This is a genomic window from Pseudomonas sp. TH43 (genome assembly GCF_016650635.1).
Lineage (GTDB): Bacteria > Pseudomonadota > Gammaproteobacteria > Pseudomonadales > Pseudomonadaceae > Aquipseudomonas.
This window is the reverse complement of the sequence record NZ_JAEKFI010000003.1, coordinates 1,255,860-1,312,565: the sequence shown is the minus strand read 5'-3', so window position 1 is coordinate 1,312,565 and position 56,706 is coordinate 1,255,860. Positions and strand designations below refer to the sequence as shown.

The following is a 56,706-nucleotide window of genomic DNA, read 5'->3' as shown; positions in this document are numbered from 1 at the left end:
CGCATCTGGTCAAGCGCCTGGATGAAGCCAATCACTGGCAACGCATGCTCTCGCCGGGTGAGCAGCAACGACTGGCCTTCGCCCGTGCGCTGCTCTATGCACCGCACTGGTTGTATATGGACGAAGCCACGTCGGCGATGGATGAAGAAGACGAAGCGACGCTGTATCAGGCGCTGATCGATCAGTTGCCGGGCCTGAGCATCGTCAGTGTCGGCCACCGCAGCAGTTTGAAACGATTCCACCCACGGCATGTACGCATCGACAACGGCCACCTTGTCGAGCAAACCGTCACTGCCTGATCAGCCCATAACACTTGTAGGAGCAAAGCTTGCTCGCGAAGGCGACATATCAGCCAAAACATGGGCTGACTGACACGGCGCTTTCGCGAGCAAGCCCGGCTCCTGCAAAGGCAACGTGTGACGAGAAGTGATCGTACAACACGCTTGAGCTATGATGCCTTCAAGCCGAACTTTCGAGACAAGATGCAGACCATGGAAAACCTGATCGACACCCCGCGCCTCCCACGCAAGCGCCGCAGCCTGGCCCAGGAATTGGTTACGGTGCTCAGCGAGCAGATCCGCGACGGCTTGCTCAAGCGCGGCGACAAGTTGCCCACCGAGTCGGCGATCATGGAAGCCCATGGCGTCAGCCGTACCGTGGTGCGTGAAGCGATTTCCCGATTGCAAGCTGCCGGCCAGGTGGAAACCCGTCACGGCATCGGCACTTTTGTTCTCGACACGCCAAGCCCGAGTGGCTTCCGCATCGATCCGGCCACCGTCGTCACCCTGCGTGATGTGCTGGCGATTCTCGAATTGCGCATCAGTCTTGAAGTGGAATCCGCCGGCCTCGCCGCGCAGCGCCGCAGCCCCGAGCAACTGGCAACCATGCGCGCCGCCCTCGATGCCTTGAACGACAGTGTCGCCCACGCCAGCGATGCTGTGGCCTCGGACTTCGCCTTCCACCTGGAAATTGCGCTGTCCACCGGCAACCGCTATTTCACCGACATCATGACTCACCTCGGCACCAGTATTATTCCGCGCACGCGGCTTAATTCGGCGCGTCTGGCGCATGATGATCAGCAGCACTACATGCACCGCCTGAGCCGTGAGCACGAAGAAATCTACGAAGCGATTGCCCGTCAGGACAGTGATGCCGCCCGCGCGGCCATGCGACTGCACCTGACCAACAGCCGCGAGCGGTTGCGCCAGGCCCACGAAGAAGCACAAGCCCAGCGCGGCTAAGCGCTTCAGCACCAGCCCCCATCCTGCAAAGCGGCGGCACGCTACGATCTTCTGATCCAGTTTTAGTATCAGGTCAAAAGATCGCAGTGCGCCGCCGCTTTTGTATTCAGCTAGTCATGGCTGACTCCTCCGACATCCTTTCTCGTCCATAACCTTTCTGGCGTGTTATCGCGCCGCCGCTGATAGCCCCCTGCTGCAACGTTTTTCCGGCATACCTGGAATCGTGTCCGACAAAAAATCGCCCGCAACGATGAAATGCAGTTGACGGTTATTTTTTAAGTTGTACGATGACCTACAACTTCGGCGAAGGCTGAAACGGTCCAATCACAAAAAACGTTGCTACCAGGGTGTTCGAATAATGAATCCACAAGAACTGAAGTCCATCCTCTCTACCGGCCTGCTGTCTTTCCCGGTAACCGATTTCAACGCGCAGGGCGATTTCCATCGCGCCGGCTACATCAAACGTCTGGAATGGCTGGCGCCGTACGGTGCTTCGGCATTGTTCGCTGCGGGCGGCACCGGTGAGTTCTTCTCCCTCGCTGCCAGCGAATATTCGGAAATCATCAAGACTGCCGTCGACACCTGCGCGACCAGCGTGCCAATTCTCGCCGGCGTTGGCGGTTCGACTCGTCAAGCCATCGAATACGCTCAAGAAGCCGAGCGTCTGGGCGCCAAAGGTCTGTTGCTGCTGCCGCACTACCTGACCGAAGCCAGCCAGGATGGGGTTGCCGCCCACGTTGAAGCCGTGTGCAAATCGGTCAAGATCGGTGTGGTTGTCTACAACCGCAACGTTTGCCGCCTGACCGCGCCGCTGCTGGAACGTCTGGCCGAGCGCTGCCCGAACCTCATCGGTTACAAGGACGGCCTGGGCGATATCGAGTTGATGGTGTCGATCCGTCGCCGCCTCGGTGATCGCTTCACCTACCTCGGTGGTTTGCCGACCGCCGAAGTCTACGCCGCTGCTTACAAGGCACTGGGCGTGCCGGTTTATTCCTCGGCGGTGTTCAACTTCATTCCGAAAACCGCGATGGATTTCTACCACGCGATCGCTCGTGAAGATCACGCCACCGTCGGCAAGATCATCGATGACTTCTTCCTGCCGTACCTGGACATCCGCAACCGCAAGTCCGGTTACGCCGTGAGCATCGTCAAGGCAGGCGCCAAAATCGCCGGCTATGACGCTGGCCCGGTGCGGGCGCCGCTGACCGATCTGACTGGCGAAGAGTACGAAATGCTCGCCGCGCTGATCGACAAGCAAGGTGCGCAGTAACACCCGATAAAACCGAGGCCGCTGAGCAATCAGCGGCTTTTTGCGTAAAGGCTTTTAGTTTTGAGGGCTGCCCAGTGACAAATGCAAAGCGCTACGACAACTACATCAACGGTGAATGGGTTGCCGGTGCCGATTACTCGGCCAACATCAACCCGTCCGAGCTGAGCGATACCATCGGCGACTACGCCAAGGCTGACCTGACTCAGGTTCACGCTGCCATCGATGCTGCTCGCGCCGCATTCCCGGCCTGGTCGACTTCGGGTATTCAGGCCCGTCACGACTCGCTGGATAAAGTCGGTACGGAAATCCTCGCCCGTCGCGAAGAACTCGGCACCTTGCTGGCGCGGGAGGAGGGCAAGACCCTGCCTGAGGCCATCGGCGAAGTGACCCGCGCCGGTAACATCTTCAAGTTCTTCGCCGGTGAATGCCTGCGCCTGTCTGGCGATTACGTGCCGTCAGTGCGCCCGGGCGTCAACGTTGAAGTCACCCGCGAAGCGCTGGGTGTGGTCGGTCTGATCACGCCGTGGAACTTCCCGATCGCCATCCCTGCGTGGAAAATCGCCCCGGCTCTGGCCTACGGCAACTGCGTCGTGCTGAAACCGGCCGATCTGGTCCCGGGCTGCGCCTGGGCGCTGGCTGAAATCATCTCCCGCGCAGGCTTCCCGGCCGGCGTATTCAACCTGGTGATGGGCAGCGGTCGTGTGGTTGGCGACGCGCTTGTTCAGAGCCCGAAAGTCGATGGCATCAGCTTCACCGGCTCGGTCGGCGTTGGTCGGCAGATCGCCGTCAACTGCGTGTCGCGCCAGGCCAAAGTGCAGTTGGAAATGGGCGGCAAGAACCCGCAGATCATTCTCGACGACGCCGACCTCAAGCAAGCGGTCGAGCTGTCGGTACAGAGTGCGTTCTACTCCACTGGCCAGCGTTGCACCGCGTCGAGCCGCTTGATCGTTACCGCCGGGATTCACGACAGGTTCGTTGAAGCCATGGCCGAGCGCATGAAGTCGATCAAGGTCGGCCACGCGCTGAAATCCGGTACCGACATCGGTCCGGTGGTCTCGCAAGCGCAGCTTGAGCAGGACATGAAGTACATCGACATCGGCCAGTCCGAAGGTGCACGTCTGGTCAGCGGTGGCGGTCTGGTGACCTGCGACACCGAAGGCTACTTCCTCGCGCCGACGCTGTTTGCCGACAGCGAAGCGTCGATGCGCATCAGCCGTGAAGAGATCTTCGGCCCAGTCGCCAACATCGTTCGCGTGGCAGATTACGACGCGGCGCTGGCAATGGCCAACGACACCGAGTTCGGTCTGTCGGCGGGTATTGCGACGACTTCGCTGAAGTATGCCAACCACTTCAAGCGCCATTCCCAGGCCGGGATGGTGATGGTCAACCTGCCGACGGCTGGCGTGGATTACCACGTTCCGTTCGGTGGGCGTAAAGGTTCATCCTATGGATCCCGTGAGCAAGGCCGCTATGCGCAAGAGTTCTACACGGTCGTGAAGACCAGTTACATCGGTTCCTGATCCACGCAATACCTGTGGGAGCTGGCTTGCCAGCGATGCGGGCTACTCGGTATGTCAGTCGCACCGCATTGATGCTATCGCTGGCAAGCCAGCTCCCACAAAAGCCAGACCAAAGAAGATTCACCCGCGCATAAAAATAATCAGTGGGAGTACATCTACATGCAATCGTCCAAGCCTACTCACGTCCGCTATTTGATCTTGCTCATGCTGTTCCTGGTGACCACGATCAACTATGCCGACCGCGCGACCATCGCCATTGCCGGTTCCAGCCTGCAAAAAGACCTCGGTATCGACGCGGTCACCCTCGGTTATATCTTCTCCGCATTCGGTTGGGCCTACGTCGCCGGGCAAATTCCCGGTGGCTGGTTGCTCGATCGTTTCGGCTCGAAAAAAGTCTATGCGCTGAGTATTTTCACCTGGTCGCTGTTTACCGTGCTGCAAGGCTTTGTCGGTGAGTTCGGCATGTCCACGGCCATCGTTGCGCTGTTCATGCTGCGCTTTTTGGTGGGGCTGGCTGAAGCGCCATCTTTCCCCGGCAACGCCCGCATCGTCGCGGCCTGGTTTCCGACCGCTGAACGCGGCACCGCCTCGGCGATCTTCAACTCGGCGCAATACTTTGCCACGGTGTTGTTCGCACCGCTGATGGGCTGGATCGTCTACTCCTTCGGTTGGGAGCACGTGTTCATCGTCATGGGCGTGTTCGGCATCGTCTTTTCAGGCATCTGGCTGAAGGTTATCCACAGCCCGCGCCAACACCCGATGGCCAACGAAGCGGAAGTGCAGTTCATTGCCGACAACGGCGGCATGGTCGACATGGACGTCAAGCAAGGCAAAAAGGCTGACGGCCCGAAGTGGGATTACATCCGTCAATTGCTGACCAATCGCATGATGCTCGGCGTTTATCTGGGCCAGTACTGCATCAACGGCATCACTTACTTCTTCCTGACCTGGTTCCCGGTGTATCTGGTGCAAGAGCGTGGCATGACCATTCTCAAGGCCGGTTTCATCGCGTCCTTGCCGGCGATCTGCGGTTTCATCGGCGGCGTGCTGGGCGGAGTGATTTCCGATTACCTGCTGCGCAAGGGCCATTCACTGACCTTCGCCCGCAAAGCGCCGATCATCGCTGGTCTGCTGGTGTCGAGCAGTATCGTTGCCTGCAACTATGTTGACGTAGAGTGGATGGTCGTCGGCTTCATGGCTTTGGCCTTCTTCGGCAAAGGCGTTGGCGCATTGGGCTGGGCGGTGGTCTCCGACACCTCGCCGAAACAGATCGCCGGTCTGAGCGGTGGCCTGTTCAACACCTTCGGCAACATCGCGTCGATCACCACGCCAATCGTGATCGGCTACATCATCAGTTCCACCGGTTCGTTCAAATGGGCACTGGTGTTTGTCGGTGCCAACGCACTGGTCGCGGTGTTCAGCTATCTGGTCATCGTTGGCCCGATCAAACGTGTGGTACTCAAAGAGCCGCCAACCAACAGCGGTACTGAAGCCACCGGTAAATTGTCTCAAGCGCATTCCTGAGGAGCGGCGTCATGCAGTTGATTGAACATTCCGACTCGCCGCGCTACATCCGCCTGCACGAGCGGGACAACGTAGTGGTTGTGGTCAATGACCAGGGTGTACCGGCCGGTACTGAATTCCCCGATGGCCTGGTCACGGTGGATTTCGTGCCGCAGAGCCACAAGGTCACTCTGGAAGACATTCCCGAGGGCGGCCAGGTGATTCGCTACGGGCAAATCATTGGCTACGCGTTGCAGCCGATCCCCCGTGGCAGTTGGGTCAAGGAAGATCAACTGCGCATGCCCACCGCGCCGCCGCTGGACAGCTTGCCGCTGTCCACCGAGGTGCCGGACGCGCAAACACCGCTGGAAGGCTTCACCTTCGAGGGTTATCGCAACGCCGACGGCACCGTCGGCACGCGGAACATTCTCGGGATCACCACCACGGTGCAGTGCGTCACCGGCGTACTCGATCACGCGGTGAAACGGATCAAGGACGAGTTGCTGCCGAAGTACCCGCACGTCGATGACGTGGTGGCACTGACCCACAGTTACGGCTGCGGCGTGGCCATTACCGCCACCGACGCCTACATCCCGATTCGCACCGTGCGCAATCTGGCGCGCAACCCGAACCTCGGTGGTGAGGCGCTGGTGATCAGTCTGGGCTGCGAGAAATTGCAGGCCGGGCAGGTGATGCATGAGGATGATGCGTCGGTTGATCTCAGCGATCCATGGCTGTATCGCTTGCAGGATTCCAGTCACGGTTTCACCGAGATGATCGAGCAGATCATGCAACTGGCCGAAGTCCGCCTGAAGAAACTCGACCAGCGCCGCCGCGAAACCGTGCCGGCGTCCGAGCTGATCCTCGGCATGCAGTGCGGCGGCAGCGATGCCTTCTCCGGCATCACCGCCAACCCGGCGCTGGGTTATGCCTCGGACTTGTTGTTGCGCGCGGGGGCGACGGTGATGTTTTCCGAAGTCACCGAAGTGCGCGATGCGATTTATCTGCTGACTTCCCGCGCCGAGACCAAGACCGTGGCCGAGGAGCTGGTGCGCGAGATGGACTGGTACGACCGTTACCTGGCCAAGGGCGAGGCGGATCGCAGCGCCAACACCACGCCGGGCAACAAGAAGGGCGGGCTGTCGAACATTGTCGAGAAATCGCTGGGTTCGATCGTCAAATCCGGCAGCAGCGCGATCAATGGCGTGCTTGGCCCGGGGGAGCGCTTCAAGCAGAAAGGTTTGATTTTCTGCGCAACGCCGGCGAGTGATTTTGTTTGCGGCACGTTGCAGTTGGCGGCGGGGATGAACCTGCACGTGTTCACCACCGGGCGCGGCACACCGTACGGTTTGGCGATGGCGCCAGTGGTGAAGGTCTCGACGCGTACGGAGCTGGCGCAGCGTTGGCCGGATCTGATCGATATTGACGCCGGACGAATTGCCACTGGGCGGGCGACCATCGAGGAATTGGGTTGGGAGTTGTTTCACTACTATCTGGATGTTGCCAGCGGCAAACAGCAGACGTGGGCGGAGAAGCACAAGTTGCATAACGACATTACGTTGTTCAACCCAGCGCCGATTACTTGATGCGTGATCTGCTTGGCCCTCACCCCAGCCCTCTCCCAGAGGGCGAGGGGGCCGACCGAGTTGTCCAGCGCAATACATCGACCTGAAATACCGCGTTGATTATGGACTCGACAAGCCGTTCTGGATTCAGAGGTGCCCTTTCAGGTCGGTGGAATTATTGAATATCCCGCGATCGGTCCCCTCTCCCTCGGGGAGAGGGCTAGGGTGAGGGGCTTTTGCTTTATCATTGCCCCCTAACGACGCTCACCCAAGGCTCCCCCGGCATGCTGGCAATTTTCCTCGAAACCCTGAACATCACCGCGCCGGTGTTTGCCATGCTGTTTCTCGGTGTGCTGCTCAAGCGCATCGACTGGATCAACGACAACTTCATCCATACCGCCTCGTCACTGGTGTTCAACGTCACGATGCCGGCGCTGCTGTTCCTCGGCATTCTGCACGCCGACCTGCACGCTGCACTGCAACCGGCGCTGCTGATCTACTTTTCCCTCGCCACGCTGGTGAGTTTTGCCCTGGCCTGGGGCTGGGCGATTTTCAAATGCCCGCGCGAAGACCGCGGCATCTATACCCAAGGCGCATTTCGCGGCAATAACGGCGTGATCGGTCTGGCACTCGCCGCGAGCATGTACGGCGATTACGGGATTTCCCTCGGGGCGATTCTCGCGGCGCTGGTGATCCTGTTTTACAACACGCTGTCGACCATCGTGCTGGCGGTGTACAGCCCGGTGATCAAGTCTGATCCGTGGAGCATCTGCAAAAGCGTGTTCAGCAACCCGTTGATCATCAGCGTGATTGCGGCGGCGCCGTTTGCTTATTTCAAGATCGGTTTGCCGGGATGGCTGGAAACCTCAGGTCAGTATCTGGCGCAGACCACGCTGCCGCTGGCGCTGATCTGCATCGGCGGCACTCTGTCACTGGCGGCGTTGCGCAAGAGCGGCAGCATGGCGCTGAGTTCGAGTCTGGTGAAGATGATCGGTTTGCCGCTGTTGGCGACGCTCGGCGCCTGGCTGTGGGGCTTTCGCGGGGCGGAGTTGGGGATTCTGTTTCTGTACTTCGGCAGTCCGACGGCGGCGGCAAGTTTCGTCATGGCCCGTGCGGCGCAGGGCAATCATGAGTTGGCGGCGGCGATTATTGTGCTGACCACGCTGATGGCGGCGATTACCACCAATATCGGCATCTTCGTTTTGCAGTGGGGTGGGTGGATCTAGCCTGAAGCTTGGTTGTTCTTTCGCGCCTCTTCGCGAGCAGGCTCGCTCCCACAGTTGAAACGCATTTCAATGTGGGAGCGAGCCTGCTCGCGAAAGCTATTTCAGCCTCTCTGAATTACTCGGGCTTCTGATAGGTGTCGATCACTTCCTGCGCCGCCCGAAACGCATCAATCGCTGCCGGCACACCGGCATACACCGCGCAATGCAGCAGCGCCTCGCGAATCTCGTCCACCGTGCAGCCGTTGTTCAGTGCACCGCGCACGTGGCCTTTCAGCTCTTGCGGGCACTTCAACGCAGTGAGCGCCGCGAGGGTGATGAGGCTACGGGTTTTCAACGGCAGACCTTCGCGATTCCACACACCGCCCCAGGCGTGTTCATTGACGAAATCCTGCAGCGGTTGAGTGAACTCGGTGGCGTTGCCCAACGCCCGATCAACAAACGCATCGCCCATTACCTGGCGGCGGACTTCAACCCCGGACTGCTTCGATTCGGTCATGGTTTATCACTCTTGTGGTGTTGGCGGCGCCAGGCGCGGATCGACGTGAACAGCAGAAACGTCAGCAGCGTCGGCAGAACGTAAAACAGCATCAGGCGCTCAAGCTTGCCGGCCAGGGGCATGCCGGTGGTGAACGACACCACGTGCAGCCCGTAAGCCAGATACAAACCCAGCAGCAGCAAACCCTCGGCGCGGGTCACGCGGTAGCCGGAATAGAACACCGGCAGGCACAGCGCGGCGACGCCGAGCATTACCGGCAGGTCAAAATCCAGCGCATTTGGCGATACCGATAGCGGCGTCGGCGCGATCAGTGCGGTGACACCCAGCACGCCGAGCAAGTTGAACAGGTTGGCACCGATCACGTTGCCTACCGCAATGTCCCGTTGCCCACGCAGTGCGGCGATCAGCGAGGTTGCCAGTTCCGGCAGTGACGTCCCGACGGCGACCACGGTCAGGCCGATCACCCGTTCAGAGAAGCCCAGATCCGTGGCCACCACCACGGCGGCGCCCAGCAGCAGATGCCCGGCGAAGACCAGCATCGCCAGCCCGGCAATGATCATCAGCGAGCTGCCGATCCAGGAGGTCGGCGCGGCTTCAGTCTGTTCCGCATGCGGTCGCGTCGAGTGCCGCGACTGGCGCAGCAGCAACCCGAGGTAGAGGGCCAGCGCGCAGAGCAAAATAATGCCGTCGAGACGGCCGATTTCTTCGTTCCACGCCAACACAAACACCAGCAGGCTGGCGCCGATCATCAACGGAATGTCGAGGCGCACCAGTTGCCGCGACACGCGCAGCGGAATGATCAGCGCCGACAGGCCTAGGGTCACGAGGATGTTGAAGATGCTGCTGCCGAGCACGCTGCCGACGGCGATGTCGGGGTTGTGCGCCAGCGCCGCTTGCACGCTGACCGCCATCTGCGGGGCACTGCTGCCGAGGGCAACAATGGTCAGGCCGATGATCAGCGGGCGCACGTGCAAACGTTCAGCCAGACGCACCGCTGCGCGCACCATCAACTCGGCACCGAAGATCAGCAGGCACAGGCCAGCGAGCAGTTCGATCACGCTGATCAGCGGTAAATCGGTCAGTCCGAAAATGGTTGGCGCTCCATCAGTCGTCGAGGGCTTGCACGCGAACCCGCGCGGTACCGCTGCCGAGCATACCGAGTTGTTCGGCGGCTTCGCGTGAAACATCGATCAAGCGCCCACGGGTGTGCGGCCCACGGTCGTTGATGCGCACCACGCAGGACTTATCGTTTTTCAGGTTGGTGACCTTCACCCGCGTACCGAACGGCAGTTGGCGGTGGGCGGCAGTCAGGGAATTCTGGTTGAACGGCTCGCCACTGGCGGTGCGTTTACCGTGGTGTTTGGCTCCGTAGTAGGAGGCGACGCCGCTCTGGTCGTAACCGTGCGGGTCGATGATGTCGGTGCTGGCGCAACCGGCCAGCAACGAGAGCAGGGCGCAGCTGATGAACAAACGCTTCATTCAAAGGTTTCCCGAAACTAGTGCAGGCGTGAGCTTTTGTGGCGAGGAGATTTATCCCCGTTGGGCAGCGAAGCGGCCCCAGATGCCGAGCTTGATTTACACCCGATAAACCGAGCTCTCAGATTTTGGGACTGCTGCGCAGCCCAACGGGGATAAATCCCCTCGCCACAGATCACTCCTGCAGGAGACGGAGCCAGTCCTTGGGACTGGCCCCATTTTCATCAGCCTTCGAGCTTGCTTTTCAGCAGTTCGTTCACTTGCTGCGGGTTGGCTTTGCCTTTCGAAGCTTTCATCGCCTGGCCGACGAAGAAGCCGAACATCTTGCCGCGCTTGGCTTCGTCTGCCGCGCGGTATTGTTCAACTTGCTCGGCGTTGGCCGCGAGCATTTCGTCGAGTACCGCCGAGATCGCACCGCTGTCGGTAACCTGCTTCAGGCCGCGCTTTTCGATGATCTCGTCTGCGCTGCCTTCGCCGTTGGCCATCGCTTCGAACACCACTTTGGCAATCTTGCCGGAGATGGTGTTGTCCTTGATGCGCAGCAGCATGCCGCCCAGCAGTTCGGCGGAAACCGGCGACTCGTCGATGTCCAGGCCTTGCTTGTTGAGCAGGCTGCCCAACTCGACCATCACCCAGTTCGCCGCCAATTTGGCGTCACCACCGATGGCGGCGACTTTTTCGAAGTAGTCCGCTTGCTCACGGCTGGTGGCCAGCACGTTGGCGTCGTAGACCGACAGGCCGAATTGCTCCTGGAAGCGCTCGCGTTTCTGCGGTGGCAGTTCCGGCAGGGTGGCACGCACCTCACCGAGGAACGATTCTTCGATGACCACTGGCAGCAAGTCCGGATCGGGGAAGTAACGGTAGTCGTTGGCTTCCTCTTTCGAACGCATCGGACGGGTTTCGTCCTTGTTCGGATCGTACAGGCGGGTCTGCTGAATGACCTTGCCGCCGTCTTCGATCAGCTCGATCTGACGCTGGATTTCGGAGTTGATCGCCTTCTCGATGAAACGGAACGAGTTGACGTTCTTGATCTCGCAGCGCGTGCCGAACTCGACCTGGCCTTTCGGACGGATCGATACGTTGCAGTCGCAACGCAGCGAGCCTTCGGCCATGTTGCCGTCGCAGATGCCCAGATAACGCACCAGAGCGTGGATCGCCTTGACGTAAGCCACGGCTTCCTTGGCGCTGCGCATGTCCGGCTCGGAAACGATTTCCAGCAGCGGCGTGCCGGCACGGTTCAGGTCGATGCCGGTGGCACCGTTGAATTCTTCGTGCAGGCTCTTGCCGGCGTCTTCTTCCAGGTGCGCGCGGGTAATGCCGACGCGTTTGACCGTGCCGTCTTCCAGGGCGATGTCCAGGTGGCCCTTGCCGACGATCGGCAATTCCATCTGGCTGATCTGGTAGCCCTTCGGCAGATCCGGGTAGAAGTAGTTTTTACGGGCGAACACGTTGTGCTGACCGATCTCGGCGTCAATCGCCAGACCGAACATCACCGCCATACGCACGGCTTCCTGGTTCAGCACCGGCAGAACGCCAGGCATGCCCAGGTCGATCAGGCTGGCCTGGGTGTTCGGCTCGGAGCCGAATGTGGTGGAACTACCGGAAAAGATTTTCGACCGGGTAGTGAGCTGAGTGTGAATCTCCAGCCCGATCACGACTTCCCATTGCATGTGTGTCTCCTAGCCTTTTGCTGGGGATTTTGAAACGTCGCGAGCGAAGGTAAGGCAAGGCGAAAACTGGCGAGTAAGCGGAGTTGACGTTAGTCAATGAGCATTACGAGCCAGTTTTCAACGCAGCATTACCGAGCGCAGCAGTTTCAAAACCCCTGCGGGGTGCGGGTGTGCCAGTCAGTGTTCAACTGATACTGGTGGGCAACGTTCAACAGGCGACCTTCCTGGAAATACGGCGCGAGCAACTGCACGCCAACCGGCAGACCGTCGACAAAACCGGCCGGCATCGACAGGCCCGGCAGGCCCGCGAGGTTGGCGGTGATGGTGTAGACGTCTTCCAGATAGGCGGCGACCGGGTCGCTGTTCTTGGCGCCAAGTTTCCAGGCCGGGTTCGGCGTGGTTGGGCCGAGGATGATGTCGACCTCATTAAAGGCAGCCATGAAGTCGTTCTTCACCAGACGACGAATCTTCTGCGCTTTCAGGTAGTAGGCGTCGTAGTAACCGGCGGACAGCGCGTAGGCACCGACCATGATCCGGCGCTGGACTTCCGGGCCGAAGCCTTCGCCACGCGAGCGCTTGTACAGGTCGATCAGGTTTTGCGGGTTCTCGCAGCGGTGGCCGAAACGCACGCCGTCGAAACGCGACAGGTTGGAAGACGCTTCTGCCGGGGCGATCACGTAATACGCAGGAATCGCGTGCTGCATGTTCGGCAGGCTGATTTCCTTGATCACGGCACCGAGCTTCTGCAGCTCTTTAATGCTGTTCTGGATCAGCTCGGCAATGCGCGGATCGAGACCGGCGCTGAAGTATTCCTTCGGCACGCCGATGCGCAGGCCTTGCAGCGATTCGTTGAGGCTGGCGGAGTAATCCGGCACCGGCTCATCGATGCTGGTGGAGTCGTTCTGATCGAAGCCGGCCATACCCTGCAACATAATTGCGCAGTCTTCGGCAGTGCGCGCCAACGGGCCGCCCTGATCGAGGCTGGAGGCGTAAGCGATCATGCCCCAGCGCGAAACACGACCGTAGGTCGGTTTCAGGCCGGTGAGGTTGGTGAACGCCGCCGGTTGGCGGATCGAACCGCCCGTGTCGGTGGCAGTCGCCGCCGGCAACAGACGCGCGGCAACTGCCGCTGCCGAACCACCGGACGAACCGCCTGGTACGTGTTCCAGGTTCCACGGGTTTTTCACCGCGCCGTACCAGCTCGACTCGTTGGCCGAACCCATGGCGAATTCGTCCATGTTGGTCTTGCCCAGGGTCACGGCACCGGCCGCAGCCAGTTTCGCGACCACGGTGGCGTCGTAGGGTGCCTTGAAGTTGTCGAGCATCTTCGAGCCGCAGCTGGTGCGGATGCCCTGGGTGCAGAACAGGTCTTTGTGAGCGATCGGCGCACCGAGCAGCGCGCCGCTCTCACCGTTGGCGCGGCGTACGTCGGCGGCTTTCGCCTGCTCGATGGCCAGCTCTTCGGTGAGGCTGATGAAACTGTTGAGCTGTGGATCGAGCTGGGTGATACGCGCCAGCAGGACTTTGGTCAGCTCTTCGGAGGAAAACTTTTTATCGGCGAGACCGCGGGCGATCTCGGCCAGAGTCATTTGATGCATTGCAGGCTCTTTCCCTTTAGTCGATGACTTTCGGAACCAGATACAGGCCGTTTTCGACCGCTGGTGCGATGGACTGATAGGCCTCGCGATGATTGGTCTCGGTCACGATGTCGGCGCGCAGGCGCTGACTGGCTTCCAGCGGGTGGGCCAGAGGCTCGATTCCGTCGGTATTAACAGCCTGCATTTCGTCGACCAGACCGAGAATGCTGTTGAGAGCGGAAGTAATGTGTGGAAGATCGGCATCATTGAGGCCAAGGCAGGCCAGATGAGCGATTTTTTCCACGTCGGAGCGTTCTAGCGCCATCGGGATTCTCCTGTGGAAAACAGAACGGACGGCGTCCGTGTGTTAGATTGTCGGAACACTACCGCACTTCTACGGTCATAAGGCCGCGATTGTGGGGCTTGGTGCACAGAAAAGCGGCCAATTTAACATATTGGCGCCTTGCCCAAAATCCCTGTCGTTGTTAGAGTTTGCCGCACTTTTTTACCCACGCGTTGCCTAGGGTCCCTTTCCCATGTTCAAGAAACTGCGTGGCATGTTTTCCAGCGATCTTTCCATTGACCTGGGCACTGCCAACACCCTTATTTACGTGCGCGAGCGCGGTATCGTCCTGAATGAGCCATCGGTTGTGGCCATTCGGACACACGGTAACCAGAAAAGTGTCGTTGCTGTCGGCACCGAGGCCAAGCGCATGCTCGGCCGTACACCGGGCAACATTGCTGCCATTCGTCCGATGAAGGACGGCGTGATCGCCGACTTCAGCGTCTGCGAAAAGATGCTGCAATACTTTATTAACAAGGTTCACGAAAACAGTTTTCTGCAGCCTAGCCCTCGTGTGCTGATCTGCGTTCCGTGCAAATCCACTCAGGTTGAGCGTCGCGCCATCCGTGAATCGGCCCTTGGTGCCGGTGCGCGTGAAGTGTTCCTGATCGAAGAGCCAATGGCGGCTGCGATCGGTGCCGGCCTGCCGGTAGAAGAAGCGCGCGGCTCGATGGTCGTGGATATCGGTGGTGGTACTACCGAAATCGCGCTGATCTCCCTGAACGGTGTGGTCTATGCCGAATCCGTGCGTGTTGGCGGCGACCGCTTCGACGAAGCGATCATCACTTACGTGCGTCGTAACTACGGCAGCCTGATCGGTGAATCCACCGCTGAGCGCATCAAGCAGGAAATCGGCACGGCCTACCCGGGCGGCGAAGTTCGCGAAGTCGACGTTCGCGGTCGCAACCTGGCCGAAGGCGTTCCACGCGCATTCACCCTGAACTCCAACGAAGTGCTGGAAGCTCTGCAAGAGTCCCTGGCCACTATCGTTCAGGCCGTGAAAAGCGCGCTGGAGCAATCGCCGCCGGAACTGGCTTCCGACATCGCCGAGCGTGGCCTGGTCCTGACTGGTGGTGGCGCGCTGCTGCGTGACCTCGACAAGTTGCTGGCCCAGGAAACCGGTCTGCCGGTGATCGTTGCCGAAGATCCGCTGACCTGTGTTGCTCGCGGCGGTGGCCGTGCATTGGAAATGATGGATAAACACACCATGGACCTGCTCTCCAGCGAATAACTCGTTGGGTGCATAACGTGGGTGAGCGCGCAGGCAGCACTTTGCAGTGCTGCCTGTTGGCGTTTATCTTCTGTCAGTCTTCATCCAGGCCGGTTTGATGCCGTATGAATAAACAGAACATTTGCCTGGGAGGAGCGGCTTATTAAACCGCTTTTCGCCAAAGGCCCTTCGTTGGGTGTGCGCCTGTTGGTGCTGGCCGTGCTGTCGGTCGCGCTGATGGTGGTCGATGCCCGCTTCGACCTGCTCAAACCCGCGCGCAAACAAGCGTCGCTGGTGTTGATGGACGCCTACTGGATCACCGACCTGCCCGGACGGCTGTGGGAAGGGATCGCCAGTCAGTTCGGCAGCCGCACCGAGCTTGTCGCCGAAAACGAAAAACTCAAGACCGAAAACCTGCTGTTGCAGGGTCGCATGCAGAAGCTTGCCGCCCTCACCGAGCAGAACGTTCGGCTGCGCGAGTTGCTCAATTCCTCCGCGCTGGTAAACGAAAAGGTCGAAGTGGCCGAGTTGATCGGCATGGACCCCAACCCTTTCACCCATCGCATCATCATCAATAAAGGTGAGCGCGACGGCGTGGTGCTGGGTCAGCCGGTGCTCGATGCGCGCGGCTTGATGGGGCAGGTGGTCGAGTTGATGCCGTACACCTCGCGTGTATTGTTGCTGACCGACACCACACACAGCATTCCTGTTCAGGTGAACCGTAATGGTCTGCGGGCCATTGCCAGCGGCACCGGCAATCCGGAGCGCCTGGAACTGCGTCATGTGGCGGATACCGCCGACATCAAGGAAGGCGATCTGCTCGTCAGCTCGGGCCTCGGTCAGCGTTTTCCGGCCGGTTATCCGGTGGCCACGGTCAAGGAAGTGATCCACGATTCCGGTCAGCCCTTCGCCATCGTCCGTGCCGTGCCGACTGCCGCATTGAACCGCAGCCGTTACCTGCTGCTGGTGTTCAGCGACAACCGCACCGCTGAAGAGCGCGTCAACGATGCCGCGCAAGCACAGGAAAATCTTGATGCCTTTGGCGGCGGCCCGGTGATTCCGGCGACCGTGCCGAAGACCGTGACCCCGCCTCCTGCAGCCGCTGCTGCGACGCCCGCTACTCCCGCGGCTCCTGCCGCTGCCGCCAGTGCCACGCCAGCCAAACCGCCAGCGAGCAAACCGCCCGCTGCGGCCAAGCCTCCAGCGGCCAGTAAACCTCCAGCGGCCCAGCCTGCAGCGCGGCCGGCGGCGAAACCGCCGGTCACTGCGCCTGCCACCACCGGGAGACAAGAATAATGGTTGGAGCGACTGCCTCGCGTAACGGCTGGATGGTCTGGCTGACATTCGCCATTGGCCTGCTGCTCAGCGTTTCGCCGTTGCCGCAATTCATGGAAATCCTGCGTCCGCTGTGGCTGGCGCTGCTCCTGACATTTTGGGCGCTGTACATGCCGCACACGGTTGGCATGGTCACGGCGTTTTGCCTGGGGCTGGCGGAGGACGTGCTGTACGGCACGCTGCTTGGCCAGAACGCCTTGATTCTGACGTTGATCACCTTCCTTGTGCTGTCGTTGCAACAACGTCTGCGGATGTTCCCGATGTGGCAACAGTGTCTGGTGATCCTGGTGATCTTCGGCCTCGCGCAACTTGTGCAATTGTGGCTCAGCGCCCTGACCGGCAACCGTCAGCCGACGCTGGCGCTGGTGCTTCCGGCACTGGTCAGTGCCTTGCTCTGGCCGTGGGTCAGCTTCGCTTTGCGTGGATTGCGCCGACGCTACAAAATCAATTGAGCCGGTGAAGCAAGGCACTGAACAGGGAGATGTTTTGATGAAGCCGCTTTACCTCGCCTCCGGATCGCCGCGTCGACGTGAATTGCTCACGCAGATCGGCATTCCATTCGCCGCCATCAGCGCGGACATCGATGAAACCCCGTTATCCGCAGAATCGCCCTCGGCCTACGTTGAACGCCTCGCGCGTGGCAAGGCCGAGGCCGGACGGCGCGCGGTCGTGTCCGATCAACCGTTCTGTGTGCTGGGTGCCGATACCGCCGTGGTGCTCGACGGCAAAATTCTCGGCAAACCAGTGGACGAAGCCGATGCATGCGCCATGCTGATGGTGTTGTCCGGCAAGGAACATGAAGTGCTGACCGCCATCGCCCTGCTTGAAGGCGACCGCTGCGAATCACGGGTGGTGCGCAGTCTGGTGCGATTCCGGCCGATCAGCCGTGAAGAAGCGGCAGCCTACTGGGCCAGCGGCGAACCCCGGGACAAGGCCGGCGGCTACGGCATTCAGGGCCTCGGCGCGGTGTTTGTCGCGGGGCTCAATGGCAGCTATTCGGCGGTCGTCGGGCTGCCTGTTTGCGAAACCGCAGAACTGTTGGGCCATTTCGGCATACCCTGTTGGCAAAACCTGAACGCGCAATGAGCGTCGTACGAATCAAGATGCGGCCATTATCGTGAACATGCCTGAACGAGATCCTGCCATGAGTGAAGAGATTCTGATCAACATCACGCCGATGGAATCGCGCGTGGCGGTGGTCGAAAACGGTGTGCTGCAAGAAGTGCACGTCGAGCGCACACAAAAACGCGGGATCGTCGGCAACATCTATAAAGGCAAGATCGTCCGTGTGCTGCCGGGGATGCAGGCGGCGTTCGTTGACATCGGCCTGGACCGCGCAGCGTTCATTCATGCCTCGGAAATCTCCCTGCGTGAAGGCCCGGCGGTGGAAAGCATCAGCGCGCTGGTGCACGAGGGCCAGAGTCTGGTGGTGCAAGTCACCAAAGACCCGATCGGCTCCAAGGGAGCGCGGCTGACCACGCAGTTATCGATTCCGTCGCGCTATCTGGTGTACATGCCACGCACCGCCCACGTCGGCATTTCCCTGAAAATCGAAGACGAAGCCGAGCGTGAACGACTCAAGCAAGTGGTCAGCGATTGCGTGGCCAAAGAAGGCATCAAAGAGGCTGGCGGCTTTATTCTGCGTACCGCCGCCGAAGGGGCCGGCGCCGATGAAATCCTCATGGACATTCGCTACCTGCGACGTCTGTGGGACCAGATCAACGAACAGATCAAAACCATCGGTGCACCGAGTGTGATCTACGAAGATCTTGGCCTGGCGTTGCGCACATTGCGCGACCTGGTCAGCCCGAAAATTGAAAAAATCCGCATCGACTCGCGGGAAACCTTCCAGAAAACCACGCAGTTCGTCGCCGAACTGATGCCGGAAATTGCCGATCGTCTGGAACATTACCCGGGTGAACGGCCTATTTTCGACCTGTACGGCGTTGAAGACGAAATCCAGAAAGCCCTTGAGCGCAAAGTACCGCTGAAATCCGGTGGTTATCTGGTGGTCGATCCGGCGGAAGCCATGACCACCATCGACGTCAACACGGGCGCTTTCGTCGGTCATCGCAATCTCGAAGAAACCATCTTCAAGACCAATCTCGAAGCGGCCACGGCGATTGCCCGTCAACTGCGCCTGCGTAATCTCGGCGGCATCATCATCATCGACTTCATCGACATGGAAGATGAAGAGCATCAGCGCCAAGTGCTGCGGACCCTGGAAAAACAGCTGGAACGCGATCACGCCAAGACCAACATCATCGGCATCACCGAGTTGGGCCTGGTGCAGATGACCCGCAAACGCACCCGCGAAAGTCTTGAGCAAGTGCTGTGCGAGCCGTGCAGCAGTTGCCAGGGGCGCGGCAAACTGAAAACCCCGGAAACCATCTGTTACGAGATTTTCCGGGAGATTCTCCGCGAAGCCCGCGCCTATCAGGCCGAGGGTTATCGGGTGTTGGCGAACCAGAAAGTGGTTGATCGCTTGCTCGATGAAGAATCCGGTAACGTCGCCGAGCTTGAAGGCTTTATCGGCCGCACCATACGCTTCCAGGTGGAAACCATGTATTCCCAGGAACAATATGACGTGGTGTTGCTCTGATCCCCTGCGTCACACTTTTTCCACCGCGGCTGGCCTCAGCTTTTCGCAGTTTTTTTGCCATGGGAGCCAACTGACATGGAACGTCTGACACGCATTTTGGGCGCACTCACCCGTTGGGGACTGGGCCTGTGCGCGTTGGTTCTGGTGTTGATGGCGTTGTACGTCAGTCTCGGCCGCGAACTGACACCGCTGGTCGCCGAATACCGCACCGAAATTGAAGACAAGGCCAGTGCTGCCCTCGGTATGCCGTTGCAGATCGGCGAACTGGAAGGCAATTGGAGCGGTTTCGCGCCGATCCTGCTGGCTCATGACGTGATGGTTGGCGACGGCGCGAATGCCTTGCGTCTGGATCGCGTGCGGGCAGTGCCGGATCTATGGGCCAGTCTGTTGGCCCGTGAAGTGCGTATTGCCCACCTCGAGCTCAATGGTCTGAAGATCAGCCTCAAGGAAGGCGAAGACGGCAGTTGGTCGCTGGAAGGTCTACCGGTGCAGAAGGATCAACCGTTCGATCCGGAGCAACTGTTCAATCGCTCGCAAATGATTCAACAGCTGTCGGTGCTCGACAGTCAGGTGACCTTGCAGCCACTGGATCACGCGCCTCTCACGCTGACTTATGTCGGCCTCAATCTGAAGACCGGTGCCAGCCGCCAGCGTCTCGATGCGCGTCTGACCCTGCCCGACGGCCAGCCGGTCGCCTTGACCCTGCGCACACGCATGCGTCCGAGCCAATGGCAGGACAGTGCAGTTGAAGGCTATGCCAGCTTGCCGCAAAGCGATTGGGCGAAATGGCTGCCCGAGCGTCTGACACGGCAGTGGAATTTCTCCGAGATCAAGGCCGGTGGCGAGCTCTGGGTCAACTGGGCCGAGGGCACTCTGCAAAGTGCTGCGGTTCGTGTGAACGCGCCGCAACTGACCGGTGCTTACGCGGATCGCAAACCGATCCAGATCAACAATCTGGCGCTGAACGCCTACTACCAGAACCGTGCCGAAGGGGCGACCGTCACCCTCGATTCGCTGGCGATGAATTTTGGCGAAAACCGTTGGGAGTCGCATATCCAATTGCAACAGACTCGTGCCACCGACAAGGTTGACGAGCTCTGGCACATGCAGGCCGATCGCCTCGACCTGACCCCGATCACACCACTACTCAATGCGCTGGGGCCGTTGCCGCAAGGTTTCGCCACGGCGGTCGATCATCTGAAAGTCACCGGTGGGCTGCGCAATGTGCTGCTGGATTTCCGTCCCGGCGCCACTGACGGCAGCAAATTCGGCTTCGCCGCCAATCTGGATCAGGTCGGTTTCGACGCTTATCACGGCGCGCCGGCCGCACGAAATGTCAGTGGCAGCCTGAGCGGCAACCTCGACGGCGGCGAATTGCGCATGGACAGCAAGGATTTTGTCCTGCACCTCGACCCGATTTTCGCCAAGCCATGGCAATACCTTCAGGCCAACGCGCGCTTGACCTGGAAGCTCGATAAAGACGGTTTTACCCTGATTGCGCCGTACCTGAAAGTGCTGGGCGAAGAGGGCAAGATTGCCGGCGACTTCCTGATTCGCCTGCATTTCGACCACAGCCAGGAAGACTACATGGACTTGCGGGTCGGCCTGGTCGATGGTGATGGTCGCTACACCGCCAAGTACCTGCCGCAAGTACTGAGCCCGGCGCTCGATGAATGGCTGCGCACGGCGATCCTCAAAGGGGCCGTCGATCAGGGCTTCTTTCAGTATCAGGGTTCGCTGAGCAAAAATGCCGGGGAAGCCGACCGCAGCATCAGCCTGTTCTTCAAGGTGCATGATGCCGAACTGGCGTTCCAGCCAGGTTGGCCGCATGTCAGCAAAGTCAGCGGTGATGTCTTTATTGAAGACAGCGGCGTGCGGATTCTGGCCAGCAAGGGGCAGCTGCTCGACACTCAGGTCAGCGATGTTTTCGTCAATATTCCCCATGTGGCCGCCGGCCAACATACGCATATGTTCCTCGACGGTGCCTTTGCCGGTGGCTTGGGTGATGGGCTGAAGATCCTTCAGGATGCGCCGATTGGTACCGGTGAAACTTTCGCCGGTTGGGAAGGCGCGGGTGACCTGCAGGGCAAGCTGAAGCTCGACATCCCGCTGGACAAGGGCGGTGATCAGCCGAAAATCCTCGTCGATTTCAAAACCGCCAACGCGCGGCTGAAACTGGCTGAGCCGAAGCTCGAGCTGACTCAACTGAAGGGTGATTTCCGCTTTGACAGCGCCAAGGGGCTCAGCGGCCAGAACATCACGGCGCGGGCGTTCGACAAACCGGTCACGGCACAGATTTTTGCCGATGGCAGCCCTGGCAAACCGAAAACCCGGGTTGCTGCGTCGGGTCAGGTCGAGGTCAAGAAACTCTCCGATTGGCTCGGCGTGACTCAACCGTTGCCGGTGTCGGGGACGATTCCTTACCAGCTGCAATTGAATCTGGACGGTGCTGACAGTCAATTGATGGTCAGTTCCAGCATGAAAGGAGTAGCGGTGGATCTGCCGGCTCCGTTCGGCATGGCGGCAGAGGTCGGTCGCGACACCGTATTCCGCATGACCCTGCAAGGGCAGGAGCGTCGTTACTGGGTCAACTACGACCAGTTGGCCAATTTCACCTTCGCGGCGCCGCCGAGCAACTTTGCCGACGGTCGCGGCGAATTGTTCCTCGGTGCCGGCGAAGCGGTGCTGCCGGGCGCCAAAGGCCTGCGCATTCGCGGTGTGCTGTCGGAGCTGGACGTGGCGCCGTGGCAGGATCTGGTCAACAAGTACGCCGGGCAGGATCCGGGCGGCAGCGCCAACAAATTGCTCAGCAGCGCCGACTTCAAGGTCGGCAAGCTGACCGCGTTCGGCACCACGCTGGATCAAGCTTCGGTTCAGGTCAACCGTAAGCCGGGGGCGTGGGCACTGGCCCTCGACAGTCAGCAGGCCAAAGGTACGGCCAGCCTGCCGGACGCCAAGGGTTTGCCGATTGCGGTCAATCTGCAGTATGTGAAACTGCCGGCGCCGGACCCGACGGTGCAGGCTGACGAGAACGCTCCGGACCCATTGGCTTCGGTCGATCCGACGAAAATCCCGGCACTGGATATCACCATCAATCAATTGTTCCTCGGCGCGGATCTGGTCGGTGGCTGGTCGCTGAAAGTGCGTCCGACCGCCAAAGGCATCGCCCTGAACAATCTCGACATGGGCCTCAAAGGCATTCTGTTGCAGGGCAACGGCGGTTGGGAAGGTGCGCCGGGTGCCACCAATAGCTGGTTCAAGGGCCGCATCAGCGGCAAAAACCTTGCCGATGTGCTCAAGGGCTGGGGCTTTGCCCCGAGTGTAACCAGCGAAGAATTTCACATGGATGTTGACGGCCGCTGGCCGGGCTCGCCGGCATGGCTGGCGACCAAGCGTTTCTCCGGCACACTTGATGCGTCACTGAACAAGGGCCAGTTTGTCGAAGTGGAGGGCGGTGCACAGGCGTTGCGCGTGTTTGGTCTGCTCAACTTCAACTCGATTGGCCGTCGCCTGCGCCTGGATTTCTCCGACCTGTTCGGCAAGGGCTTGAGCTACGACCGGGTCAAAGGTCTGCTGGTGGCGACCAACGGTGTTTACGATACGAAAGAACCTATTCGCCTGACCGGGCCGTCGAGCAATATTGAACTCAATGGCAAGCTGGATCTGGTGGCTGAACAGGTCGACGCCAAGTTGTTGGTGACGCTGCCGGTGACCAATAATCTGCCGATTGCTGCGTTGCTCGTCGGGGCACCGGCGGTCGGCGGTGCCCTGTTCCTGATCGACAAGCTGATCGGTGATCGCGTGGCGCGCTTTGCCAGTGTCAAATACACCGTCAAAGGCCCATGGAAAGAACCGAAAATCACCTTCGACAAACCTTTTTGAGTAGCATGATCCTATCCCCTATGTAGGAGCTGCCGCAGGCTGCGATCTTTGATCTGGTTTTTGAAAACAAAATCAAAAGATCGCAGCCTGCGGCAGCTCCTGCAGGTCAGTTGATATGCAGGAGCGGCCATGTCTTTAGCGGTGATTCAAATGGTCAGCCAGAGTGATGTGCTGGCCAATCTGGCTCAGGCCCGACGCCTGCTCGAACAAGCAGCGGCGGCGGGGGCAAAGCTCGCCGTGCTGCCAGAAAATTTCGCTGCCATGGGCCGCCGTGACATCGCTGATATCGGCCGCGCCGAAGCGCTGGGTGAAGGACCGATCCTGCCATGGTTGAAACAGACCGCCCGCGACCTCAAGTTATGGATAGTGGCCGGCACGTTGCCGTTGCCGCCGGTGGATCAGCCGACGGCCAAGGCCAATGCTTGCTCGTTACTGGTCGATGAACACGGCGAATTCGTAGCACGCTATGACAAGTTGCATCTGTTCGATGTCGATGTAGCGGACAATCGCGGTCGTTATCGTGAATCCGATGACTATGCTTATGGCAGTGGCGTGGTGGTGGCGGACACACCGGTTGGCCGAGTCGGTCTGACGGTGTGTTACGACCTGCGCTTTCCGGAGCTGTACAGCGAGTTGCGCGCCGCGGGTGCCGAATTGATTACCGCACCGTCGGCGTTTACCGCGGTGACCGGCGCGGCGCACTGGGATGTGCTGATTCGCGCGCGGGCCATCGAAACTCAGTGTTATGTGTTGGCGGCAGCGCAGGGCGGAACCCACCCGGGCCCGCGGGAAACCTTCGGGCATGCGGCGATTGTCGACCCGTGGGGCCGCGTGCTGGCCAGTCAGGATCAAGGCGAAGCGGTGTTGTTGGCCGAGCGCGATAGTAATGAACAGGCGTCCATCAGGGCGCGGATGCCGGTGACGCGTCATCGGCGGTTTTTCTCGCAGGGCGCACAGCGACCTGCCTCAGAACACGAATTTAAGGCGTAAACCTATGAGCGAGTTGTTGTCCTCAGTCAGTGATCACCTGTTGGCCCCCGGCGGTGTGACGATCGAGAGCCTGCAAGGCGTGCTCGGCGATCTGGCCGGCCCGGGCATTGATGCGGCCGACCTGTATTTCCAGGGGCAGATCTCCGAGTCCTGGGCGCTGGAAGATGGCATCGTCAAGGAAGGCAGCTTCAACCTCGACCAAGGGGTTGGCGTGCGCGCGCAGTCCGGTGAGAAAACCGGCTTCGCTTACAGCAATGCGATCACCCTCGAAGCCCTCGGCGCTGCGGCCCGCGCCGCACGTTCGATCTCGCGTGCCGGGCAGAACGGCACCGTGCAGGCGTTCACCACACAAGATGTCGCACAACTTTATGGGCCAGACAATCCGCTGGAAGTGCTGAGCCGCGCCGAGAAAGTCGAGCTGCTCAAGCGCATCGACGTTGCCACTCGTGCTCTCGACCCTCGTATCCAACAAGTCAGCGTGAGCATGGCCGGGGTCTGGGAACGGATTCTGGTGGCGTCCACCGACGGCGGTCTGGCAGCCGATGTGCGACCGCTGGTGCGTTTCAATGTCAGCGTGATCGTTGAACAGAATGGCCGTCGCGAGCGTGGTGGTCACGGCGGCGGCGGGCGTACCGACTACCGTTATTTCCTCGCTGAAGACCGTGCCATGGGTTATGCCCGTGAAGCGCTGCGTCAGGCGCTGGTGAACCTCGAAGCGATTCCTGCGCCGGCCGGCACTTTGCCGGTGGTGCTGGGTTCGGGCTGGTCTGGCGTGCTGTTGCACGAAGCGGTCGGTCACGGCCTGGAAGGCGACTTCAACCGCAAAGGCAGCTCGGCCTACAGCGGCCGCATGGGCGAGATGGTTGCGTCGAAACTGTGCACCATCGTCGATGACGGTACGTTGAGCGGTCGTCGTGGCTCGCTGAGCGTGGATGATGAAGGCACCCCGACCGAATGCACCACGCTGATAGAGAACGGTGTGCTCAAGGGTTACATGCAGGACAAGCTCAACGCGCGTCTGATGGGCGTGGCCCGCACTGGTAACGGTCGTCGCGAATCCTATGCGCATCTGCCGATGCCACGGATGACCAACACCTACATGCTCGGCGGCGAAAGCGATCCGGCAGAAATCATTGCCTCGGTGAAGAAGGGCATTTACTGCGCCAACCTTGGCGGTGGTCAGGTCGACATCACCAGCGGCAAATTCGTGTTCTCCACCAGCGAAGCGTATCTGATCGAAGACGGCAAGATCACCGCGCCGGTCAAAGGCGCGACGTTGATCGGCAACGGCCCCGAGGCGATGAGCCGGGTGTCGATGGTCGGTAACGATCTGGCGTTGGACAGCGGTGTGGGTACGTGCGGCAAGGATGGGCAATCGGTGCCAGTGGGTGTTGGCCAGCCGACGCTGAAAATCGATGCGATCACCGTGGGTGGCACGGGCGCATAAAGAGATTGGCTGCAGGAGCTGCCGCAGGCTGCGATCTTTTGATTTTTTAAAAACAAAGATCGCAGCCTGCGGCAGCTCCTACAGGGGCGAGATTTAACGCAGGCCGCGTTGAGTCTCGTCCAGCTCACGGATGTACTTGAAGATCTTGCGGCTGGAAGCAGGAGGTTTGTTTTGCGCAACCTCGTGCTGAGCCTGACGGATCAGGGAACGCAGTTGTTGGCGATCGGCGTCCGGGTACTCGACGACGAATTTCTCCAGCACGGCATCATCGCCAGCGATCAGGCGGTCACGCCAGCGTTCCAGGTTATGGAAACGCTCGTTGTACTGACGAGTCGAGGCATCGAGTTGATCGAGCAAGGTCAGAATCGCGTCAGTGTCCTGATCGCGCATCAGTTTGCCGATGAACTGCAAGTGCCGTTTACGCGCGATATTCGCGGTGTGCTTGGGCGCATCGGCCAAGGCACGGCGCATCGCGTCGGTCAGTGGCAGTTTTGCCACCAAGTCAGGCTTGAGTGTTGTAAGGCGCTCGCCAAGGTCAACCAGAGCATGCAGCTCGCGTTTGACCTGAGATTTGCTTTTTTCTCCCGTATCGAGGGAGTCGTCGTAAGAATCAACCATGGTGGCAGTCCGCAAAGAAACGCCGCCATGATAACCAGTCGGGGGCCGCTTGTCCGGCCCGGTCGCTCGATGGCCCCAGCCGAAAGCAGAATTTGAGTGGAGATGAGCATGAGTGCAGTTCAAAGCGTCGGCCCGCAGGCATTGCCGGCACTGCAGGAACAGGTCGAGCAGATCATCGCCGAAGCCAAGCGTCAGGGCGCCAGTGCTTGCGAAGTGGCGGTGTCGCTGGAACAAGGGCTGTCGACGTCGGTGCGTCAGCGCGAGGTCGAGACGGTCGAGTTCAACCGCGATCAGGGCTTTGGCATTACGCTGTACGTCGGTCAGCGCAAGGGTTCGGCCAGTACGTCTGCGACTGGGCCTGATGCGATCCGCGAGACTGTCGCCGCCGCACTGGCCATCGCCAAGCATACCTCTGAGGACGACGCGTCGGGCCTGGCCGATGCGGCGTTGATGGCCAAGGATCTGCAGGATTTTGATCTGTTCCACGAATGGGACATCACCCCGGAGCAGGCCATCGAGAAAGCGCTTATCTGTGAGGCGGCGGCGTTTGATGCCGATGCGCGGATCAAGAACGCCGACGGCACCACGCTCAGCACCCATCAAGGCTGCCGCGTTTACGGCAACAGCCACGGTTTCGTCGGTGGTTATGCCTCGACCCGGCACAGCCTGAGCTGCGTGATGATTGCCGAGGCCGATGGCCAGATGCAGCGCGATTACTGGTACGACGTGAGCCGTCAGGGCACCTTGCTGGCGGATCCGGTGAGCATCGGCCAACGTGCGGCGCAACGGGCGGCAAGTCGTCTGGGCGCTCGTCCGGTACCCACCTGCGAAGTGCCGGTGCTGTTTTCCGCAGAATTGGCCGGTGGTTTGTTCGGCAGTTTCCTCTCGGCGGTGTCCGGCGGCAGTCTGTATCGTAAATCGTCATTCCTTGAGGGCACGTTGGGGCAGAAGCTGTTCCCTGAGTGGCTGACCATCGACGAGCGGCCGCACCTGATGCGCGCAATGGGCAGCGCTTCCTACGATGGCGATGGTTTGGCGACCTACGCTAAACCGTTCGTCGAAAAAGGCGAATTGGTGTCGTACATCCTCGGCACTTACTCCGGTCGCAAACTGGGCATGCCGAGCACGGCTAACGCGGGCGGCGTGCACAACCTGTTTGTCACCCATGGCGACGAAGATCAGGCAGCGCTGTTGAAGCGCATGGGTCGTGGGTTGTTGGTCACTGAGCTGATGGGCCATGGCTTGAACATGGTCACCGGCGATTATTCGCGCGGTGCGGCGGGTTTCTGGGTCGAGAACGGTGAAATTCAGTTCGCGGTGCAGGAAGTGACCATCGCCGGCAACATGCGCGACATGTTCAAACAGATCGTCGCGGTCGGTAACGACCTTGAGCTGCGCAGTAATATCCGCACAGGTTCGGTGTTGATCGAACGGATGACTGTCGCGGGCAGCTAAAACCCCAGCCGTCACACAAAAAGGCGCGCCATCATCCCGGATGCCGCGCCTTTTTCATGCCTGCAACCAAGCCCTTGTAGGAGCAGAGCTTGCTCGCGAAAGCGTCGTGTCAGCCAATATTGAGGTCGACTGGCACGACGCCTTCGCGAGCAAGCTCGGCTCCTACAAAAACGCGCGCTCTTGTTTTGGTTCTCATTATCATCTAATAATAAATCTCATTATCGGATGAGCCCCGGATCATGAGTTCTGCCTTGCACGAGCAGCGTACCTCGAAAGCTGGCGCTGGATGAGTCGCCAGATCCGTTGCGCGATGGATTCTGACGAACCGCGCCTGATCGAACATTACCTGGCCGAAGGCCGGTATCTGTCTTGTTGCACCGCGACCTCACCCTGGACGGTCGCCGAAACGTCCTTCCGCTTGCTGCTCGACACCGCCACCGACATCGCGTTGCCGTGGCACTGGCGCAGCCTCTGTCTCGATCAAGCCTGGCGTCCATTGCGTGAAATGGAGCGTCTGTCGCTGTGCAACTGCCGGCTCAAGCGCTGGCAACGCTACACCTGGCAGCTCGCTACCTGCGAGTTGCTTCCCTCTATTCCTCTCATTGAATTAGTCCAAGGATTTACCGATGACCAAGACACGTATTGAGCGCGACAGCATGGGCGAACTGCAGGTGCCAGTGGACGCTCTCTACGGCGCGCAGACCCAGCGCGCAGTGGATAACTTCCCGATCAGCGGCAAACCGATGCCGACGCAATTCATCCGCGCACTGATCCTCGCCAAAGCCGCTGCTGCCCGCGCCAACGTCGAACTCAACCAGATCAGCGCCGCCCAGGGCAAAGCCATCAGCGACGCCGCGCAAGGCTTGCTCGAAGGCGACTTCATGCAGCATTTCCCGGTGGATATCTTCCAGACCGGTTCCGGCACCAGCTCCAACATGAACGCCAACGAAGTGATCGCAACACTCGCAAGCCGCCTGCTCGACGAGCCAGTGAACGCCAACGATCACGTCAACTGCGGCCAGAGCAGCAACGACATCATCCCCACCACCATCCACGTCAGCGCCGCACTGGCCCTGCACGAACAACTGCTGCCGGCGCTATTGCACCTGGTGCAAGTGATCGAGCGCAAAGCCGAGCAGGTGCATCACCACGTCAAAACCGGCCGCACCCACTTGATGGACGCCATGCCGGTACGCATGAGTCAGGTGCTCAACTGTTGGGCGCAGCAACTCAAGGCCAACATTGGCCATCTGCAGGATCTGCTGCCAAGTCTGCAATCGCTGGCGCAGGGCGGCACAGCGGTCGGCACCGGGATCAACGCACACCCTGAGTTCGCCGCACGTTTCAGCCGTCAACTAAGCCAACTGACCGACGTGCAATTCACTCCGGGCAAGGACCTGTTTGCGCTGATCGGCTCGCAGGACACTGCCGTCGCCGTCTCCGGGCAACTCAAAGCGATCGCCGTGTCGCTGATGAAAATCGCCAATGACCTGCGCTGGATGAACTCCGGTCCGCTCGCGGGCCTCGGCGAAATTGAACTGCAAGCTTTGCAACCGGGTTCGTCAATCATGCCGGGCAAAGTCAATCCGGTGATACCGGAAGCCACCGCCATGGTCGCCGCGCAAGTGATCGGCAACGATTCGGTGATCACCATCGCCGGGCAGTCGGGCAATTTCGAGTTGAACGTAATGCTGCCGATCATTGCGCAGAACCTGCTGAGCAGCATCGAACTGCTGGCCAACTCCAGCCGCCTGCTCGGTGACAAAGCCATCGCCAGCTTCAAGGTCAACGAATCGCGCTTGAAAGAAGCGTTGTCGCGCAACCCGATTCTGGTCACCGCGCTCAACCCGATCATCGGCTACCAGAAAGCCGCGGAAATCGCCAAGCAGGCCTACAAGGAAGGTCGTGCAGTGATCGACGTTGCTCTGGAACACACCGATCTGTCGCGCAGCCAACTGGAAGAGTTGCTCAATCCCGAGAAACTCACCGCCGGCGGCGTGTAAGCACCGCAACCGCTTTGGAGGCTCACCATGGAGCACTGGAAACGCACGATCGAACGGGCCAATCGCTGCTTCATGCTGGGCGAACTGATCGACGCCCGCGAGGCTTACTTGCAAGCCCTGGCCCTGGCACAAGTGCTGTACGAACGCTGGGCGGATGCCGATGAAGCGGTGGCGGCCTGCGTCATCTCCCACCATAACCTGGCCGACTTGCACCTGCGCCTGAATCAGCCGGAGGAAAGCGCCGAGTACCTCTGTGCCATCCACCAACGGCTGTTGCAGACCATGCAGGACGAGCGCCTGCGCCCGGCACTGCGTGAAGCGGCGCTGCGCCAGAGCAGCAAAACTTACGTCGAACTGCTGAATTTCATCAGCGAGCACGGCGAATACCCGCGCACCCAGCGCCTGTTGCACCCGGATACCGGCAATGCGCGCCGCGCGCCTGCCCCACATCACCATGGAGTCCATTGAAATGGCTTTTACCCTTCCTGCCTTGCCTTACGCCTACGACGCCCTCGAACCCCACATCGATGCGCAGACCATGGAGATCCACTACACCAAGCATCACCAGACCTACATCAATAACCTCAACGCGGCGGTAGAAGGCACTGAGTACGCCGAATGGCCGGTGGAAAAACTCGTCGCCAGCGTTCAGCAACTGCCGGAAAAACTTCGTGCAGCGGTGATCAATCAGGGCGGTGGGCACGCCAACCATTCGCTGTTCTGGGAAGTCATGGTGCCAAGCGGTGGCGGTAAGCCTGATGGTGCACTGGCCAAGGCCATTGATGAACAACTGGGTGGTCTGGACAGTTTCAAAGAGGCGTTCACCAAAGCTGCACTGACCCGTTTCGGCAGCGGTTGGGCCTGGCTCAGCGTGACCCCTGAGAAAAAGCTGATCGTAGAAAGCAGTGGCAACCAGGACAGCCCGTTGATGAACGGCAATACGCCGATTCTTGGTCTCGACGTCTGGGAACATGCCTACTACCTGCGTTACCAGAACCGTCGCCCGGAATACATCAATGCGTTCTACAACGTAATCAATTGGCCTGAAGTGGCTGCGCGCTACAAGGCCGCACTGGTTTAAGTCTTCTATAAAAATAATCCAAGGCTGACTATGGGCACTGAAACACTGGCGATCGGAAGTGGGCGTATGTTTCGTTACGCGGTGGGGTCGCTCTTGCTGTTGGCGGGCATGACCTTGCTGGTCGCTCACGGACTGGAATGGCTGGATCTGGAACCGAGGCTTTCCCGGGCGTTGCAAGGCGGGGCGATCTGCGCGCTCGGCACGGCGCTCGGGGCGGTGCCGGTACTGGTGATTCGGCGCATGCCTCAGGCGCTCAGCGATACCTTGTTGGGCTTTGGTGCCGGGGTGATGCTGGCAGCGACCGCGTTTTCGCTGATCGTACCGGGTATCGCCGCCGCCGAAAGCCTGGGTCTGACGGCGTGGGGGTCCAGTGGCCTGATCTGCTTCGGCATCATGCTGGGGGCATTCGGTCTCTATCTGGTTGACCGCAAGCTGTCGGGCGCCTCGCCGGAAATGCTTGTCGGTACGCTCGAGCACCCGGTTATTCCGCCGCGGATCTGGTTATTTGTGTTCGCCATCATTGCCCATAACATCCCTGAAGGCATGGCTGTCGGCGTTTCTGCCGGCGGCGGCATGCCCGACGCGGACAGTCTGGCGATGGGCATTGCCCTGCAGGATGTGCCGGAAGGTCTGGTGATTGCGCTGGTGTTGGCCGGGGCGGGAATGTCGCGGGTCAAGGCGTTCCTGATCGGGGCGGCATCAGGCTTGGTCGAGCCGGTGTTTGCGCTGTTGTGTGCATGGCTGGTCAGCCTGGCGCAGGTGTTGTTGCCATTGGGTCTGGCGTTGGCGGCGGGGGCGATGTTGCTGGTGGTGACCCACGAAGTCATCCCGGAGTCGAGACGCAATGGTCATGACAAATTAGCCAGTCTTGGGCTGTTGATCGGGTTTTGTCTGATGATGGTGATGGATACCGCGTTGGGATAAAGATCAAAAGATCGCAGCCTGCGGCAGCTCCTACAGGGGATATGTGCGCCGCTGGCTAAATGCGCCCCTCAATTCAGGAGCTGCCGCAGGCTGCGATCTTTTGACTTGGACTTTCAACCACCCTCATCGAAGTAGTTGTTGATCAACGCCACCAGCGCATCCAGCGCTTCCTGTTCCTGATGCCCTTCAGTGCTCAGATAAATTTTCGTGCCCTTGCCAGCGGCGAGCATCATCATCGCCATGATGCTTTTACCGTCGACCGTGGTCTCCGGCGTACGGCCCACTCTGATTGTGCAATCCGGAAACTGCCCGGCAACGCCAACAAACTTGGCCGACGCGCGGGCATGCAAACCCAGTTTATTGATGATTTCGATTTCCAGAGCAGGCATCGCGGTGTGAATCCTTTAAGTGAGGTCGCGGTGGCGAACCTGGACGTTCTTCAGGGTTTTCTGCAGGGCCTGACCCAAGCGTTCGGTCAGGTAGACGGAGCGGTGGTGCCCGCCGGTGCAGCCAATGGCTATGGTGACGTAAGCACGGTTGCTCGCCGCAAAGCGTGGTAGCCATTTGTGCAGGTAGGTGAAGATGTCCTGGAACATTTCTTCGACCTCCGGCTGCGCCGCCAGATAGTCGGCCACTGGCGCATCAAGCCCCGATTGCGCTCGCAGTTCCGGCTTCCAGTAAGGGTTGGGCAGGCAGCGCACGTCGAACACCAGATCCGCGTCCACCGGCATGCCGCGTTTGAAGCCGAATGACTCGACCAGAAACGCCGTGCCGGGCTCAGGCTGATTCAGCAGCCGCAGCTTGATGGTATCGCGCAACTGGTACAGGTTCAGACTGGTGGTGTTGATCTTCAGATCGGCGAGGTCGGCGATGGGGCCGAGCAGGGCTGTTTCATCTTGAATCGCTTCGGCCAGCGAGCGGTTGGCGTTGCTCAGCGGGTGGCGACGGCGAGTCTCGGAAAAACGCTTGAGCAGGGTTTCTTCATCAGCATCCAGATACAGGACATCGCACTGGATGTGTTTGCTGCGGACATCTTCAAGCAGCTCGGGAAACCGTGTCAGATGGCTTGGCAGGTTGCGCGCATCAATCGACACGGCCACCAGCGGTTGCGCCAGCTCAGTGTGGATCAGGGCACGTTCGGCCAATTCCGGCAGCAAGCCGGCAGGCAGGTTGTCGATGCAGTAGTAGCCGTTGTCCTCAAGGACATCCAGGGCGGTACTTTTACCCGAGCCGGAACGGCCGCTGACGATGATCAAGCGCATGATTACTGCCCGTTTTGCTCGTCCAGTACGACCTGGTACAAGGCTTCGTTGCTCGCAGCGCTGCGCAGTTTATCGCGTACGTCCTTGCGATCAAGCATGCTGGCGATCTGACGCAGCAACTCCAGGTGCGCATCGGTGGCGGCTTCCGGGACCAGCAATACGAACAGCAGGTCAACCGGCGCGCCGTCGATGGCGTCGAAATCGATCGGCGCTTTAAGGTGCATCAAGGCGCTGATAGGCGACTGGCAACCCTTGAGGCGGCAGTGAGGAATGGCGATGCCGTTGCCAAAACCGGTGGAACCGAGTTTTTCACGGGCGATCAGGGCCTCGAAGACATCTTGCATCTCCAGATCCGGCACTTCGCGGGCGATCAGGTTGGCAATTTGTTCGAGGGCTTTCTTTTTACTGCCGCCCGGCACGTTCACGAGGGAACGGCCGGGGGTCAGGATACTTTCAAGTCGGATCATGGAGTGGGGGGTTATCGACCGGTGGCGCCCTGGAGCAGGCTCTGGGTCTTTTCCTTATGCTTTTTGAGTTGACGGTCCAGCTTGTCGGTCAGTGAGTCGATCGCCGCGTACATATCGGTATCTTCCGCATTGGCGACCACTTCACTGCCGGGTATATGCAAGGTGGCTTCGATTTTCTGCTTCAGCTTTTCGACGCACATCGTGACTTGCACGTTGGTGATCTTGTCGAAATGTCGTTCCAGTCGTTGGAGTTTTTCCTCGATGTAGGAACGCAGAGGTTGGGTCACTTCCAGTTGGTGTCCACTGATGTTGACTTGCATACAGCTTCTCCTTCGTTGCCAGTGCATAAAGCGGCAGGCTGGATAGCCTGCCACTGGAACGCTGTAACGTGGCTTACATCAACCGCTTGCGTTCGCTCGAAGGCGCGATCCCTAAGGATTCGCGGTACTTGGCGACGGTGCGGCGAGCCACCTGAATGCCTTGTGCCTCCAGTAAACCAGCGATCTTGCTGTCACTCAACGGCTTTTTCTGATTTTCCGCCGCAACCAGTTTTTTGATGATCGCGCGGATCGCCGTGGACGAGCATTCACCGCCTTCGGAGGTGCTGACGTGGCTGGAGAAAAAGTATTTCAGTTCATAAATACCGCGCGGGGTATGCATGAATTTTTGCGTGGTCACCCGGGAGATCGTCGATTCATGCATGCCCACCGCTTCAGCGATGTCGTGCAGAACCAGCGGCTTCATGGCTTCGTCGCCGTACTCCAGAAAACCGCGCTGATGCTCGACGATCTGGGTGGCTACTTTCATCAGGGTTTCGTTGCGGCTTTGCAGGCTCTTGATGAACCAGCGAGCTTCCTGCAACTGATTGCGCATGAAGGTGTTGTCGGCGCTGGTGTCGGCGCGGCGGACAAAACCGGCGTACTGCGCGTTGACCCGCAGGCGTGGCACCGATTCCTGATTCAGCTCGACCAGCCAGCGCTCGTTGTCCTTGCGCACGATGACGTCAGGGACGACGTACTCGGCCTCGGTGGATTCGATCTGTGAGCCCGGACGCGGATTGAGACTTTGCACCAGTTCGATGACCTGGCGCAGTTCGTCTTCCTTGAGCTTCATGCGGCGCATCAACTGGCTGTAATCGCGGCTGCCCAGCAAGTCGATGTAATCGCTGACCAGGCGTTTGGCTTCCGCCAGCCAAGGTGTCTTGGCCGAGAGTTGGCGCAATTGCAGCAACAGGCATTCGCTGAGATTGCGCGCGCCGATGCCGGCCGGTTCGAATTGCTGGATGCGGTGCAGCACGGCTTCGATTTCGTCCAGCTCGATGTCCAGTTCCGGATCGAACGCTTCGAGGATCTCTTCGAGGGTTTCGTCCAGATAGCCCTGATTGTTGATGCAATCGATCAGGGTCACGGCGATCAGGCGATCGGTGTCGGACATCGGTGCGAGGTTCAGTTGCCAGAGCAGATGGCTTTGCAGGCTTTCGCCGGCGGAGGTGCGGGTGGTGAAGTCCCACTCGTCATCGTCGCTGCTGGGTAGGCTGCTGGCGCTGGTCTGGTAGACGTCTTCCCAGGCGGTGTCGACCGGCAGTTCGTTGGGGATGCGCTCGCTCCAGTCGCCGTCCTCAAGGTTGTCCACCGTCGGTGCGGTTTCCTGATAGGAGGGTTCCTGGATCTCAGTGTTGGGCTTCTGTTCGGTGTTGTCGGCCAGAGGATCGGAGTTGTCGAAGTCTTCGCCTTCTTCCTGGCGTTCGAGCATCGGATTGGATTCCAGAGCCTCCTGGATTTCCTGTTGCAGATCCAGGGTCGACAATTGGAGCAGGCGGATGGCCTGTTGCAGCTGCGGTGTCATCGTCAGCTGCTGGCCCATTCTCAAGACTAGCGATGGTTTCATGGCAGGGGCTTAACACCTTATTCGCCGGCGCTATGCGCCATCCACTACAGGGCGCCGAAGCGCCAAACTTAAGCAAATTATATGCCTGAAACTGAAGTGTTTGCCTAGAGCGCTGTAACAATTAAAGCGTATTAAATTGCGCTTGAACCGATACAGCGCCCCGGCGGCGCACCGGGCACTGTCGCGCTTAGAGGCGGAACTCGTGACCCAGATACACTTCCTTGACCAGATCGTTGGCGAGGATGGTCTCGGCGTCACCTTCGGCGATCAGTTGACCGTCGTTGACGATGTAAGCGGTTTCGCAGATATCCAGTGTCTCGCGCACGTTGTGGTCGGTGATCAGTACACCGATGCCCTTGGCCTTGAGATGGTGGATGATCTGCTTGATGTCGCCGACCGAGATCGGATCGACACCGGCGAACGGTTCGTCGAGCAGGATGAATTTCGGTGCAGTGGCCAGCGCGCGGGCGATTTCCACACGGCGGCGCTCACCACCGGACAGGCTCATGCCGAGGTTGTCGCGGATGTGAGTGATGTGGAATTCCTGCAGCAGGCTTTCCAGTTCCTTGCGACGGCCGGCCTTGTCGAGCTCCTGACGGGTTTCGAGGATGGCCATGATGTTGTCGGCTACCGACAGTTTGCGGAAGATCGACGCTTCTTGCGGCAGATAGCCAATGCCGGCCTTGGCGCGGCCGTGCATTGGCTGGTGGCTGACGTCCAGATCATCGATCAGTACGCGACCCTGATCAGCCTGGACCAGGCCAACGATCATGTAGAAGCAGGTGGTCTTGCCGGCGCCGTTAGGGCCGAGCAGACCGACGATCTGACCGCTGTCGATGGACAGGCTGACATCACGCACGACCTGACGACTTTTATACGCCTTGGCCAGATGCTGAGCTTTCAGAGTTGCCATTACGGGGCCTTTTTCTGGTCGTTTTTCGGCTTCGGCTGAATCACCATGTCGATGCGCGGACGCGCTTCGGTGACTTTGCTGCCGGTAGCGCGGCCAGCGCTGGCCAGTTTTTTCACCGTGTCGTAGACGATTTTCTCGCCTTGGGTCACGTTGTTGTCCTTGTCGACAACCTTGGCCTTGTCGATCAGCACGACACGGTTTTGCGCGGCATGGTACTGGATGGTGACACCCCAGCCTTGAACCGGTTTGGTATCGCCAGCCGTTTGCAACTGCTCGAAGTAAGCCAGGTTGCCCACCGAGGTCACCACGTCGATATCACCTGCCGGGGTGCGGGTGATGGTCACGGTATTACCGGTCACCTTCATCGAACCCTGAGTGATGATCACGTCACCCTTATAGGTGGCAACGCCATTCTTGTCGTCCAGCTGGGCATCGTCGGCCTGAATGCGGATTGGCTGCTCTTGATCGTTCGGCAGAGCCCAGGCGCTCACGCTTCCCAGTGCTGCGCCCAGACTGAGCAAAATAGGGAGGGTTTTAACGAGCCTCATACTGTCCTCTTACGTTCGATAGCAGGTGTATCCTGCTGTCCTTCAGATACGCTTTCATTCCAACGCCAGTCGATACACCGCCAGCGCCGTCGATTCTAACGGGTTGCTCGGTCTGCGCATATTGCTCCTGTGGGAACACTGTCATGCGCGTAGAGGTCACCAACAGATCACGCTTCTTTTCATCGGTGCGTTTGATACGCACCGAATCGATCAATTCAACCTGAGTGCCGCCCGAGTTCACTTCGCCGCGTTCACTGGTCACGTGCCACGGAAAGTCGGTGCCGCGGTACATGTTCAGGTCGGGTTTGGTGACCAGCGTAATGTCGGTCGCCTTGACGTGCTCGGCTTTGTCGGAGGTCATTTCATACTGCACCTTGCCGTCTGGCAGGTATTGCAGGGTGTGCGTGTTGGTTGCATACCAGTCGATCGGGCTTTCGGTCGAAGAGACCGGCGGCTTGTCGAGGAAGCGTTCCGGGCTGATGTTCCAGTAGCCGACCGCTGCGAAAATCGCAGCGATGCAACCGAACAGCAGGAAATTGCGAAATTTTTTGCTAAACATGGTTTGGCTCACAAGTACGCGGCATTGGCTGCATCAAGGCAGCCCTGGGCGCGCAGGATCAATTCGCAGAATTCGCGGGCGGCACCTTCGCCACCACGGGCGCGGGTCACGCCGTGAGCGTGTTCGCGGACGAAATCGGCAGCGTTGGCGACCGCCATGCCCAGACCGACGCGGCGGATCACCGGCAGGTCAGGCAGGTCGTCACCGAGGTAGGCGACCTGTTCATAGCTTAGGCCCAGTTGTTCGAGTAGACCGTCGAGAACGACCAATTTGTCTTCGCGTCCCTGAAAAAGATGCGGGATGCCCAGGTTTTTCGCCCGACGCTCAACCACCGGCGTTTTCCGGCCGCTGATAATGGCGGTTTGCACGCCAGCATTCATCAGCATTTTGATGCCTTGGCCGTCGAGCGTGTTGAACGTCTTGAATTCGCTGCCGTCTTCAAGGAAATACAGGCGCCCGTCAGTGAGAACGCCGTCGACGTCGAAGACCGCCAGTTTGATCGCTTTGCCGCGTTGCAGCAGATCGTTGCTCATTACATCACTCCTGCGCGCAGCAGATCGGAAAGGTTGAATGCGCCGATCGGGCGATCCTCCTCGTCGACAACTACCAATGCGTTGATTCGGTGGTCTTCCATGATTTTCAGGGCCTCGGCAGCGAGCATTTCGGGCCGGGCGGTCTTGCCGTGAGCCGTCATCACCTGGTCGATGGTGGCGCTGCGGATATCGATGCTGCGATCCAGGGTGCGACGCAAGTCGCCGTCAGTGAAGATCCCGGCCAGTTTGCCATCGGCTTCAAGGATGGCGGTCATGCCCAGACCCTTGCGGGTCATTTCCATCAGCGCATCCTTGAGCAGGGTGCCGCGTTGTACCTGCGGCAGTTCCTGCCCGGCATGCATGACGTTCTCGACTTTCAGCAACAGGCGACGGCCGAGGGCTCCACCGGGATGAGAAAAGGCGAAGTCTTCTGCGGTAAAGCCGCGTGCTTCGAGCAGCGCGACGGCCAGGGCATCGCCCATGACCAGCGCGGCGGTGGTCGATGAAGTCGGTGCGAGGTTCAGCGGGCAGGCTTCATGTTCGACGTGAACATTGAGATTGACCTCGGCAGCCTTGGCCAGCGGCGACTGCGGGTTGCCAGTGACGCTGATCAACTGGATGCCCAGGCGTTTGATCAGCGGCAGCAGGGTGACGATTTCGTTGGTCGAGCCCGAGTTGGACAGGGCGAGGATCACGTCATCGCGGGTGATCATGCCCATGTCGCCATGACTGGCTTCGGCCGGGTGTACGAAAAATGCCGGGGTGCCGGTGCTGGCCAGGGTGGCGGCAATCTTGTTGCCGACGTGCCCGGACTTGCCCATGCCGACCACGACTACACGGCCTTTGCTGGCCAGAATCATCTCGCAAGCGCGTACGAAATCGGCGTCGATATGGGGCAACAAGCCTTGTACGGCCTCCACTTCGAGTTGGATGGTGCGTTGTGCCGATTGAATCAGGTCGCTGGATTGGCTCATGTCAGAAATCGTATAGCCCGATGAAAAGGCGGCGATTATAGCGGTTATGTTGCAAAGCCTCACGCAAGTTCGTCGTGCTTTGTCATTCCTCGTTACCAAATGCTTCGAAAAGATGTCCAGAGCCTGTCAAATCACTGAATACGGTCCGGCACAAGCCTTGGGCGCGTGGCTGTTGCAGTGATATAGTTCGCCGCCAGTTCGGCCTGCCGTGGATGTATGTGCTTTCCCAGGAAAGCCCGGCGTCCGAGTGAGAGGCTGCATCGCAAGGAGTTTAGATGAGTGCCGATAACGCCTACGCGGTCGAGCTGAAGGGAGTCTCCTTCAAGCGCGGTGCGCGCAGCATTTTCAATAACGTCGATATCCGCATCCCGCGCGGCAAGGTCACCGGCATCATGGGGCCTTCCGGTTGTGGCAAGACCACGCTGCTGCGGTTGATGGGCGCACAGTTGCGCCCAACCAGCGGTGAAGTCTGGGTCAACGGCCAGAACCTGCCGAAGCTCTCGCGCAGCGATCTGTTCGATGCGCGCAAGCACATGGGCGTGCTGTTTCAGAGCGGCGCGCTGTTCACCGATCTCGATGTCTTCGAGAACGTGGCTTTCCCCCTGCGCGTTCATACCGAGCTGCCGGAAGAAATGATCCGCGACATCGTCCTGCTCAAATTGCAGGCAGTCGGTTTGCGAGGCGCCATCGAACTGATGCCCGACGAGCTGTCCGGTGGTATGAAGCGTCGTGTTGCGCTGGCCCGGGCAATTGCCCTCGATCCGCAGATTCTCATGTACGACGAACCGTTCGTCGGCCAGGACCCGATCGCCATGGGCGTACTCGTGCGCCTGATCCGTCTGCTCAATGATGCCTTGGGGATCACCAGTATCGTGGTGTCCCACGACCTGGCCGAAACCGCGAGCATTGCCGACTACATCTATGTAGTGGGTGATGGTCAGGTGCTGGGGCAGGGCACACCGGATGAACTGATGAACTCGGACGAACCGCGTATTCGTCAGTTCATGACCGGCAACCCCGATGGCCCGGTGCCGTATCACTTTCCAGCGACGGATTACCGCGCAGATCTTCTGGGGAAGCGTTGATGCGCAGAATTTCATTATTAGAACGCGTACGCCGGTTCGGCGAGGCCGCGATCGACGCCGTTGCGGTGTTCGGTCGGGCGACGTTGTTCCTGTTTCACGCCTTGCTCGGGCGCGGCGGTATCAGCGGCGGTTTTGGCCTGCTGGTCAAACAGCTGCATTCGGTTGGCGTGATGTCGCTGGTGATCATCGTCGTCTCCGGGATTTTCATCGGCATGGTGCTGGCGCTGCAGGGTTTCAGCATTCTGTCGAGCTATGGTTCGGAGCAGGCGGTGGGGCAGATGGTGGCCCTTACCCTGCTGCGTGAACTGGGGCCGGTGGTGACAGCGCTGCTGTTTGCCGGGCGTGCCGGTTCGGCGCTGACCGCAGAAATCGGCAACATGAAATCCACCGAACAGCTTTCCAGCCTGGAAATGATCGGTGTCGACCCGCTCAAATACATCATTGCCCCACGCCTGTGGGCCGGCTTCATTTCCCTGCCGGTGCTGGCGATGATTTTCAGCGTGGTGGGCATTTGGGGTGGTTCGTGGGTAGCTGTCGACTGGTTGGGCGTGTATGAAGGTTCCTACTGGGCGAACATGCAGAACAGCGTGAACTTCACCAGTGATGTGCTCAACGGTGTCATCAAAAGTATCGTTTTCGCCTTCGTAGTGACCTGGATCGCCGTATTCCAAGGCTATGACTGTGAGCCCACTTCCGAGGGGATCAGTCGTGCCACCACCAAGACCGTGGTGTTTGCCTCGCTGGCAGTGCTCGGCCTGGACTTTATTCTGACCGCTTTGATGTTTGGAGATTTCTGATGCAAAACCGCACCCTGGAAATCGGTGTCGGCCTGTTCCTGCTGGCAGGGATCCTGGCTTTGTTGCTGCTTGCGTTGCGGGTCAGTGGCCTGTCTCCGACGTCGACCACCGACACGTATAAACTTTATGCCTACTTCGACAATATTGCCGGTTTGACGGTCAGAGCCAAAGTGACCATGGCCGGTGTGACCATCGGCAAGGTCACGGCGATCGATCTGGATCGTGACAGCTTCACCGGTCGGGTCACGCTGCAAGTGGATAAAAAGGTCGACAACCTACCGACCGACTCCACAGCGTCTATCCTGACCGCTGGTCTGCTGGGCGAGAAGTACATCGGTATCAGCGTAGGCGGGGAAGACAAACCGCTGAAGGATGGTGGAACCATTCACGACACGCAGTCGTCACTGGTACTGGAAGACCTGATCGGTAAATTCCTGCTCAATACCGTTAGCAAAGACGCCAAATGAGGAGCTTTTGAATGATCTCTATCTTGCGACGCAGCCTGTTGGTGTTACTGGCGGCTCTGCCGTTGATGGGTAACGCCGTGGCTGCTGCAACTTCGGCACATGATCTGGTGCAGGACACGACCAGCCGGTTGCTGGCCGACCTGGCTGCCAACAAAGAGAAATACAAGCAGGATCCGACTGATTTCTACGCGGCGCTCAACAGCATTGTCGGGCCGGTGGTGGATGCCGAAGGCATTTCCAAAAGCATCATGACGGTCAAGTATTCGCGCAAGGCTACGCCGGCGCAGATGCAGACCTTCCAGGAAAACTTCAAGAAAGGCCTGTTCCAGTTCTACGGCAACGCCTTGCTCGAGTACAACAACCAGGGCATCACCGTTGATCCTGCCAAGGATGAGTCGGGCGATCGCACCAGCGTCAACATGACCGTCAAGGGCAGCAACGGCGCGATTTATCCAGTGCAGTACACGTTGGAGAAGATCAACGGCGAGTGGAAGCTGCGCAACGTGATCATCAACGGTATCAACATTGGCAAGCTGTTCCGTGATCAGTTCGCCGACGCGATGCAGCGCAATGGCAACGATCTGGACAAGACCATCAATGGTTGGGCCGGTGAAGTGGCCAAGGCCAAGGAATCCACCGAAAAGAACCCAGCACAATGAGTGAGGCCGCAGTTCGTATGAGTGATGTCGACGAGCTTCTGCTCAGCGGCGTGCTGGATTACCGCACCGGCCCTGGCTTGCGCAAGGAAGGCCAGGCGTTGATCAAGTCCAGCAAAGCGTCTTCGCTGGTGATCGACTGCTCGGCGGTGAAGAAGTCCAGCAGCGTCGGTTTGTCGTTGCTGCTGTGCTTCATGCGCGATGCCGAGGCAGCCGGCAAGGCCGTCAGCATCCGCGCAATGCCTGAAGACATGCGCGAAATCGCTCAGGTCAGTGAACTGACCGAACTGTTGGCGCACCCCTGAACCCACATCTATAAAGAAGCCCCCCGTCAGAGTCCTGCCATGCGGGGTTCGCAGGCGCGGGGCTTTTTTGTATGATGTCCGACCCGTGCGCACAGGGCGCCGATTGAGGTTGAGCATGCAGGCCGTAGAAGTGAAGAGCTTCCTTGAAGGAAAGCTGCCCGGAACGTTGGTAGAAGTTGAGGGCGAAGGCTGCAATTTCCAGCTGAACGTGATTAGCGATGAACTGGCGGCGTTGAGCCCGGTGAAGCGTCAGCAGCAGATCTATGCCCATTTGAACCCATGGATCACCGATGGCAGCATCCATGCGGTCACTATGAAATTTTTCAGCAGCGCGGCCTGGGCCGAGCGCACCTGAGCCTAAGGGCGTCGAGATTCTTATGGATAAATTGATTATTACCGGTGGCGCTCGTCTTGATGGCGAGATCCGCATTTCCGGGGCAAAGAACTCTGCCCTGCCGATCCTGGCTGCCACCCTGCTGTGCGATGGCCCGGTGACCGTTGGCAACCTGCCGCACCTGCACGACATCACCACCATGATCGAGTTGTTCGGTCGCATGGGCATTGAGCCGGTGATCGACGAGAAACTCAGCGTCGAAATCGACCCGCGCACCATCAAGACCCTGATCGCGCCGTACGAACTGGTGAAAACCATGCGTGCGTCGATCCTGGTGCTGGGCCCGATGGTTGCCCGTTTCGGTGAAGCCGAAGTCGCACTGCCTGGCGGTTGCGCCATCGGTTCGCGTCCGGTCGACCTGCACATTCGTGGTCTTGAAGCCATGGGCGCGGTGATTGACGTCGAAGGCGGCTACATCAAGGCCAAGGCGCCTGAAGGTGGTCTGCGCGGTGCAAGCTTCTTCTTCGATACCGTCAGTGTGACCGGTACCGAGAACATCATGATGGCCGCTGCTCTGGCCAAGGGCCGCAGTGTGCTGCAGAACGCTGCCCGTGAGCCTGAAGTGGTTGACCTGGCGAACTTCCTCAACGCCATGGGCGCCAAGGTTTCCGGCGCCGGCACCGACACCATCACCATCGATGGTGTCGAGCGTCTGGGTTCGTGCTTCTACAAAGTCATGCCTGACCGTATCGAAACCGGCACCTACCTGGTGGCCGCTGCGGTCACCGGCGGCCGCGTCAAGGTCAAGGACACCGATCCGACCATCCTTGAAGCGGTACTGGAAAAGCTCCGTGAAGCCGGCGCAGAAATCACCAGCGGTGAAGACTGGATCGAGCTGAACATGCACGGCAAGCGTCCGAAAGCGGTCAACGTGCGCACCGCGCCGTACCCGGCTTTCCCGACGGACATGCAGGCGCAGTTCATCTCGCTCAACGCGATTGCCGAAGGCACTGGCGCAGTGATCGAGACAATCTTCGAAAACCGCTTCATGCACGTGTACGAATTGCACCGCATGGGCGCCAAGATCCAGGTCGAAGGCAACACCGCGATCGTCACCGGCACTGAAGTACTGAAGGGCGCGCCAGTCATGGCCACCGACCTGCGTGCTTCGGCGAGCCTGGTGATCTCGGCACTGGTTGCCGAAGGCGATACCCTGATCGACCGCATCTACCACATCGACCGTGGTTATGAGTGCATCGAAGAAAAACTGCAGATGCTGGGCGCCAAGATCCGTCGCGTTCCGGGCTAATCGCTGCATTGGGACACACGGACGTGTCCACTGAGATTATGAGTCGAGCCGGTTTCCGGCTCGATGTGTGTCCGGCGCCGATTGCGACCGGACATGAGTACCTTGATAAGGACTGACGTTTCCCATGTTGACCATCGCACTGTCCAAGGGCCGCATCCTTGACGACACCCTGCCGCTTCTCGCCGAAGCGGGCATCGTGCCGACCGAGAATCCGGACAAGAGCCGCAAGCTGATCATCCCCACGACCCAGGACGACGTTCGTCTGCTGATCGTGCGCGCCACCGACGTGCCGACGTATGTCGAGCATGGCGCGGCCGACCTCGGCGTGGCCGGTAAAGACGTGCTGATGGAATACACCGGCCAGGGCCTGTACGAGCCACTGGACCTGCAAATCGCTCAGTGCAAACTGATGACCGCCGGCAAGATCGGCGCGCCGGAGCCCAAGGGCCGTCTGCGCGTGGCGACCAAGTTCGTCAACGTTGCCAAGCGTTACTACGCCGAGCAGGGCCGTCAGGTCGACATCATCAAGCTGTACGGCTCGATGGAGCTGGCACCGTTGATCGGTCTGGCTGACAAGATCATCGACGTGGTCGACACCGGCAACACCCTGCGCGCCAACGGCCTGGAACCTCAGGAACTGATCGCCACGATCAGCTCGCGCCTGGTGGTCAACAAGGCTTCGATGAAAATGCAACACGCCCGAATCCAGGCGTTGATCGACACCCTGCGCAATGCAGTGGAGTCTCGACACCGCGGCTGATTTACCTGCGCGACGTTAAGTTGCGCCCGTCTATCCGCCTCATAGCCAGAATCTCAGGTGCCCAAGCGGAAACGACTGCTAAGTTAGGGCGCCTGAGTTTTTGCCATTCCTATGAGGCTCTCGCTATGACCGCAACGACTGCAATTCGCCGACTCAACGCTGCTGACCCGGATTTCGCGCATCATCTGGATCATCTGCTGAGCTGGGAAAGTGTGTCTGACGACTCGGTCAATCAGCGCGTGCTGGACATCATCAAGGCTGTGCGCGAGCGCGGTGACGCGGCGCTGGTCGAATTCACGCAAAAATTCGATGGCCTTGAAGTCGCTTCGATGGCCGACCTGATTCTGCCGCGCGAGCGCCTGGAACTGGCTCTGACTCGCATCACCGTGGCGCAGCGCGAAGCGCTGGAAAAAGCCGCGTCCCGTGTGCGCAGCTATCACGAAAAACAGAAACAGGATTCCTGGAGCTACACCGAAGCTGACGGCACCGTGCTTGGCCAGAAGGTCACGCCGCTGGATCGCGCCGGCCTGTACGTGCCGGGCGGCAAGGCGTCGTATCCGTCGTCGGTGTTAATGAACGCGATTCCGGCCAAGGTGGCCGGCGTGACCGAAGTGGTCATGGTCGTGCCGACGCCGCGCGGTGAAATCAACGAGCTGGTGCTGGCGGCGGCGTGCATCGCCGGCGTCGATCGTGTGTTCACCATCGGTGGCGCGCAAGCCGTCGCTGCGCTGGCTTACGGCACTGAAAGCGTGCCGAAAGTGGACAAGGTGGTTGGCCCTGGCAACATCTATGTCGCCACTGCCAAACGTCACGTGTTCGGTCAGGTCGGTATCGACATGATCGCCGGCCCTTCGGAAATTCTCGTGGTGTGCGACGGCCAGACCGATCCGGACTGGATCGCCATGGACCTGTTCTCCCAGGCCGAGCACGACGAAGACGCCCAGGCGATTCTGGTCAGCCCGGACGCCGAGTTTCTCGACAAAGTCGCCGCGAGCATCGACAAACTGCTGCCGACCATGGACCGCGCGACCATCATCGAAACCTCGATCAATGGCCGTGGTGCACTGATTCACGTGAAGGACATGGCCCAAGCCATCGAAGTCGCCAACCGCATCGCCCCGGAACACTTGGAGTTGTCGGTCGCTGACCCGCAGGCTTGGTTGCCGCAGATCCGCCACGCTGGCGCGATCTTCATGGGCCGTCACACCTCCGAAGCGCTGGGCGATTACTGCGCAGGCCCGAACCACGTGCTGCCGACCTCCGGCACTGCGCGTTTCTCGTCGCCGCTGGGTGTGTACGATTTCCAGAAACGTTCGTCGATCATCTTCTGCTCCGAGGCCGGTGCTTCCGAGCTGGGTAAAACCGCTTCCGTGCTGGCCCGTGGCGAGTCGCTGAGCGCCCACGCGCGCAGCGCCGAATACCGCATCAAAGACGAAGACTTTCTTCAAGGGCAGGGGGAATGAGCATGAGTAAATTCTGGAGCCCGTTCGTCAAGGATCTGGTGCCATACGTGCCGGGCGAACAGCCAAAGCTGACCAAGCTGGTCAAGCTCAACACCAATGAAAACCCGTACGGCCCGTCGCCGAAAGCGCTCGCGGCGATGCAGACCGAGCTCAACGACAACCTGCGTCTGTACCCGGATCCGAACAGTGACCTGCTGAAAAACGCGGTCGCCCGGTATTACGGTGTGCAGAGCAATCAGGTATTCCTCGGCAACGGTTCGGACGAAGTGCTCGCGCATATTTTCCACGGTTTGCTGCAACACGATCAGCCGCTGTTGTTCCCGGACATCAGCTACAGCTTTTATCCGGTTTACTGCGGGTTGTACGGCATCACGTTCGATGCGGTGCCGCTGGACGCACAGTTCCAGATCAATCCGGCCGACTACGCCAAGCCGAACGGTGGGATCATTTTCCCTAACCCGAACGCGCCGACCGGTTGCCTGCTGGCGCTGGACGCGGTTGAGCAAATTCTCAAAGCCAACCCGGATTCGGTGGTGGTTGTGGATGAGGCGTACATCGACTTCGGCGGCGAGACCGCGATCAGTCTGGTGGATCATTATCCGAACTTGCTGGTGACGCAGACCTTGTCCAAGTCGCGCTCGCTGGCGGGCCTGCGGGTGGGTCTGGCGGTGGGGCATGCGGATCTGATCGAAGCGCTGGAGCGGATCAAGAACAGCTTCAACTCTTATCCACTGGATCGTCTGGCGAATGTCGGTGCTGCTGCGGCGTTTGAGGATCGCGAGTATTTCGACAAGACGTGCCGTCTGGTCATCGAGAGCCGTGAGTGGGTGATCGCGCAGTTGCAGGCCAAGGGTTTTGAAGTGCTGCCGTCGGCGGCGAACTTCATCTTCGCCCGGCATCCGCAGCATGATGCGGCGGGGCTGGCGGCTAAATTGCGCGAGCAGGGCGTGATTGTGCGGCACTTCAAGCAGGAGCGGATTGCGCAGTTCCTGCGGATTTCGGTGGGTACGCCGGAGCAGAATCAGGCGCTGATCGACGGCCTCGGCGAGCTCTAAAGGCAAGAGCCCCTCACCCTAACCCTCTCCCAAAGGGAGAGGGGACTGATTGGGGGATGGTGTTGAATTGCACCGACGTGATCTTGCTTTGCCGAATCCATAATCGACACGGTTTTTCAGGTTGATGGATAGCCAGAGTCACCTCGGTCGGCTCCCTCTCCCAGCCAAAGGGAGAGGGGACTGATTGGGGATGCTGTTGAATTGCACCGACCTGACCTTGCTTTGCCGAATCCATAATCGACATGGTTTTTCAGGTCGATGGATAGGCTGAGTCACCTCGGTCGGCTCCCTCTTTTAGCCAAAGGGAGAGGGGACTGATTGGGGGATGCTGTTGAATTGCACCGACCTGATCTTGCTTTGCCGAATCCATAATCGACATGGTTTTTCAGGTTGATGGATAGCCAGAGTCACCCCGGTCGGCTTCCTCTCCCAGCCAAAGGGAGAGGGGACTGAATGGGGAATGCTGTTGAATTGCACCGACCTGACCTTGCTTTGCCGAATCCATAATCGACACGGTTTTTCAGATCGATGGATAGCCTGAGTCACCTCGGTCGGCCCCCTCTCCCAGCCAAAGGGAGAGGGGACTGAATGGGGGATGCTGTTGAATTGCACCGACCTGATCTTGCTTTGTCGAATCCATAATCGACACGGTTTTTCAGGTCGAGATAGCCAGAGTCACCTCGGTCGGCTCCCTCTCCCAGCCAAAGGGAGAGGGGACTGAATGGGGGATGCTGTTGAATTGCACCGACGTGATCTTGCTTTGCCGAATCCATAATCGACACGGTTTTTCAGATCGATGGATAGCCTGAGTCACCTCGGTCGGCTCCCTCTCCCAGCCAAAGGGAGAGGGGACTGAATGGGGGATGCTGTTGAATTGCGCCGACCTGACCTTGCTTTGTCGAATCCATGATCGACTTGATCTTCCAGGTCGATGTACCCCGCTAGACAACTCGGTCGGCCCCCTCTCCCTCCGGGAGAGGGCTGGGGTGAGGGTCTGCTTTTATTCGTGATGCGGTTCGCCGAGGAATGTCAGTGAGGTGAACAGGCCGCGACTGTTGACATCAGGGCTGTCCTTCACCGGCACTTCAACCTGCGCGGCAATTACATTCAAGCCTTCATTCCTCACCAGCACCTGCGCACGGCCATCCTTATCCGTCTCGGTGCTCAGGGTGTTCGGCGCGCTGCGGTAGTCACCAATCAACTTCACACCCGCCACCGGTTTGCCATCGAGCAACACTCGCACCGGCAATGAATTGCCCGGCCCCACGGTCAGTGGATCAACCTCCGGCACAATCAGCAGTTTGATCTGATCGAGCTTCGGCAACTTCGCCCCCGGCTGGTAAATCGCCAGGCTGTATTTGAACGTCTGCGTCGCCTCGATGGCGTCAGGCACTTTGCTGCGCCCTTCATTGATCCACTTCTTGTCCGCTGTTTGCGTCCACATGCCGTTGTTCAGGGCCACGGCCATCACCGCCGGTGTTTTCAGTGGTTTCAGGCGAGCGTGATCTGCCAGGCGTTCAACCGTGACCGGGATCATCTTGCCGCTGGCGTCATAAGCCCAGGCGCCGCTGATCTTCCGGGCCTTGAAGGCATTGTCTTCGGCTCCGTGGCCGTAGATCACTTCGATATTGCCGCGACGTTGTTCAGTCCACAGACCGTGGGCCGAGACCTGGCCGGCGAACAGTGCGGCGATGAGTACAAGGGTTTTGCCGTGTCGCATGGTGACGTCCTTTTACAGGTTGAGGGTCAGGCTGACAGTGAAGTTGCGCGGCTCGCCGGAGTTGACCCAGTAGTTGCTGTAGGAGCGCTCGTAATACTTTTCGTCGAAAAGGTTGTTCAGGTTCAGGCCGACGGTGACGTTGTCGCTGGCCTTGTAATGGGCCAGCAGGTCAACGGTGTGGTAGGCCGGCAATTCAAAATCGCTGCCGGATTCGCCAGAGCGGTCGCCGACATAAGTGAACGCTGCGCCGACGTCCGAGCCACGCAAAGGGCCATCCTGAAATTCATAAACACCGAGCAGGCTGCCGCTGCGTTTGGCCACGCCAAGAATGCGGCTGCCTTTTGGGATGACCGCGTCGCCCTCGGTCACTTCCGCGTCGATGTACGCGAATGCACCGATCACCCGCACCGCGTCAGTGACTTGTCCGGTCACTTGCAGATCGAAGCCCTGGCTGCGCGCTTTGCCCATCGCGCGGCTGGTATCAGTACCGGGGTCGAGGGCGAGGACGTTTTCCTTGTCGATGTGGAAGAAGGCGAGGGTGCTGCTCAGGCGCTCGTCGAACAACTCGTTCTTGATCCCGACTTCATAGCCGACGCCTTCTTCCGGATCGAAGGATTTGCCCGCGGCGTCGAGACCGTTGTTCGGTTTGAACGAGGTCGAGGCGTTGGCGAACAGCCCGGTATTGGGCGTCAGCTGATAAAGCAGACCGACGCGCTGGGTCAGGGCATCGTGGCTCTGGCGACTGTTGGCGTTACGGCTGTGATCGTCGATACGCTGGTCGAAATGCTCGAAGCGCGCGCCGATCATCCCGCGCAGTTTGTCGCTGAAGACGATTTGATCCTGCAGGTTCAGCGCGTGGCTTTCGACGTGTTCGAAGAGGTCCGTACCCGAACGCGCGCCGTTGGGTTTTGGCTGGCCGTAGATCGGGTTGTAGATGTCGATCGCGTAGGGGCCGCCAGCAATCGTGGTGACGCGTTCGTTCTTGCGGAAGTTTTCGTACTCGGTGCCGATCAGCAGTTCGTGTTGCCACGGGCCAAGGTCGAACAGACCGCGCAGTTCCAGCTGCGTGATGCTGTCGTGCCAGTTTGTGTCACGTTCGCGATAGCGGCGATTGACGGTGTGGCCGTCAGCGTTCAACGGGCGAGACTCGGAGGCATCACCCCAGAGTTTGCCTTCCTTGTAATGGCTGGCCAGACGCAGTTTCCAGCTGTCATTGAGGTGATGTTCGAGGGTCGCCTGCAACAGGTTGTTGTGGTTGTCGATGTTGCCGTCGTTGGGTTCGCCGAGGAAGGTCGAGCGTGAGACGCCGCTCGATTTATTGTTCGGCGCAACGATGCCACGGTCGAAAGTGGAGTTGTGGCGGACGATCTCACTTTCAACCAACAGCGACGTGTCCGGATTCAATTGCCAGCTGATTGAAGGTGCGACAAACACACGCTGGCTATCGACGTGATCGCGAAAGCTGTGGTTATCCTCGACCGCAAGGTTGATCCGCGAGAGCACATCGCCCTGATCATCCAGCGGCGTGTTGACGTCCAGTGCAGTGCGATAGCGATCCCAACTGCCGGCGCTGGTTTGCAGGGTGGTGAAGGCGTCGGGCTGTGGTTTCTTGGTGACGATGTTCACCGTACCGCCCGGATCGCCTCGACCATACAGGCTGGCCGCCGGGCCTTTGAGCACTTCGATGCGCTCGATGTTGGCGGCGTCGGGCGCGCTTGGGTAACCACGATTGGCGCTGAAGCCGTCCTTGTAGAACTCCGACGTGGTGAAGCCGCGCACGCTGTACTCGTAGAGGGTCAGGCCGCCGAAATTGTTTTGCTTCGACACACCGCCGGCAAAATCCAGCGCACGTTCGACGCTGGTGCTGCCTAGATCCTTGAGTACGCTGGCCGGTACAACGCTGATCGCTTGCGGGATATCGCGGATCGCGGTGTCGGTTTTGGTCGCGCTGGAGGAGCGCGTGGCGCGGTAGCCTTTGACCGGTCCGGTCGGCGATTCATAGTCGGAAGTGACGCTGATGGCGTCGAGTTCGAGGGGCTGCGGTTCTTCGGCGAAGACTGGATCGACCAGTAAACCAAGGCTCAGGCTCAGCAGGGAAGCCTTTGTTCGAGACGACATGTTATGTTGTTCCAATTCCTAGAATTGAAACAATATAACATGCCTTTTGAGAATGTCTTTTATTCGCGCGGTTCGCGCGAAAAAAGTTTTACTCTTCTTTTTCCTGCACCGGTGCCGGCGGTGGACGCAGGCCGATTTCAGCGGTGAGCTTCAGTTCTTTGCCGTTACGCATCACCTGAATAGTCACTTTGTCGGTCGGTTTGATCCGCGCCACCTGGTTCATCGAACGGCGACCATCACCCGCAGGTTCGCCATCGATGCTCAGAATCACGTCGCCCAATTGCAGGCCAGCCTTCTGCGCCGGGCCATCGCGGAAGATCCCCGCGACGACAATCCCCGGACGCCCGGACAAACCGAACGATTCGGCCAGTTCCTGGGTCAGCGGCTGTACTTCAATGCCCAGCCAGCCACGAATCACCTGACCATGCTCGATGATCGACTTCATCACCTCCATCGCCAGTTTCACCGGGATGGCGAAGCCAATACCCTGCGAACCGCCGGACTTGGAGAAGATCGCCGTGTTGATGCCGGTGAGGTTGCCGTTGGCGTCGACCAGCGCACCGCCGGAGTTGCCCGGATTGATCGCTGCGTCGGTCTGGATGAAATCTTCGTAGTTGTTCAGGCCCAACTGATTACGCCCGGTGGCACTGATAATGCCCATGGTCACGGTCTGACCGACACCGAACGGGTTGCCGATGGCCAGTGCGACATCACCGATGCGGATGTTGTCGGAGCGACCGACGGTAATCGCTGGCAGGGTTTTCAGGTCGATCTTCAGTACCGCGAGGTCGGTTTCCGGGTCGCTGCCAATCACCCGGGCGAGGGTTTCGCGACCGTCCTTCAAGGCCACGACGATCTGATCCGCACCACTGGTAACGTGGTTGTTGGTCAGGATGTAGCCTTCCGGGCTCATGATCACACCCGAACCAAGGCTCGATTCCATGCGTTTCTGCTTCGGCGAGTTATCACCGAAGAAACGCCGGAACTGCGGGTCTTCAAACAACGGGTGCGCTGGCTTGTTGATGACTTTGGTGGTGTAGAGGTTGACCACCGAAGGCGCCGCGATGGTCACCGCATCCGCATAGGACACCGGCCCCTGCTGGACGCTGGTGGTTTGCGGAGCCTGTTGCAGGTTGACGTCGAGGCTCGGCAGCCCGACCCACTGCGGGTAACGCTGAATAATCAACAGAGCGATAAGCACACCGGCCAACAGCGGCCAGCCCATAAAACGCAGCGCCTTGAACATTAAGCACGTCCTGGAAAAGTTGCAGGCGGGGTCAGACCGCCCATAATGTCGCGCATTATACGAGGCCGCGCGTGCCTCTGAACGGGATATTTAGGAGTCTTTCATGGCCGTCGCCCTCAGCACCCTCGTCGAAGAAGCGGACCGTTACCTGGGCAGTGCAAAAATTGCCGATTATTGCCCCAATGGCTTGCAGGTCGAGGGCCGGCCGCAGGTGATGCGCATCGTCAGTGGTGTCACTGCCAGTCAGGCGTTGCTGGACGCTGCCGTCGCAGCCGAGGCCGATCTGGTGCTGGTGCACCATGGTTATTTCTGGAAAGGCGAAAACCCGTGCATCACCGGCATGAAGCAGCGTCGCCTGAAGACCTTGCTCAAGCACGACATCAGTCTGCTCGCCTATCACTTGCCGCTGGATCTGCACCCGGACGTCGGCAATAACGTGCAACTGGCGCGTCAGTTGGACATCACCGTCGAAGGCCCGCTGGACCCCGATAACCTGAAAATCGTCGGCTTGGTCGGCTCGTTGAAGGAGCCGATGACCGCGCGCGACTTTGCCCGCAAGGTGCAGGAAGTCATGGGCCGTGAGCCGCTGTTGATCGAAGGCAGGCCGATGATCCGCCGGGTTGGCTGGTGCACCGGTGGCGGCCAGGGGTATATCGACTATGGCGTTTCGGCGGGTGTCGACCTGTTCCTCAGCGGCGAGGCCTCCGAGCAGACCTTTCACAGCGCCCGCGAAAACGACATCAGCTTCATCGCCGCCGGCCACCACGCCACCGAGCGCTATGGCGTGCAGGCACTGGGCGACTACCTGGCGAAGCGCTTTGCCGTTGAACACATCTTCATCGACTGCCCGAACCCGATCTGATTCCACCACAAATCCCTGTGGGAGCGAGCCTGCTCGCGAAGGCGTCAAACCTTCAATACAAAGGTGTCCGGCACACCGCTTTCGTGAGCAGGCTCGCTCCCACAAGGGCACTGCTCGGCAGAACTGGCAGGCATATTCATATGCCCTTTCGTTCTAGCTTGCGTCCTGATTAGAAGAAGGCCGCTGTGCTAGGATTCCCCGCTCGAACACGGCCCGCTGGCCGTTCATAAGAAAGTTTTCGTGAGTAGCCATGGTCGACAAACTGACGCATCTGAAACAGCTGGAGGCGGAAAGCATCCACATCATCCGCGAGGTGGCCGCCGAGTTCGATAACCCGGTGATGCTGTACTCCATCGGTAAAGACTCCGCCGTGATGCTGCATCTGGCACGCAAGGCGTTCTTCCCGGGCAAGCTGCCGTTTCCGGTGATGCACGTCGACACCCGCTGGAAGTTCCAGGAAATGTACAAGTTCCGCGACAAGATGGTCGAAGAGCTGGGCCTGGACTTGATCACCCACATCAACCCCGATGGCGTGGCGCAGAACATCAACCCGTTCACCCACGGCAGCGCCAAGCACACCGACATCATGAAAACCGAGGGCCTCAAGCAGGCACTCGACAAGCATGGTTTCGACGCAGCATTCGGCGGTGCCCGTCGCGATGAAGAGAAATCCCGCGCCAAAGAGCGTGTGTACTCGTTCCGCGACAGCAAGCACCGCTGGGATCCGAAAAACCAGCGTCCAGAGCTGTGGAACGTCTACAACGGCAAGGTCAACAAGGGCGAATCCATTCGTGTGTTCCCGTTGTCGAACTGGACCGAACTGGATATCTGGCAGTACATCTACCTCGAAGGCATCCCGATTGTGCCGCTGTACTTCGCCGCCGAACGCGAAGTGATCGAGAAGAACGGTACGCTGATCATGATCGACGACGAGCGCATCCTCGAACACCTGTCCGACGAAGACAAAGCGCGCATCGTCAAAAAGAAAGTGCGTTTCCGTACCCTTGGCTGCTACCCGTTGACGGGCGCCGTGGAGTCCGAGGCCGAAAGCCTCACGGACATCATTCAAGAAATGCTCCTGACGCGAACTTCCGAGCGCCAGGGCCGTGTCATCGACCACGATGGCGCCGGCTCGATGGAAGATAAAAAACGTCAAGGCTATTTCTAAGGGGCTGTCATGTCGCATGTATCTGATTTGATCAGCGAGGACATCCTCGCCTACCTGGGCCAGCACGAACGTAAAGAGCTGCTGCGCTTTTTGACCTGCGGTAACGTCGATGACGGCAAGAGCACCCTGATCGGGCGCCTTCTGCACGACTCGAAAATGATCTACGAAGATCACCTCGAAGCGATCACCCGCGATTCGAAGAAAGTCGGCACCACCGGTGACGACATCGACCTGGCATTGCTGGTCGACGGCTTGCAGGCCGAGCGTGAGCAGGGCATCACCATCGATGTCGCTTACCGCTATTTCTCCACCGCCAAACGCAAATTCATCATCGCCGACACCCCCGGCCATGAGCAATACACCCGCAACATGGCCACCGGTGCATCCACCTGTGACCTGGCGATCATCCTGGTCGATGCGCGTTACGGCGTGCAGACCCAGACCCGTCGCCACAGCTTCATTGCATCCCTGCTGGGGATCAAACACATCGTCGTCGCCATCAACAAGATGGACTTGAAGGACTTCGATGAAGGTGTGTTCGAGTCGATCAAAGCCGACTACCTGAAGTTTGCCGAAGGCTTGAAGATGAAGCCGACCAGCATGCACTTCGTGCCGATGTCTGCCCTTAAAGGCGACAACGTGGTGAACAAGTCAGAGCGTTCGCCTTGGTACAAAGGCCAGTCGCTGATGGAAATTCTCGAGACCGTGGAAGTCGCGGGCGACCGCAACTTCACCGATCTGCGTTTCCCGGTGCAGTACGTCAACCGTCCGAACCTGAACTTCCGCGGTTTCGCCGGCACGCTGGCCAGCGGCATCGTCAAGAAAGGCGACGAAGTGGTTGTGCTGCCATCGGGCAAGAGCAGCCGCGTGAAATCCATCGTCACCTTCGAAGGTGAACTGGAGCATGCAGGCCCAGGTCAGGCCGTGACGCTGACCATGGAAGATGAAATCGACATCTCCCGTGGCGACCTGTTGGTGCACGCCGACAACGTGCCGCCGGTCACCGACAGCTTCGAAGCGATGCTGGTGTGGATGGCTGAAGAGCCGATGTTGCCGGGCAAGAAATACGACATCAAACGCGCCACCAGTTACGTGCCGGGCTCGATCGCCAGCATCGTCAACAAGGTCGACGTGAACACCCTCGAAGAAGGCCCGGCGAGCGCGTTGCAGCTCAACGAAATCGGCAAGGTGAAGATCGCACTCGACGCGCCGATCGCGCTCGACGGTTACGAAAGCAACCGCACCACCGGCGCGTTCATCATCATCGACCGTTTGACCAACGGCACCGTTGGCGCCGGCATGATCGTCGCGCAGCCAGTGACGCATGGCACCGCCACGCATCACGGCAAACTGGCGCATGTTGCCACTGAAGAGCGTGCTCAGCGCTTCGGCCAGCAACCGGCCACCGTGCTGTTCAGCGGCCTCTCGGGCGCGGGCAAGAGCACGCTGGCTTATGCGGTCGAGCGCAAGCTGTTCGACATGGGCCGTGCGGTGTTTGTCCTGGATGGCCAGAATCTGCGTCACGACCTCAACAAAGGTCTGCCGCAGGATCGCGCCGGTCGCACCGAGAACTGGCGCCGTGCCGCGCACGTGGCGCGTCAGTTCAACGAAGCCGGTCTGCTGACCCTGGCCGCATTCGTGGCACCTAGCGCCGAAGGGCGTGAACAGGCCAAGGAACTGATCGGCAAGGATCGTCTGTTGACGGTCTACGTTCAGGCCTCCCCAGCCGTGTGCGCCGAGCGTGATCCGCAAGGTCTGTATGCCGCCGGTGGCGACAACATCCCGGGTGAATCCTTCCCGTACGACGTGCCGCTGAACGCCGATCTGGTGATCGACACGCAGACACTGAGTCTGGAAGAAAGCGTCAAGCAAGTGCTGGATCTGTTGCGTAAACGCGGCGCGATCTAAGCGTTAGCAATAAGTAAAAAGCCCGCCGATGAGCAATCATCGGCGGGCTTTTTTGTGAGCTTGAGATCGCTTTCGCGGGCAAGCCTTGCTCCTACAGGAGGTACACCTCATAACATTGCAGGAGCAAGGCTTGCCCGCAAAGAGGCCATCACAGGCAATCGATTATTGGGTAGGGTATTCGCGGTGCATCTGCTCCAGCAGCGCATCCTTGTCCAGCCACAGCTGATTGATCCAGCCCTGGAACTGCAGGCGATATTCGCCGTCCTGGTCGTAGTTTTTGCCAATGAATTGCTGCGGGATCTTCAGTTCTTCAAAGTGCACCACCACATCCCGCACATTGCCGCACAACAAGTCCCAGAAGCCTGGGCGGCCGCCCGGATAATGAATCGTCACGTTAACGATCGACTCCAACTGTTCGCCCATCGCATCCAGCACAAACGCAATGCCGCCAGCCTTGGGCTTGAGCAGGTATTTGAACGGTGATTGCTGCTGCGCGTGCTTGCCTTCAGTGAAGCGCGTGCCTTCGACGAAGTTGAATATGCCCACCGGGTTGTTGCGAAACTTCGCGCAGGTCTTGCGCGTGGTTTCCAGGTCTTTGCCTTTCTTTTCCGGGTGCTTGGCCAGGTAAGCCTTGGAGTAGCGCTTCATGAACGGAAAGCCCAGTGCCCACCACGCCAGGCCGATCACCGGCACCCAGATCAGCTCTTGCTTGAGGAAAAACTTCAGCGGCTGAATGCGACGGTTGAGCACGTATTGCAGCACCAGAATATCGACCCAGCTCTGATGGTTGCTGGTGATCAGGTATGAGTGCTGGTAGTCGAGCCCTTGCAGGCCGCTGAGGTGCCAGCGCGTGCGGCGCACCAGGTTCATCCAGCC

At 59.5% G+C, this 56,706-nt stretch carries 53 protein-coding genes and 2 pseudogenes (2 of these 55 running past the window's edge); 34 read left to right on the top strand and 21 right to left on the bottom strand.

The annotated features are described in order from the left end of the window. The 7 genes and pseudogenes from JFT81_RS15620 to JFT81_RS15590 all read left to right on the top strand — a co-directional run. Window positions 1-299 carry the 3' end of an ABC transporter ATP-binding protein/permease gene (locus JFT81_RS15620; RefSeq protein WP_201227987.1) on the top strand. The gene continues 1,429 nt to the left of window position 1, outside the view, so only the last 299 of its 1,728 coding nucleotides appear in the window; its start codon lies off the left edge, out of view; its stop codon occupies window positions 297-299. A 192-nt stretch (window positions 300-491) separates the two neighbouring features. Beyond that, window positions 492-1,241 carry a FadR/GntR family transcriptional regulator gene (locus tag JFT81_RS15615; RefSeq protein WP_201227986.1) on the top strand — a complete coding sequence of 250 codons (750 nt, stop codon included), beginning with the start codon at window positions 492-494 and terminating at the stop codon, window positions 1,239-1,241. Window positions 1,242-1,599: 358 nt separating this feature from the next. After that, on the top strand, window positions 1,600-2,511 hold the full coding sequence (gene kdgD, locus JFT81_RS15610; RefSeq protein WP_201227985.1) for a 5-dehydro-4-deoxyglucarate dehydratase: 912 nt from the start codon (window positions 1,600-1,602) through the stop codon (window positions 2,509-2,511). Window positions 2,512-2,585: 74 nt separating this feature from the next. Further along, window positions 2,586-4,031 carry an aldehyde dehydrogenase family protein gene (locus tag JFT81_RS15605; protein WP_201227984.1) on the top strand — a complete coding sequence of 482 codons (1,446 nt, stop codon included), beginning with the start codon at window positions 2,586-2,588 and terminating at the stop codon, window positions 4,029-4,031. 126 nt (window positions 4,032-4,157) lie between these two features. Further along, a pseudogene (locus JFT81_RS15600) lies at window positions 4,158-5,555 on the top strand (MFS transporter); the annotation flags it as partial. A gap of 11 nt (window positions 5,556-5,566) precedes the next feature. After that, entirely contained in the window at window positions 5,567-7,120 is a 1,554-nt protein-coding gene (garD, locus tag JFT81_RS15595) for a galactarate dehydratase (RefSeq protein WP_201227982.1), read from the top strand. Between the two features lie 263 nt (window positions 7,121-7,383). After that, complete coding sequence (locus JFT81_RS15590; protein ID WP_201227981.1) at window positions 7,384-8,325, top strand: AEC family transporter; 942 nt, start codon at window positions 7,384-7,386, stop codon at window positions 8,323-8,325. Window positions 8,326-8,440: 115 nt separating this feature from the next. Here the strand turns inward: JFT81_RS15590 and JFT81_RS15585 are convergent, their stop codons facing one another. The 6 genes from JFT81_RS15585 to gatC form a co-directional block, all read right to left on the bottom strand. Beyond that, window positions 8,441-8,821 (bottom strand): carboxymuconolactone decarboxylase family protein, encoded by a 381-nt coding sequence (locus JFT81_RS15585; RefSeq protein ID WP_064119346.1) that lies wholly within the window; start codon window positions 8,819-8,821, stop codon window positions 8,441-8,443. Next, window positions 8,818-9,879, bottom strand: a complete 1,062-nt coding sequence (locus tag JFT81_RS15580; protein ID WP_201227980.1) for a calcium/sodium antiporter — start codon at window positions 9,877-9,879, stop codon at window positions 8,818-8,820. Before JFT81_RS15580 ends, JFT81_RS15585 begins: the two co-directional genes overlap by 4 nt. A gap of 46 nt (window positions 9,880-9,925) precedes the next feature. Next, window positions 9,926-10,300: a septal ring lytic transglycosylase RlpA family protein gene (locus JFT81_RS15575; protein ID WP_201227979.1), complete on the bottom strand. Its 375-nt coding sequence runs from the start codon at window positions 10,298-10,300 to the stop codon at window positions 9,926-9,928. A 221-nt stretch (window positions 10,301-10,521) separates the two neighbouring features. Further along, window positions 10,522-11,967 (bottom strand): Asp-tRNA(Asn)/Glu-tRNA(Gln) amidotransferase subunit GatB, encoded by a 1,446-nt coding sequence (gatB, locus tag JFT81_RS15570; RefSeq protein WP_201227978.1) that lies wholly within the window; start codon window positions 11,965-11,967, stop codon window positions 10,522-10,524. 146 nt (window positions 11,968-12,113) lie between these two features. Continuing rightward, on the bottom strand, window positions 12,114-13,565 hold the full coding sequence (gene gatA / locus JFT81_RS15565; protein ID WP_201227977.1) for an Asp-tRNA(Asn)/Glu-tRNA(Gln) amidotransferase subunit GatA: 1,452 nt from the start codon (window positions 13,563-13,565) through the stop codon (window positions 12,114-12,116). Between the two features lie 16 nt (window positions 13,566-13,581). Continuing rightward, complete coding sequence (gatC, locus tag JFT81_RS15560) at window positions 13,582-13,869, bottom strand: Asp-tRNA(Asn)/Glu-tRNA(Gln) amidotransferase subunit GatC (protein WP_150769385.1); 288 nt, start codon at window positions 13,867-13,869, stop codon at window positions 13,582-13,584. A 211-nt stretch (window positions 13,870-14,080) separates the two neighbouring features. Between gatC and mreB the strand changes: the two genes are divergently transcribed. From mreB to tldD, 8 genes are all read left to right on the top strand, one after another. After that, window positions 14,081-15,118, top strand: a complete 1,038-nt coding sequence (mreB, locus tag JFT81_RS15555; RefSeq protein ID WP_002555108.1) for a rod shape-determining protein MreB — start codon at window positions 14,081-14,083, stop codon at window positions 15,116-15,118. Between the two features lie 141 nt (window positions 15,119-15,259). Further along, on the top strand, window positions 15,260-16,393 hold the full coding sequence (gene mreC, locus JFT81_RS15550) for a rod shape-determining protein MreC (protein WP_201228107.1): 1,134 nt from the start codon (window positions 15,260-15,262) through the stop codon (window positions 16,391-16,393). Beyond that, a complete protein-coding gene (gene mreD, locus JFT81_RS15545; protein WP_008085408.1) occupies window positions 16,393-16,884 on the top strand; it encodes a rod shape-determining protein MreD in 492 nt (163 codons plus the stop codon). Before mreC ends, mreD begins: the two co-directional genes overlap by 1 nt. A gap of 37 nt (window positions 16,885-16,921) precedes the next feature. Next, window positions 16,922-17,518 (top strand): Maf family protein, encoded by a 597-nt coding sequence (locus JFT81_RS15540; RefSeq protein ID WP_201227976.1) that lies wholly within the window; start codon window positions 16,922-16,924, stop codon window positions 17,516-17,518. Window positions 17,519-17,576: 58 nt separating this feature from the next. Beyond that, entirely contained in the window at window positions 17,577-19,034 is a 1,458-nt protein-coding gene (rng, locus tag JFT81_RS15535; RefSeq protein WP_201227975.1) for a ribonuclease G, read from the top strand. 75 nt (window positions 19,035-19,109) lie between these two features. Further along, window positions 19,110-22,916 (top strand): YhdP family protein, encoded by a 3,807-nt coding sequence (locus JFT81_RS15530; protein WP_201227974.1) that lies wholly within the window; start codon window positions 19,110-19,112, stop codon window positions 22,914-22,916. Window positions 22,917-23,045: 129 nt separating this feature from the next. Continuing rightward, window positions 23,046-23,906 (top strand): carbon-nitrogen hydrolase family protein, encoded by an 861-nt coding sequence (locus tag JFT81_RS15525; protein ID WP_201227973.1) that lies wholly within the window; start codon window positions 23,046-23,048, stop codon window positions 23,904-23,906. Window positions 23,907-23,910: 4 nt separating this feature from the next. Continuing rightward, window positions 23,911-25,353, top strand: a complete 1,443-nt coding sequence (gene tldD, locus JFT81_RS15520; RefSeq protein WP_122606067.1) for a metalloprotease TldD — start codon at window positions 23,911-23,913, stop codon at window positions 25,351-25,353. Window positions 25,354-25,446: 93 nt separating this feature from the next. Here the strand turns inward: tldD and yjgA are convergent, their stop codons facing one another. Further along, on the bottom strand, window positions 25,447-25,971 hold the full coding sequence (yjgA, locus tag JFT81_RS15515) for a ribosome biogenesis factor YjgA (protein WP_008085091.1): 525 nt from the start codon (window positions 25,969-25,971) through the stop codon (window positions 25,447-25,449). A gap of 102 nt (window positions 25,972-26,073) precedes the next feature. On the opposite strand from yjgA, the gene pmbA reads away from it, so the two are divergent. The 6 genes and pseudogenes from pmbA (at window position 26,074) to JFT81_RS15485 (ending at window position 31,434) form a co-directional block, all read left to right on the top strand. After that, entirely contained in the window at window positions 26,074-27,426 is a 1,353-nt protein-coding gene (gene pmbA / locus JFT81_RS15510) for a metalloprotease PmbA (protein WP_201227972.1), read from the top strand. A 239-nt stretch (window positions 27,427-27,665) separates the two neighbouring features. Continuing rightward, a pseudogene (locus JFT81_RS15505) lies at window positions 27,666-28,072 on the top strand (FagA protein). After that, the gene (locus JFT81_RS15500) at window positions 28,053-29,429 is read left to right on the top strand and encodes a class II fumarate hydratase (RefSeq protein WP_201227970.1); all 1,377 of its coding nucleotides are present in this window, start codon (window positions 28,053-28,055) and stop codon (window positions 29,427-29,429) included. Before JFT81_RS15505 ends, JFT81_RS15500 begins: the two are co-directional and overlap by 20 nt. Before the next feature lie 27 nt (window positions 29,430-29,456). Next, window positions 29,457-29,897 (top strand): hypothetical protein, encoded by a 441-nt coding sequence (locus JFT81_RS15495; RefSeq protein WP_008085084.1) that lies wholly within the window; start codon window positions 29,457-29,459, stop codon window positions 29,895-29,897. Between the two features lies 1 nt (window position 29,898). Next, entirely contained in the window at window positions 29,899-30,510 is a 612-nt protein-coding gene (locus tag JFT81_RS15490) for a superoxide dismutase (protein ID WP_201227969.1), read from the top strand. A gap of 30 nt (window positions 30,511-30,540) precedes the next feature. Next, window positions 30,541-31,434, top strand: coding sequence for a ZIP family metal transporter (locus JFT81_RS15485; RefSeq protein WP_201227968.1), 894 nt, complete (start codon window positions 30,541-30,543; stop codon window positions 31,432-31,434). A 113-nt stretch (window positions 31,435-31,547) separates the two neighbouring features. On the opposite strand, the gene JFT81_RS15480 is transcribed toward JFT81_RS15485, so the two are convergent. From JFT81_RS15480 to JFT81_RS15435, 10 genes are all read right to left on the bottom strand, one after another. After that, window positions 31,548-31,823: an HPr family phosphocarrier protein gene (locus JFT81_RS15480; protein WP_003221684.1), complete on the bottom strand. Its 276-nt coding sequence runs from the start codon at window positions 31,821-31,823 to the stop codon at window positions 31,548-31,550. Window positions 31,824-31,838: 15 nt separating this feature from the next. Further along, entirely contained in the window at window positions 31,839-32,696 is an 858-nt protein-coding gene (gene rapZ / locus JFT81_RS15475; RefSeq protein WP_201149533.1) for an RNase adapter RapZ, read from the bottom strand. Window positions 32,697-32,698: 2 nt separating this feature from the next. After that, entirely contained in the window at window positions 32,699-33,163 is a 465-nt protein-coding gene (gene ptsN, locus JFT81_RS15470; RefSeq protein WP_201227967.1) for a PTS IIA-like nitrogen regulatory protein PtsN, read from the bottom strand. 11 nt (window positions 33,164-33,174) lie between these two features. Then, complete coding sequence (gene raiA / locus JFT81_RS15465) at window positions 33,175-33,483, bottom strand: ribosome-associated translation inhibitor RaiA (RefSeq protein ID WP_007912419.1); 309 nt, start codon at window positions 33,481-33,483, stop codon at window positions 33,175-33,177. Between the two features lie 73 nt (window positions 33,484-33,556). Beyond that, a complete protein-coding gene (locus JFT81_RS15460) occupies window positions 33,557-35,050 on the bottom strand; it encodes an RNA polymerase factor sigma-54 (RefSeq protein ID WP_201227966.1) in 1,494 nt (497 codons plus the stop codon). A 187-nt stretch (window positions 35,051-35,237) separates the two neighbouring features. Continuing rightward, the gene (gene lptB, locus JFT81_RS15455) at window positions 35,238-35,963 is read right to left on the bottom strand and encodes an LPS export ABC transporter ATP-binding protein (RefSeq protein ID WP_201227965.1); all 726 of its coding nucleotides are present in this window, start codon (window positions 35,961-35,963) and stop codon (window positions 35,238-35,240) included. After that, complete coding sequence (gene lptA / locus JFT81_RS15450) at window positions 35,963-36,511, bottom strand: lipopolysaccharide transport periplasmic protein LptA (protein WP_201227964.1); 549 nt, start codon at window positions 36,509-36,511, stop codon at window positions 35,963-35,965. Before lptA ends, lptB begins: the two co-directional genes overlap by 1 nt. Further along, window positions 36,498-37,070: an LPS export ABC transporter periplasmic protein LptC gene (gene lptC, locus JFT81_RS15445; RefSeq protein ID WP_201227963.1), complete on the bottom strand. Its 573-nt coding sequence runs from the start codon at window positions 37,068-37,070 to the stop codon at window positions 36,498-36,500. The genes lptA and lptC overlap by 14 nt, the downstream gene beginning before the upstream one ends. An 8-nt stretch (window positions 37,071-37,078) precedes the next feature. Beyond that, window positions 37,079-37,603, bottom strand: coding sequence for an HAD family hydrolase (locus JFT81_RS15440; protein WP_201227962.1), 525 nt, complete (start codon window positions 37,601-37,603; stop codon window positions 37,079-37,081). Beyond that, entirely contained in the window at window positions 37,603-38,577 is a 975-nt protein-coding gene (locus JFT81_RS15435; RefSeq protein ID WP_201227961.1) for a KpsF/GutQ family sugar-phosphate isomerase, read from the bottom strand. Before JFT81_RS15435 ends, JFT81_RS15440 begins: the two co-directional genes overlap by 1 nt. Before the next feature lie 275 nt (window positions 38,578-38,852). On the opposite strand from JFT81_RS15435, the gene JFT81_RS15430 reads away from it, so the two are divergent. The 10 genes from JFT81_RS15430 (at window position 38,853) to hisC (ending at window position 46,808) form a co-directional block, all read left to right on the top strand. Next, window positions 38,853-39,662, top strand: a complete 810-nt coding sequence (locus JFT81_RS15430) for an ATP-binding cassette domain-containing protein (protein ID WP_122595143.1) — start codon at window positions 38,853-38,855, stop codon at window positions 39,660-39,662. Beyond that, on the top strand, window positions 39,662-40,459 hold the full coding sequence (mlaE, locus tag JFT81_RS15425; RefSeq protein ID WP_201227960.1) for a lipid asymmetry maintenance ABC transporter permease subunit MlaE: 798 nt from the start codon (window positions 39,662-39,664) through the stop codon (window positions 40,457-40,459). Before JFT81_RS15430 ends, mlaE begins: the two co-directional genes overlap by 1 nt. Next, window positions 40,459-40,926: an outer membrane lipid asymmetry maintenance protein MlaD gene (mlaD, locus tag JFT81_RS15420; RefSeq protein ID WP_007912400.1), complete on the top strand. Its 468-nt coding sequence runs from the start codon at window positions 40,459-40,461 to the stop codon at window positions 40,924-40,926. The genes mlaE and mlaD overlap by 1 nt, the downstream gene beginning before the upstream one ends. Window positions 40,927-40,937: 11 nt before the next feature. Beyond that, a complete protein-coding gene (locus JFT81_RS15415) occupies window positions 40,938-41,585 on the top strand; it encodes an ABC transporter substrate-binding protein (RefSeq protein WP_201227959.1) in 648 nt (215 codons plus the stop codon). After that, entirely contained in the window at window positions 41,582-41,887 is a 306-nt protein-coding gene (locus tag JFT81_RS15410) for an STAS domain-containing protein (RefSeq protein ID WP_201227958.1), read from the top strand. Before JFT81_RS15415 ends, JFT81_RS15410 begins: the two co-directional genes overlap by 4 nt. Window positions 41,888-42,002: 115 nt before the next feature. Beyond that, a complete protein-coding gene (locus JFT81_RS15405) occupies window positions 42,003-42,242 on the top strand; it encodes a BolA family protein (protein ID WP_007912386.1) in 240 nt (79 codons plus the stop codon). A gap of 22 nt (window positions 42,243-42,264) precedes the next feature. Next, window positions 42,265-43,530, top strand: a complete 1,266-nt coding sequence (gene murA, locus JFT81_RS15400; protein WP_201227957.1) for a UDP-N-acetylglucosamine 1-carboxyvinyltransferase — start codon at window positions 42,265-42,267, stop codon at window positions 43,528-43,530. A gap of 124 nt (window positions 43,531-43,654) precedes the next feature. Then, entirely contained in the window at window positions 43,655-44,290 is a 636-nt protein-coding gene (gene hisG / locus JFT81_RS15395) for an ATP phosphoribosyltransferase (RefSeq protein ID WP_007912384.1), read from the top strand. Window positions 44,291-44,415: 125 nt separating this feature from the next. Then, on the top strand, window positions 44,416-45,753 hold the full coding sequence (gene hisD, locus JFT81_RS15390) for a histidinol dehydrogenase (protein WP_201227956.1): 1,338 nt from the start codon (window positions 44,416-44,418) through the stop codon (window positions 45,751-45,753). A 2-nt stretch (window positions 45,754-45,755) separates the two neighbouring features. After that, window positions 45,756-46,808: a histidinol-phosphate transaminase gene (gene hisC, locus JFT81_RS15385; RefSeq protein WP_201227955.1), complete on the top strand. Its 1,053-nt coding sequence runs from the start codon at window positions 45,756-45,758 to the stop codon at window positions 46,806-46,808. A 1,000-nt stretch (window positions 46,809-47,808) separates the two neighbouring features. Here the strand turns inward: hisC and JFT81_RS15380 are convergent. From JFT81_RS15380 to algW, 3 genes are all read right to left on the bottom strand, one after another. Next, on the bottom strand, window positions 47,809-48,528 hold the full coding sequence (locus JFT81_RS15380) for a DUF4198 domain-containing protein (RefSeq protein WP_201227954.1): 720 nt from the start codon (window positions 48,526-48,528) through the stop codon (window positions 47,809-47,811). A gap of 12 nt (window positions 48,529-48,540) precedes the next feature. Continuing rightward, window positions 48,541-50,646 carry a TonB-dependent siderophore receptor gene (locus JFT81_RS15375; protein ID WP_201227953.1) on the bottom strand — a complete coding sequence of 702 codons (2,106 nt, stop codon included), beginning with the start codon at window positions 50,644-50,646 and terminating at the stop codon, window positions 48,541-48,543. 88 nt (window positions 50,647-50,734) lie between these two features. After that, on the bottom strand, window positions 50,735-51,892 hold the full coding sequence (algW, locus tag JFT81_RS15370) for a Do family serine endopeptidase AlgW (protein WP_064119375.1): 1,158 nt from the start codon (window positions 51,890-51,892) through the stop codon (window positions 50,735-50,737). A gap of 103 nt (window positions 51,893-51,995) precedes the next feature. On the opposite strand from algW, the gene JFT81_RS15365 reads away from it, so the two are divergent. The 3 genes from JFT81_RS15365 to cysN all read left to right on the top strand — a co-directional run bounded on the left by JFT81_RS15365 (window position 51,996) and on the right by cysN (window position 55,830). Then, on the top strand, window positions 51,996-52,754 hold the full coding sequence (locus tag JFT81_RS15365; protein ID WP_201227952.1) for a Nif3-like dinuclear metal center hexameric protein: 759 nt from the start codon (window positions 51,996-51,998) through the stop codon (window positions 52,752-52,754). A 250-nt stretch (window positions 52,755-53,004) separates the two neighbouring features. Continuing rightward, the gene (gene cysD / locus JFT81_RS15360; protein ID WP_007912374.1) at window positions 53,005-53,922 is read left to right on the top strand and encodes a sulfate adenylyltransferase subunit CysD; all 918 of its coding nucleotides are present in this window, start codon (window positions 53,005-53,007) and stop codon (window positions 53,920-53,922) included. 9 nt (window positions 53,923-53,931) lie between these two features. After that, entirely contained in the window at window positions 53,932-55,830 is a 1,899-nt protein-coding gene (gene cysN / locus JFT81_RS15355) for a sulfate adenylyltransferase subunit CysN (RefSeq protein WP_201227951.1), read from the top strand. 162 nt (window positions 55,831-55,992) lie between these two features. Here the strand turns inward: cysN and JFT81_RS15350 are convergent, their stop codons facing one another. Continuing rightward, a protein-coding gene (locus tag JFT81_RS15350) for an acyltransferase (RefSeq protein ID WP_201227950.1) crosses the window boundary here: on the bottom strand, window positions 55,993-56,706 show its 3' portion. 189 nt of this gene lie beyond the right edge of the window; the window shows 714 of its 903 coding nt (coding positions 190-903); its start codon lies beyond the right edge, outside the window — the gene reads right to left on this strand; the stop codon is at window positions 55,993-55,995.

Excerpts from the sequence above, each read along its gene's own strand:
- rapZ (WP_201149533.1), bottom strand. The coding sequence starts at position 32,696 with ATGCGCTTGATCATCGTCAGCGGCCGTTCCGGCTCGGGTAAAAGTACC.
- JFT81_RS15405 (WP_007912386.1), top strand. The coding sequence starts at position 42,003 with ATGCAGGCCGTAGAAGTGAAGAGCTTCCTTGAAGGAAAGCTGCCCGGA.
- kdgD (WP_201227985.1), top strand. The coding sequence starts at position 1,600 with ATGAATCCACAAGAACTGAAGTCCATCCTCTCTACCGGCCTGCTGTCT.
- JFT81_RS15490 (WP_201227969.1), top strand. The coding sequence starts at position 29,899 with ATGGCTTTTACCCTTCCTGCCTTGCCTTACGCCTACGACGCCCTCGAA.
- JFT81_RS15440 (WP_201227962.1), bottom strand. The coding sequence starts at position 37,603 with ATGAGCAACGATCTGCTGCAACGCGGCAAAGCGATCAAACTGGCGGTC.
- JFT81_RS15540 (WP_201227976.1), top strand. The coding sequence starts at position 16,922 with ATGAAGCCGCTTTACCTCGCCTCCGGATCGCCGCGTCGACGTGAATTG.
- cysD (WP_007912374.1), top strand. The coding sequence starts at position 53,005 with ATGGTCGACAAACTGACGCATCTGAAACAGCTGGAGGCGGAAAGCATC.
- JFT81_RS15365 (WP_201227952.1), top strand. The coding sequence starts at position 51,996 with ATGGCCGTCGCCCTCAGCACCCTCGTCGAAGAAGCGGACCGTTACCTG.
- JFT81_RS15375 (WP_201227953.1), bottom strand. The coding sequence starts at position 50,646 with ATGTCGTCTCGAACAAAGGCTTCCCTGCTGAGCCTGAGCCTTGGTTTA.
- lptA (WP_201227964.1), bottom strand. The coding sequence starts at position 36,511 with ATGAGGCTCGTTAAAACCCTCCCTATTTTGCTCAGTCTGGGCGCAGCA.
- raiA (WP_007912419.1), bottom strand. The coding sequence starts at position 33,483 with ATGCAAGTCAACATCAGTGGACACCAACTGGAAGTGACCCAACCTCTG.
- lptB (WP_201227965.1), bottom strand. The coding sequence starts at position 35,963 with ATGGCAACTCTGAAAGCTCAGCATCTGGCCAAGGCGTATAAAAGTCGT.
- mlaD (WP_007912400.1), top strand. The coding sequence starts at position 40,459 with ATGCAAAACCGCACCCTGGAAATCGGTGTCGGCCTGTTCCTGCTGGCA.
- JFT81_RS15435 (WP_201227961.1), bottom strand. The coding sequence starts at position 38,577 with ATGAGCCAATCCAGCGACCTGATTCAATCGGCACAACGCACCATCCAA.
- JFT81_RS15500 (WP_201227970.1), top strand. The coding sequence starts at position 28,053 with ATGACCAAGACACGTATTGAGCGCGACAGCATGGGCGAACTGCAGGTG.
- garD (WP_201227982.1), top strand. The coding sequence starts at position 5,567 with ATGCAGTTGATTGAACATTCCGACTCGCCGCGCTACATCCGCCTGCAC.
- JFT81_RS15415 (WP_201227959.1), top strand. The coding sequence starts at position 40,938 with ATGATCTCTATCTTGCGACGCAGCCTGTTGGTGTTACTGGCGGCTCTG.
- murA (WP_201227957.1), top strand. The coding sequence starts at position 42,265 with ATGGATAAATTGATTATTACCGGTGGCGCTCGTCTTGATGGCGAGATC.
- gatB (WP_201227978.1), bottom strand. The coding sequence starts at position 11,967 with ATGCAATGGGAAGTCGTGATCGGGCTGGAGATTCACACTCAGCTCACT.
- yjgA (WP_008085091.1), bottom strand. The coding sequence starts at position 25,971 with ATGGTTGATTCTTACGACGACTCCCTCGATACGGGAGAAAAAAGCAAA.
- rng (WP_201227975.1), top strand. The coding sequence starts at position 17,577 with ATGAGTGAAGAGATTCTGATCAACATCACGCCGATGGAATCGCGCGTG.
- mreB (WP_002555108.1), top strand. The coding sequence starts at position 14,081 with ATGTTCAAGAAACTGCGTGGCATGTTTTCCAGCGATCTTTCCATTGAC.
- JFT81_RS15575 (WP_201227979.1), bottom strand. The coding sequence starts at position 10,300 with ATGAAGCGTTTGTTCATCAGCTGCGCCCTGCTCTCGTTGCTGGCCGGT.
- hisD (WP_201227956.1), top strand. The coding sequence starts at position 44,416 with ATGACCGCAACGACTGCAATTCGCCGACTCAACGCTGCTGACCCGGAT.
- JFT81_RS15380 (WP_201227954.1), bottom strand. The coding sequence starts at position 48,528 with ATGCGACACGGCAAAACCCTTGTACTCATCGCCGCACTGTTCGCCGGC.
- hisG (WP_007912384.1), top strand. The coding sequence starts at position 43,655 with ATGTTGACCATCGCACTGTCCAAGGGCCGCATCCTTGACGACACCCTG.
- JFT81_RS15590 (WP_201227981.1), top strand. The coding sequence starts at position 7,384 with ATGCTGGCAATTTTCCTCGAAACCCTGAACATCACCGCGCCGGTGTTT.
- cysN (WP_201227951.1), top strand. The coding sequence starts at position 53,932 with ATGTCGCATGTATCTGATTTGATCAGCGAGGACATCCTCGCCTACCTG.
- mreD (WP_008085408.1), top strand. The coding sequence starts at position 16,393 with ATGGTTGGAGCGACTGCCTCGCGTAACGGCTGGATGGTCTGGCTGACA.
- JFT81_RS15530 (WP_201227974.1), top strand. The coding sequence starts at position 19,110 with ATGGAACGTCTGACACGCATTTTGGGCGCACTCACCCGTTGGGGACTG.
- gatC (WP_150769385.1), bottom strand. The coding sequence starts at position 13,869 with ATGGCGCTAGAACGCTCCGACGTGGAAAAAATCGCTCATCTGGCCTGC.
- algW (WP_064119375.1), bottom strand. The coding sequence starts at position 51,892 with ATGTTCAAGGCGCTGCGTTTTATGGGCTGGCCGCTGTTGGCCGGTGTG.
- JFT81_RS15485 (WP_201227968.1), top strand. The coding sequence starts at position 30,541 with ATGGGCACTGAAACACTGGCGATCGGAAGTGGGCGTATGTTTCGTTAC.
- JFT81_RS15585 (WP_064119346.1), bottom strand. The coding sequence starts at position 8,821 with ATGACCGAATCGAAGCAGTCCGGGGTTGAAGTCCGCCGCCAGGTAATG.
- JFT81_RS15460 (WP_201227966.1), bottom strand. The coding sequence starts at position 35,050 with ATGAAACCATCGCTAGTCTTGAGAATGGGCCAGCAGCTGACGATGACA.
- JFT81_RS15525 (WP_201227973.1), top strand. The coding sequence starts at position 23,046 with ATGTCTTTAGCGGTGATTCAAATGGTCAGCCAGAGTGATGTGCTGGCC.
- JFT81_RS15430 (WP_122595143.1), top strand. The coding sequence starts at position 38,853 with ATGAGTGCCGATAACGCCTACGCGGTCGAGCTGAAGGGAGTCTCCTTC.
- lptC (WP_201227963.1), bottom strand. The coding sequence starts at position 37,070 with ATGTTTAGCAAAAAATTTCGCAATTTCCTGCTGTTCGGTTGCATCGCT.
- JFT81_RS15480 (WP_003221684.1), bottom strand. The coding sequence starts at position 31,823 with ATGCCTGCTCTGGAAATCGAAATCATCAATAAACTGGGTTTGCATGCC.
- JFT81_RS15495 (WP_008085084.1), top strand. The coding sequence starts at position 29,457 with ATGGAGCACTGGAAACGCACGATCGAACGGGCCAATCGCTGCTTCATG.
- ptsN (WP_201227967.1), bottom strand. The coding sequence starts at position 33,163 with ATGATCCGACTTGAAAGTATCCTGACCCCCGGCCGTTCCCTCGTGAAC.
- JFT81_RS15615 (WP_201227986.1), top strand. The coding sequence starts at position 492 with ATGGAAAACCTGATCGACACCCCGCGCCTCCCACGCAAGCGCCGCAGC.
- pmbA (WP_201227972.1), top strand. The coding sequence starts at position 26,074 with ATGAGCATGAGTGCAGTTCAAAGCGTCGGCCCGCAGGCATTGCCGGCA.
- hisC (WP_201227955.1), top strand. The coding sequence starts at position 45,756 with ATGAGTAAATTCTGGAGCCCGTTCGTCAAGGATCTGGTGCCATACGTG.
- mlaE (WP_201227960.1), top strand. The coding sequence starts at position 39,662 with ATGCGCAGAATTTCATTATTAGAACGCGTACGCCGGTTCGGCGAGGCC.
- tldD (WP_122606067.1), top strand. The coding sequence starts at position 23,911 with ATGAGCGAGTTGTTGTCCTCAGTCAGTGATCACCTGTTGGCCCCCGGC.
- gatA (WP_201227977.1), bottom strand. The coding sequence starts at position 13,565 with ATGCATCAAATGACTCTGGCCGAGATCGCCCGCGGTCTCGCCGATAAA.
- JFT81_RS15410 (WP_201227958.1), top strand. The coding sequence starts at position 41,582 with ATGAGTGAGGCCGCAGTTCGTATGAGTGATGTCGACGAGCTTCTGCTC.